The organism is Quadrisphaera setariae (assembly GCF_008041935.1).
Classification (GTDB): domain Bacteria; phylum Actinomycetota; class Actinomycetes; order Actinomycetales; family Quadrisphaeraceae; genus Quadrisphaera; species Quadrisphaera setariae.
The window spans coordinates 113,849-170,113 of the sequence record NZ_VKAC01000010.1 but is presented as its reverse complement, the minus strand read 5'-3'; the positions used below and the strand labels follow the sequence as shown (position 1 = coordinate 170,113).

General features: G+C 75.5%; 50 protein-coding genes, 2 tRNA genes and 1 other RNA gene (2 of these 53 only partly in view). 24 read left to right on the top strand and 29 right to left on the bottom strand.

All coding sequences use genetic code 11. The features are described from left to right. Positions 1 to 2,199, bottom strand: the 5' portion of a protein-coding gene (locus FMM08_RS23450) for a DNA polymerase III subunit gamma and tau (protein WP_147927534.1). The gene continues 645 nt to the left of window position 1, outside the view; 2,199 of the gene's 2,844 nt are visible here — the first part of the coding sequence; it begins with the start codon at positions 2,197 to 2,199; its stop codon lies beyond the left edge, outside the window. Positions 2,200 to 2,272: 73 nt separating this feature from the next. Continuing rightward, positions 2,273 to 2,369: signal recognition particle sRNA small type (gene ffs / locus FMM08_RS16860), an RNA gene on the bottom strand. 103 nt (positions 2,370 to 2,472) lie between these two features. Between ffs and FMM08_RS16855 the strand changes: the two genes are divergently transcribed. Together FMM08_RS16855 and FMM08_RS16850 are read left to right on the top strand one after the other, a co-directional pair. Beyond that, positions 2,473 to 2,557 (top strand) — tRNA-Ser (locus tag FMM08_RS16855). Positions 2,558 to 2,944: 387 nt separating this feature from the next. Continuing rightward, complete coding sequence (locus FMM08_RS16850; protein ID WP_147927533.1) at positions 2,945 to 3,244, top strand: type II toxin-antitoxin system VapB family antitoxin; 300 nt, start codon at positions 2,945 to 2,947, stop codon at positions 3,242 to 3,244. Between the two features lie 3 nt (positions 3,245 to 3,247). On the opposite strand, the gene FMM08_RS16845 is transcribed toward FMM08_RS16850, so the two are convergent. Further along, positions 3,248 to 4,327: a FecCD family ABC transporter permease gene (locus FMM08_RS16845; RefSeq protein ID WP_222710874.1), complete on the bottom strand. Its 1,080-nt coding sequence runs from the start codon at positions 4,325 to 4,327 to the stop codon at positions 3,248 to 3,250. Beyond that, a complete protein-coding gene (locus FMM08_RS16840; RefSeq protein ID WP_369431750.1) occupies positions 4,324 to 5,388 on the bottom strand; it encodes an ABC transporter substrate-binding protein in 1,065 nt (354 codons plus the stop codon). Before FMM08_RS16840 ends, FMM08_RS16845 begins: the two co-directional genes overlap by 4 nt. A gap of 201 nt (positions 5,389 to 5,589) precedes the next feature. On the opposite strand from FMM08_RS16840, the gene FMM08_RS16835 reads away from it, so the two are divergent. Next, positions 5,590 to 7,497 carry a putative bifunctional diguanylate cyclase/phosphodiesterase gene (locus tag FMM08_RS16835; RefSeq protein ID WP_147927532.1) on the top strand — a complete coding sequence of 636 codons (1,908 nt, stop codon included), beginning with the start codon at positions 5,590 to 5,592 and terminating at the stop codon, positions 7,495 to 7,497. Here FMM08_RS16835 and FMM08_RS16830 read toward each other — a convergent pair. Both FMM08_RS16830 and FMM08_RS16825 read right to left on the bottom strand, forming a co-directional pair. After that, entirely contained in the window at positions 7,388 to 8,074 is a 687-nt protein-coding gene (locus FMM08_RS16830) for a LuxR C-terminal-related transcriptional regulator (protein ID WP_147927531.1), read from the bottom strand. The genes FMM08_RS16835 and FMM08_RS16830 overlap by 110 nt on opposite strands. After that, positions 8,071 to 9,384 carry an ATP-binding protein gene (locus FMM08_RS16825; protein ID WP_147927530.1) on the bottom strand — a complete coding sequence of 438 codons (1,314 nt, stop codon included), beginning with the start codon at positions 9,382 to 9,384 and terminating at the stop codon, positions 8,071 to 8,073. Before FMM08_RS16825 ends, FMM08_RS16830 begins: the two co-directional genes overlap by 4 nt. 152 nt (positions 9,385 to 9,536) lie before the next feature. Here FMM08_RS16825 and FMM08_RS16820 point away from each other — a divergent pair, with 152 nt between their 5' ends. Together FMM08_RS16820 and FMM08_RS23135 are read left to right on the top strand one after the other, a co-directional pair. After that, positions 9,537 to 10,838: a PspC domain-containing protein gene (locus FMM08_RS16820; RefSeq protein ID WP_147927529.1), complete on the top strand. Its 1,302-nt coding sequence runs from the start codon at positions 9,537 to 9,539 to the stop codon at positions 10,836 to 10,838. Beyond that, positions 10,835 to 11,125, top strand: coding sequence for a hypothetical protein (locus tag FMM08_RS23135; RefSeq protein WP_187279807.1), 291 nt, complete (start codon positions 10,835 to 10,837; stop codon positions 11,123 to 11,125). Before FMM08_RS16820 ends, FMM08_RS23135 begins: the two co-directional genes overlap by 4 nt. 73 nt (positions 11,126 to 11,198) lie before the next feature. On the opposite strand, the gene FMM08_RS16810 is transcribed toward FMM08_RS23135, so the two are convergent. The 3 genes from FMM08_RS16810 to FMM08_RS16800 form a co-directional block, all read right to left on the bottom strand. Then, positions 11,199 to 11,286, bottom strand: a tRNA-Ser gene (locus FMM08_RS16810). A gap of 10 nt (positions 11,287 to 11,296) precedes the next feature. Next, positions 11,297 to 11,782, bottom strand: a complete 486-nt coding sequence (gene tadA / locus FMM08_RS16805) for a tRNA adenosine(34) deaminase TadA (RefSeq protein WP_147927582.1) — start codon at positions 11,780 to 11,782, stop codon at positions 11,297 to 11,299. Between the two features lie 11 nt (positions 11,783 to 11,793). Next, positions 11,794 to 12,294 (bottom strand): tRNA adenosine deaminase-associated protein, encoded by a 501-nt coding sequence (locus FMM08_RS16800; protein WP_187279806.1) that lies wholly within the window; start codon positions 12,292 to 12,294, stop codon positions 11,794 to 11,796. An 87-nt stretch (positions 12,295 to 12,381) separates the two neighbouring features. Here FMM08_RS16800 and upp point away from each other — a divergent pair, with 87 nt between their 5' ends. Continuing rightward, positions 12,382 to 13,017, top strand: a complete 636-nt coding sequence (gene upp, locus FMM08_RS16795) for a uracil phosphoribosyltransferase (RefSeq protein ID WP_147927527.1) — start codon at positions 12,382 to 12,384, stop codon at positions 13,015 to 13,017. Between the two features lie 3 nt (positions 13,018 to 13,020). Here the strand turns inward: upp and FMM08_RS16790 are convergent, their stop codons facing one another. Continuing rightward, a complete protein-coding gene (locus tag FMM08_RS16790; RefSeq protein ID WP_187279805.1) occupies positions 13,021 to 13,833 on the bottom strand; it encodes a SigB/SigF/SigG family RNA polymerase sigma factor in 813 nt (270 codons plus the stop codon). A gap of 202 nt (positions 13,834 to 14,035) precedes the next feature. Between FMM08_RS16790 and FMM08_RS16785 the strand changes: the two genes are divergently transcribed. From FMM08_RS16785 to FMM08_RS16775, 3 genes are all read left to right on the top strand, one after another. Further along, positions 14,036 to 14,326, top strand: a complete 291-nt coding sequence (locus FMM08_RS16785; RefSeq protein ID WP_147927525.1) for a hypothetical protein — start codon at positions 14,036 to 14,038, stop codon at positions 14,324 to 14,326. Continuing rightward, entirely contained in the window at positions 14,326 to 14,574 is a 249-nt protein-coding gene (locus FMM08_RS16780) for a hypothetical protein (protein ID WP_147927524.1), read from the top strand. Before FMM08_RS16785 ends, FMM08_RS16780 begins: the two co-directional genes overlap by 1 nt. Positions 14,575 to 14,685: 111 nt before the next feature. After that, positions 14,686 to 15,624 carry an MSMEG_6728 family protein gene (locus FMM08_RS16775; RefSeq protein ID WP_147927523.1) on the top strand — a complete coding sequence of 313 codons (939 nt, stop codon included), beginning with the start codon at positions 14,686 to 14,688 and terminating at the stop codon, positions 15,622 to 15,624. Positions 15,625 to 15,657: 33 nt separating this feature from the next. Here the strand turns inward: FMM08_RS16775 and FMM08_RS16770 are convergent, their stop codons facing one another. From FMM08_RS16770 to FMM08_RS16760, 3 genes are all read right to left on the bottom strand, one after another. Continuing rightward, positions 15,658 to 18,252: a SpoIIE family protein phosphatase gene (locus tag FMM08_RS16770; protein WP_255472499.1), complete on the bottom strand. Its 2,595-nt coding sequence runs from the start codon at positions 18,250 to 18,252 to the stop codon at positions 15,658 to 15,660. Positions 18,253 to 18,509: 257 nt separating this feature from the next. After that, a complete protein-coding gene (locus FMM08_RS16765) occupies positions 18,510 to 18,980 on the bottom strand; it encodes a hypothetical protein (RefSeq protein ID WP_147927522.1) in 471 nt (156 codons plus the stop codon). A 214-nt stretch (positions 18,981 to 19,194) separates the two neighbouring features. Further along, positions 19,195 to 20,409 (bottom strand): YihY/virulence factor BrkB family protein, encoded by a 1,215-nt coding sequence (locus tag FMM08_RS16760; RefSeq protein WP_222710864.1) that lies wholly within the window; start codon positions 20,407 to 20,409, stop codon positions 19,195 to 19,197. 134 nt (positions 20,410 to 20,543) lie between these two features. Between FMM08_RS16760 and FMM08_RS16755 the strand changes: the two genes are divergently transcribed. Further along, entirely contained in the window at positions 20,544 to 21,326 is a 783-nt protein-coding gene (locus tag FMM08_RS16755) for an SOS response-associated peptidase (RefSeq protein WP_147927521.1), read from the top strand. Positions 21,327 to 21,339: 13 nt separating this feature from the next. Here the strand turns inward: FMM08_RS16755 and FMM08_RS16750 are convergent, their stop codons facing one another. The 3 genes from FMM08_RS16750 to FMM08_RS16740 all read right to left on the bottom strand — a co-directional run bounded on the left by FMM08_RS16750 (position 21,340) and on the right by FMM08_RS16740 (position 24,607). Next, a complete protein-coding gene (locus FMM08_RS16750; protein WP_147927520.1) occupies positions 21,340 to 22,134 on the bottom strand; it encodes a hypothetical protein in 795 nt (264 codons plus the stop codon). A 26-nt stretch (positions 22,135 to 22,160) separates the two neighbouring features. Then, complete coding sequence (locus FMM08_RS16745) at positions 22,161 to 24,116, bottom strand: alpha-amylase family protein (RefSeq protein WP_439653569.1); 1,956 nt, start codon at positions 24,114 to 24,116, stop codon at positions 22,161 to 22,163. Between the two features lie 218 nt (positions 24,117 to 24,334). After that, entirely contained in the window at positions 24,335 to 24,607 is a 273-nt protein-coding gene (locus FMM08_RS16740) for a GlsB/YeaQ/YmgE family stress response membrane protein (protein ID WP_147927519.1), read from the bottom strand. A 149-nt stretch (positions 24,608 to 24,756) separates the two neighbouring features. Between FMM08_RS16740 and FMM08_RS16735 the strand changes: the two genes are divergently transcribed. The 7 genes from FMM08_RS16735 to FMM08_RS16705 all read left to right on the top strand — a co-directional run bounded on the left by FMM08_RS16735 (position 24,757) and on the right by FMM08_RS16705 (position 31,489). After that, positions 24,757 to 25,182, top strand: a complete 426-nt coding sequence (locus tag FMM08_RS16735) for a Fur family transcriptional regulator (protein WP_147927518.1) — start codon at positions 24,757 to 24,759, stop codon at positions 25,180 to 25,182. 128 nt (positions 25,183 to 25,310) lie between these two features. Continuing rightward, on the top strand, positions 25,311 to 26,354 hold the full coding sequence (locus FMM08_RS16730) for a metal ABC transporter solute-binding protein, Zn/Mn family (protein WP_187279804.1): 1,044 nt from the start codon (positions 25,311 to 25,313) through the stop codon (positions 26,352 to 26,354). After that, on the top strand, positions 26,351 to 27,187 hold the full coding sequence (locus FMM08_RS16725; protein ID WP_147927578.1) for a metal ABC transporter ATP-binding protein: 837 nt from the start codon (positions 26,351 to 26,353) through the stop codon (positions 27,185 to 27,187). The genes FMM08_RS16730 and FMM08_RS16725 overlap by 4 nt, the downstream gene beginning before the upstream one ends. Next, positions 27,184 to 28,089: a metal ABC transporter permease gene (locus tag FMM08_RS16720; protein ID WP_147927517.1), complete on the top strand. Its 906-nt coding sequence runs from the start codon at positions 27,184 to 27,186 to the stop codon at positions 28,087 to 28,089. The genes FMM08_RS16725 and FMM08_RS16720 overlap by 4 nt, the downstream gene beginning before the upstream one ends. 56 nt (positions 28,090 to 28,145) lie before the next feature. Then, positions 28,146 to 28,970: a putative protein N(5)-glutamine methyltransferase gene (locus tag FMM08_RS16715; protein WP_147927516.1), complete on the top strand. Its 825-nt coding sequence runs from the start codon at positions 28,146 to 28,148 to the stop codon at positions 28,968 to 28,970. Between the two features lie 12 nt (positions 28,971 to 28,982). Next, entirely contained in the window at positions 28,983 to 30,425 is a 1,443-nt protein-coding gene (locus tag FMM08_RS16710; RefSeq protein WP_147927515.1) for a hemolysin family protein, read from the top strand. Beyond that, positions 30,422 to 31,489: a hemolysin family protein gene (locus tag FMM08_RS16705; RefSeq protein ID WP_147927514.1), complete on the top strand. Its 1,068-nt coding sequence runs from the start codon at positions 30,422 to 30,424 to the stop codon at positions 31,487 to 31,489. The genes FMM08_RS16710 and FMM08_RS16705 overlap by 4 nt, the downstream gene beginning before the upstream one ends. A gap of 193 nt (positions 31,490 to 31,682) precedes the next feature. Here FMM08_RS16705 and FMM08_RS16700 read toward each other — a convergent pair whose 3' ends face one another. Both FMM08_RS16700 and FMM08_RS16695 read right to left on the bottom strand, forming a co-directional pair. Continuing rightward, complete coding sequence (locus FMM08_RS16700) at positions 31,683 to 32,393, bottom strand: GAF and ANTAR domain-containing protein (RefSeq protein ID WP_147927513.1); 711 nt, start codon at positions 32,391 to 32,393, stop codon at positions 31,683 to 31,685. Positions 32,394 to 32,563: 170 nt separating this feature from the next. Beyond that, on the bottom strand, positions 32,564 to 33,424 hold the full coding sequence (locus FMM08_RS16695; protein ID WP_147927512.1) for a hypothetical protein: 861 nt from the start codon (positions 33,422 to 33,424) through the stop codon (positions 32,564 to 32,566). Between the two features lie 144 nt (positions 33,425 to 33,568). Here FMM08_RS16695 and FMM08_RS16690 point away from each other — a divergent pair, with 144 nt between their 5' ends. Together FMM08_RS16690 and FMM08_RS16685 are read left to right on the top strand one after the other, a co-directional pair. Next, complete coding sequence (locus tag FMM08_RS16690; RefSeq protein WP_147927511.1) at positions 33,569 to 34,243, top strand: response regulator transcription factor; 675 nt, start codon at positions 33,569 to 33,571, stop codon at positions 34,241 to 34,243. Next, positions 34,240 to 35,721: a sensor histidine kinase gene (locus tag FMM08_RS16685; protein ID WP_147927510.1), complete on the top strand. Its 1,482-nt coding sequence runs from the start codon at positions 34,240 to 34,242 to the stop codon at positions 35,719 to 35,721. The genes FMM08_RS16690 and FMM08_RS16685 overlap by 4 nt, the downstream gene beginning before the upstream one ends. A 62-nt stretch (positions 35,722 to 35,783) precedes the next feature. On the opposite strand, the gene FMM08_RS16680 is transcribed toward FMM08_RS16685, so the two are convergent. The 4 genes from FMM08_RS16680 to FMM08_RS16665 all read right to left on the bottom strand — a co-directional run bounded on the left by FMM08_RS16680 (position 35,784) and on the right by FMM08_RS16665 (position 40,367). Continuing rightward, a complete protein-coding gene (locus FMM08_RS16680; protein WP_147927509.1) occupies positions 35,784 to 36,986 on the bottom strand; it encodes a Gfo/Idh/MocA family protein in 1,203 nt (400 codons plus the stop codon). Positions 36,987 to 37,063: 77 nt separating this feature from the next. Further along, entirely contained in the window at positions 37,064 to 38,437 is a 1,374-nt protein-coding gene (locus FMM08_RS16675) for an ABC transporter substrate-binding protein (RefSeq protein ID WP_147927508.1), read from the bottom strand. Between the two features lie 10 nt (positions 38,438 to 38,447). Next, a complete protein-coding gene (locus FMM08_RS16670) occupies positions 38,448 to 39,407 on the bottom strand; it encodes a carbohydrate ABC transporter permease (RefSeq protein WP_147927507.1) in 960 nt (319 codons plus the stop codon). A gap of 33 nt (positions 39,408 to 39,440) precedes the next feature. After that, a complete protein-coding gene (locus FMM08_RS16665; protein ID WP_147927506.1) occupies positions 39,441 to 40,367 on the bottom strand; it encodes a carbohydrate ABC transporter permease in 927 nt (308 codons plus the stop codon). 161 nt (positions 40,368 to 40,528) lie between these two features. On the opposite strand from FMM08_RS16665, the gene FMM08_RS16660 reads away from it, so the two are divergent. Then, positions 40,529 to 41,698 carry an ROK family transcriptional regulator gene (locus FMM08_RS16660; RefSeq protein WP_147927505.1) on the top strand — a complete coding sequence of 390 codons (1,170 nt, stop codon included), beginning with the start codon at positions 40,529 to 40,531 and terminating at the stop codon, positions 41,696 to 41,698. Next, entirely contained in the window at positions 41,695 to 43,416 is a 1,722-nt protein-coding gene (locus FMM08_RS16655) for an alpha-amylase family protein (RefSeq protein ID WP_147927504.1), read from the top strand. Before FMM08_RS16660 ends, FMM08_RS16655 begins: the two co-directional genes overlap by 4 nt. Before the next feature lie 34 nt (positions 43,417 to 43,450). Here the strand turns inward: FMM08_RS16655 and FMM08_RS16650 are convergent, their stop codons facing one another. The 3 genes from FMM08_RS16650 to ald all read right to left on the bottom strand — a co-directional run bounded on the left by FMM08_RS16650 (position 43,451) and on the right by ald (position 47,879). Beyond that, positions 43,451 to 44,932, bottom strand: coding sequence for a PP2C family protein-serine/threonine phosphatase (locus FMM08_RS16650; RefSeq protein WP_147927503.1), 1,482 nt, complete (start codon positions 44,930 to 44,932; stop codon positions 43,451 to 43,453). Positions 44,933 to 45,055: 123 nt separating this feature from the next. Continuing rightward, entirely contained in the window at positions 45,056 to 46,642 is a 1,587-nt protein-coding gene (locus tag FMM08_RS16645) for a methyl-accepting chemotaxis protein (RefSeq protein ID WP_147927502.1), read from the bottom strand. A 109-nt stretch (positions 46,643 to 46,751) separates the two neighbouring features. After that, the gene (gene ald, locus FMM08_RS16640) at positions 46,752 to 47,879 is read right to left on the bottom strand and encodes an alanine dehydrogenase (protein ID WP_147927501.1); all 1,128 of its coding nucleotides are present in this window, start codon (positions 47,877 to 47,879) and stop codon (positions 46,752 to 46,754) included. A 107-nt stretch (positions 47,880 to 47,986) separates the two neighbouring features. Here ald and FMM08_RS16635 point away from each other — a divergent pair, with 107 nt between their 5' ends. Continuing rightward, positions 47,987 to 48,484 (top strand): Lrp/AsnC family transcriptional regulator, encoded by a 498-nt coding sequence (locus FMM08_RS16635; protein WP_147927500.1) that lies wholly within the window; start codon positions 47,987 to 47,989, stop codon positions 48,482 to 48,484. A 28-nt stretch (positions 48,485 to 48,512) separates the two neighbouring features. On the opposite strand, the gene ppc is transcribed toward FMM08_RS16635, so the two are convergent. The 3 genes from ppc to FMM08_RS24000 form a co-directional block, all read right to left on the bottom strand. Continuing rightward, positions 48,513 to 51,236, bottom strand: a complete 2,724-nt coding sequence (gene ppc, locus FMM08_RS16630) for a phosphoenolpyruvate carboxylase (protein WP_147927499.1) — start codon at positions 51,234 to 51,236, stop codon at positions 48,513 to 48,515. 70 nt (positions 51,237 to 51,306) lie between these two features. After that, a complete protein-coding gene (locus tag FMM08_RS16625) occupies positions 51,307 to 52,167 on the bottom strand; it encodes an HDOD domain-containing protein (RefSeq protein WP_147927498.1) in 861 nt (286 codons plus the stop codon). Continuing rightward, complete coding sequence (locus FMM08_RS24000) at positions 52,164 to 54,413, bottom strand: putative bifunctional diguanylate cyclase/phosphodiesterase (protein WP_147927497.1); 2,250 nt, start codon at positions 54,411 to 54,413, stop codon at positions 52,164 to 52,166. Before FMM08_RS24000 ends, FMM08_RS16625 begins: the two co-directional genes overlap by 4 nt. Positions 54,414 to 54,664: 251 nt before the next feature. Here FMM08_RS24000 and FMM08_RS16615 point away from each other — a divergent pair, with 251 nt between their 5' ends. Then, positions 54,665 to 55,582, top strand: a complete 918-nt coding sequence (locus FMM08_RS16615; protein WP_147927496.1) for a manganese catalase — start codon at positions 54,665 to 54,667, stop codon at positions 55,580 to 55,582. Positions 55,583 to 55,610: 28 nt separating this feature from the next. After that, positions 55,611 to 56,060 (top strand): SRPBCC family protein, encoded by a 450-nt coding sequence (locus tag FMM08_RS16610; protein WP_147927495.1) that lies wholly within the window; start codon positions 55,611 to 55,613, stop codon positions 56,058 to 56,060. A gap of 19 nt (positions 56,061 to 56,079) precedes the next feature. Here the strand turns inward: FMM08_RS16610 and FMM08_RS16605 are convergent, their stop codons facing one another. Next, a protein-coding gene (locus FMM08_RS16605) for an STAS domain-containing protein (RefSeq protein ID WP_222710859.1) crosses the window boundary here: on the bottom strand, positions 56,080 to 56,265 show its final stretch. Its footprint extends 330 nt past the window's final position; the window shows 186 of its 516 coding nt (coding positions 331-516); its start codon lies off the right edge, out of view — the gene reads right to left on this strand; it ends in the stop codon at positions 56,080 to 56,082.

Sequence of the window (56,265 nt, the reverse complement as noted above, 5' to 3'; positions counted from 1 at the left end):
GCTGTCACGGTGCCGCACGGGCTCGTCCGCGTCGGCGGGGGGCGCCGCCGTCCCGTGCCCGGGGCGCGCAGCGCCGCTGGGAGCAGCGGGACGCTCGGCGCCGGCGGGAGCGGGAGCGGTGGGGCGCTCGGCAGGAGGAGCGGCGACGGGAGCGGGTGCAGGGGCCACCGGGGCCGCGCGTCCCCCCGCGGGCGCCGACGAGGCCCCCGGGACGGGGGCGCCCGCGTTGGTGGCGACGACCTGCCGGTCGAGCCCGATGACGGCGATGAGCGCCTCGCGGACGAAGTCCGCGTGGGGGCCGATGCTGAACGCCTGCAGGGTGTTGGGCCGGGCGAACTGCAGCACGACGCGCTGGTCGTCGACGTGGACGACCTGGGCGTCCTGGCTCACCCGCGTCCAGGTGCGGCGCTTGACGCTGGCGAGGTGGTCCAGGACCTCGGGCCACATCCGCCGCACGGCCTCGGTGGAGTGGGCACCGGCCGGCCCACCGGTCGGCACCGCACCGACCGGGTCGGGCGAGACGGCCACGGGGGTGGCGGCCTCGCTCGGCTGCGACGGCTCGTCCGCGCTGTCCTGGCCCGCACGGCCCGTGGCTGCGGGGACCGCCTCCTCACGGGCGGGCGGAGCCGCGGGCCCGGCCTCCGCAGCGGGAGCGGCAGCGCTCGGAGCGGCGGGTCCGTCGTCAGGCCACTCGCGAGGGTCCGCCGCGGTCGGAGCCGCGGCGGGGGGCCTCGGGTCCGACGGGGGTGCGGCCTGGGAGGGGGCCGGCACGGCTGGAGCCGCAGACCTGTCCTGGCCCTCAGCGCGCTCGTGGCGCTCAGCCGGTGGGCCGGCCGGCTGCGCAGCGGGGACGGGGGCGGGGACGCCACCGTCGCGGCGGCGGGCGATGAGGTCGCGGACGTGCCGGGCGCCCCGCGGCTCGCCGTCGTCGCCCGGCGGAGGCTCCCCGGGCAGGTCGGCGGCGACGGGGTGCAGAGCACGGGCCGCGCCCTCGTGCTCCGCCGGCGAGGCGCCACCGGCAGCGGGCACTCCCCCGGGGACGGCGAGGCGCCGCTCGACGCGGTCCAGACGCGCCGCGAGGCCGCGCTCGCCGTCGTCGGCGGCGGGCAGCAGCATCCGGGCGCACAGCAGCTCGAGGTGCAGGCGTGGGGAGGTGGCGCCGGTCATCTCGGTGGAGGCGGTGTTGGCGAGGTCCGCGGCGCGGGAGAGCTGCGCGGCGCCGAATCCGGCAGCCTGCACCGCCATCCGCTCCAGCTGGTCGGAGGGGACGCCGGGGAAGACCTGCGCGGCGCGATCCCCCACGGCCTGCACCACGACGAGGTCGCGCAGGCGCTGGAGCAGGTCGTCAACGAAGCGGCGCGGGTCCTGCCCGGAGGAGATGACCCGATCGACCACCTGGAAGACCGTGGCGCCGTCGCCGGCGGCGAAGGCCGCGGTGACGTCGTCCAGGAGGGTCGCGTGGGTGTACCCGAGCAGGCCCACCGCGTGCTCGTAGTCGATGCCGGCCGGACCGGCTCCCGCTGCCAGCTGGTCGAGCACCGACAGCGAGTCGCGCACCGAGCCCGCGCCCGCCCGCACCACCAGCGGCAGCACGCCCTGGCCCACCTGGACGCCCTCGGCCTCGCAGACCTGCTGCAGGTGCGCCTGCAGCACCTGGGGCGGGACGAGGCGGAACGGGTAGTGGTGGGTGCGCGAGCGGATGGTGCCCAGCACCTTGTCCGGCTCGGTGGTGGCGAAGATGAAGGCGATGTGGGGCGGCGGCTCCTCGACGATCTTCAGCAGGGCGTTGAAGCCCTGCGGCGTCACCATGTGCGCCTCGTCGATGATGAAGACCTTCTGGCGGTCTCGCGCCGGGGCGAAGGTGGCGCGCTCGCGCAGCTCGCGGGCGTCGTCGACGCCTCCGTGGCTGGCCGCGTCGATCTCGACCACGTCGAGGCTGCCCGGGCCTCCCCGGGCGAGCTCCACGCAGCTGTCGCAGGTGCCGCACGGGGTGTCGGTGGGGCCCTGGGCGCAGTTGAGGCAGCGGGCCAGGATGCGCGCCGAGGTGGTCTTGCCGCAGCCCCGCGGCCCCGAGAAGAGGTACGCCTGGCCGATGCGTCCCGACCGCAGCGCCGCGCGCAGGGGGTCGGTGACGTGCTCCTGCCCGATCACCTCGGCGAACGAGTCAGGGCGGTAGCGGCGGTACAGAGCGGTGGCCACGTCAGCATCCTCCCGCCGGGTTCCGACAGCTCGGGGCCACCGCTGCAGCGCCTGTGGACAGCGGGGCCGGACAGGGAAGGACCCCTCGCGCACCCGCCAGAGCCCACCTGCCCTTGCTGCCTTCCGGCCCTGGGGGGGTTCAGCAGGATGGCGCCGCACGAGGGGCCGCGCCCACTGTAGCGCCCCTGCGCCGCGGGTCCGATCGGCCCGTGGCGCGCCGCGGGAACGGGGGACCGCTGACGGACGCCGCACCCGTCCGGTAATGTCGCCCACGGAGGATTCGCCTAGTGGCCTATGGCGCTCGCCTGGAACGCGGGTTGGGTTAACGCCCTCGCGGGTTCAAATCCCGCATCCTCCGCCCTCGGGGCCCGGACGCAGCAGCGTCCGGGCCCCGCTGCGTCACCCGGCCGCGGACCGGACTGTCAGACCCCTCTGGGACGGTGCCCGGGTCGTCGAGGAGGCGCCGCTGCGGTGCCGTGCGAGGAGGTCCGCGTGCCGCAGGACGTGCTGGAGGAGCTGCACTGCCCCTGGTGCTCGGGGCCGCGGCCCTTCGAGGTCCCTCCGTGTGCCGAGGGGCACGGCGAGGCGTGTCCCGAGCGGGTGTGCACCGCCTGCTCGGGGGCCCTGCTGGTCGGCGGGACGCCCCCCGCGGCTAACGGTCGCGCCCCGGTGCCCAGCACCCGCCGACGGCACCTGGCGGTCGTCGCCTGAGGGCGTCCGGACGGCGCGGCGTAGGCTCGACGGGGTGATCTTCGCCCGCGTCGGAGACTCCCGGCCCTACCCCGAGCACGGCTGCGACACCCCCCGCCAGTGGGCCGCCGTGCCCCCGCGGCAGGTGCGCCTGGACGAGCTCGTGACCACCAAGCGCACGCTGGACCTGGTCAACCTGCTGTCGGAGGACTCGACCTTCTACGGAGACCTGTTCGCCCACGTGGTGCAGTGGCGAGGCGCGCTCTACCTGGAGGACGGGCTCCACCGGGCCCTGAGAGCGGCGCTGCAGCAGCGCAGCGTGCTCCACGCGCGGGTGCTGGTGGTCCCCGACTGACGCTCAGGCGCGACGGCGCCGGCGCACGAGGAGCGCGGCAAACACGGGCACGCCCACCAGCGCGGTCCCGACGCCCACGGGCAGCGGGGTGGGCGCGAAGGCCACCCGGCCCACCGCGTCGACCCAGACCACGAACACCGCTCCGAGCAGCGCCGCCACGGGCACCAGCCGCAGGTGCGACTGGCCCACGAGCAGGCGCGCGGCGTGCGGGAGCACCAGCCCCACGAAGCCCACGGCTCCGACCACGCTGACCAGCGCGGCGGTGAGCAGCGCGGTGAGCACCAGCAGGCCCGCCCGCAGGTGCGCCACGGGGACGCCGAGGGAGGACGCGAGGTCGTCGCCGAAGGCGAGGGCGTCCAGCGAGCGGGCGGCCACCACGCACACCGCCACCCCGACTAGCACCACCGAGCCGGTGAGCACGACGTCGGGCCACCGCACGCCCTCCAGCGACCCGAGCAGCCAGAACACGACCCCGCGGACCTGGTCGGAGTCGGCCACGGCGAAGACGACCAGCGAGGTGAGCGCGGAGAATAGCTGGGTGCTGGCCACCCCGGCCAGCACGACCACGGTCGTGCCGCCGCCAGCCAGCCGGGTCAGCCCCAGCACCGCGGCGAAGGCCAGCAGCGCCCCCACGAAGGCCCCGCCGGACAGCCCCAGCACCCCGCCGCCCAGGCCCATGACCCCGATGACGACGGCGCCGGCGGAGGCACCGGAGGAGATCCCCAGGACGAAGGGGTCGGCCAGGGCGTTGCGCAGCAGCGACTGGAGCACCACGCCGCACACCGACAGGCCCGCGCCGCAGGCCGCGGCCACCAGGGCCCGCGGCAGGCGCTCCTCCCAGACGATGGCGTCCTCGGAGGCGCGCACGGGGATCCCGGCGCCGGTCAGGTGGTTGAGGAGCACGTCGCGGACGTTGACCAGGGAGACGTCGGCGGGCCCGAGGGTGGTGGCCACCCCGACCGACCAGACCAGGAGGACAGCGCCCGCGACCAGCACCGCCGCCGGGACCAGCCCCCGCTGCCACGGACGGCCACCGGCCGCTGCGCGGGACGGCGACGACGGCGCCGCCGTCGTCCTGCTCAGAGCTCGTCCCGGTGCTCGTCGTACCAGGCGCGCACCTTCTCCAGGCCGTCGACGAAGCGGATGGAGGGGTTCATCTCGGCGCCGTGGAGCGCGATGTACCGCTGGTGCTGCACCGCGTCCATGGTCGAGGTGAGCGGGTCGGCGGCGAGGAAGGCGGTCTTGTCGTCGAGGCGGTCGCCGCTGAACCTGTCGCGCTGCAGGTCGCCCAGCACCAGCACGTCGGGCTGGGCGGCCACGACGGTCTCCCACCCGGTGGCGTTCCAGTCCTCAGGCCGGTCCGCGAAGGCGTTCTGCAGGCCGGTCGGCGCGGTGAGCAGCGCGGGCGCCCCGAAGCCGCCGGCGATGTACGGGGTGGAGGTGTCGGCGAACCAGAACGCGACCGTGGTGCCCGACAGGTCCATGCCCTCGGTGGCGGCCGCTGCGCGCTGCTGGAGCCGGGCGACGAGCGCGTCGCCGCGGTCGGCGACGTCGAAGACCTCGGCCAGCTCGTGCACCTCCTGGTACACCGCCTCCACGGTCACCGGGCGGGTGCGGGTGCCGCCGCCGTTGATGCTCGTCGAGCCCTCGCAGTCGGTGGGCGACAGGTAGCTGTCGACACCGGTCTCCGCGAGCCGCTCGCGGGTGGTGACCCCGCCCTCGGCGAAGTGGCGCCCGAAGGAGGCGGTGACGAAGTCGGGGTCGGCACCGAGGAGCACCTCGTAGGTGGGGGCGTTGTCGGCCAGGCGCGGCACGGAGGCGCCGGCCTCGGCGAGCTCCGGCAGCACGGGGTCGGTCCAGGAGGCGGTGCCGACCACGCGGTCGGCGAGCCCGAGCGACAGCAGGATCTCGGTGGAGCCCTGGTCGAGGGAGGCGACGCGCTGCGGCGGGGCGTCGACCACGACCTGCTGGCCGCAGTTGTCCAGCACGAGCGGGTACTGGGTGCGTCCCTCTCCAGCCGGAGCTACCGTCGCGGGGGCCTCGACCGGCTCGGAGGCGCCGCAGCCCGTGAGCGCGCCGGCGAGGACGGCCACGAGGGCGGCGGCGAGGGCGCCGGTGCGGGTGCGGGGGCGGGACAGGCGGATGGGCACGGGGCTGCTGCTCCAGGGCTGGGACGTGAGGGGGCTGAGCTCTGGGGCTCGCGATGAGGTGAGGCTAACCTAGGTGCGCCTGACGATCTCGTGCCCGGCTCCGCCGCCGGGTCCGCAGCCCCGCTCCGCAGCGGTGGTCTCCCACGGGTGCGGATCACTGACACACTCCACCCTCGTGTCCCCCCGGAGGTCGGCGTGAGCGAGGTGCCCCAGGCCCTGCTCGAGGCGGATCCGGTGGCGTGCGTCGACGACCTCGGCCAGCCCTTGAGGTCCGTGCCGTCGGCCACCCCGTGCTGGCAGGTGGACGAGGCCTTCCGCGCCGACCCCGAGCTGCTGTGCCTTGCCGTCACCGACGACGGCCAGGACGGTCGACCCGACGTCGACGGCGCAGCGGGCGCCCCGACCGCGCCCGGTCTCCTCTCGCGCGCCGCCTTCCTCAGCGCCATGAGCGGGCGCTTCGGCTACGGCCGCTCCCTGCACGCCCAGCGGCCGGTGGGCCAGCTCGCCGACCGCGACGTGCTCGTCCTGGACGCGCGCACGGGCGTGCCGCGGGCCGCGGAGCTGCTCCTGGCCCGCGAGCGGTCTCGCCGGTTCTCCGAGGTGCTGGTGCGCCGCCCGGACGGGGACCTGCGGCTGCTGGAGGCTGAGCACGTCTTCCGGGCGCTGTCGGCGCAGCTCGCGGTGGAGGCCCTCACCGACCCGCTGACCGGGCTGGCCAACCGCGCGCACTTCCTGCGCCGCCTGGACGAGGTCTGCGCGGGCACCGGGGGCGCCGTCGTCGCCTTCGTCGACCTCGACGGCTTCAAGGCCGTGAACGACTCCTCCGGGCACGCCACCGGAGACCAGCTGCTGCGCTGCACCGCCGACCGCCTCCGCGGCTGCGCGGGACCGCAGGCCGTGGTGGCCCGCCTCGGCGGTGACGAGTTCGCGGTGCTGGTCCCGGACGCCACCCCCGCGGACGGCCAGCGCCTGGCAGCGGGCCTGCAGGCCGCGCTGGCACGTCCTCACGAGCTGGGCGGCCGGGTGCTGCCCGGCCGGGCGAGCGCGGGGGTGGCGGTGTGCGCGGCCCTGCCGGCCGAGCCCAGCGCCCTGCTGCACGAGGCCGACCTCGCCGCCTACCGCGCCAAGCAGGCCGGCGGCCAGCGCTCGGAGGTGGTGGACGCCTCGTGGTGCAGCGCGGCGGCACCGGTGTCACCCGACCGGCGCGCCTTCGAGGCCGCTGCCGCTGCCGGGCAGCTGGAGGTCCACTACCAGCCGATCGTGGCCGTGGCCGACGGGTCGGTGCGCAGCCTGGAGGCGCTGGTGCGGTGGCGCCACCCCGAGCGGGGTCTGCTCGCCCCGGCTGACTTCCTCGACGACGTCGCGGCGGCCGGCTACTCCGCGGACCTCGACGTCCACGTCCTCCGCACGGCGCTGGCGCAGCGGGCGCGGTGGGTGGCCGGGCACGGCGACGCGGTGCCCGACCACCTCAACGTCAACCTCTCGGTCGCAGGACTGCTGTGCCCGGAGCTGCCCGCCGTGGTGGCGCGGGAGCTGGCGCACGCGGACGTGCCCTCCCGCGCCCTGCGGCTGGAGCTGCCGGAGGTGGCCACCGCCGCTCACCTGCGCGCCGCTCAGCCGGCGCTGCGCGCGCTGCGGGCGCTCGGCGTGGCCATCACCCTCGACGACGTCGGCAGCGGGGCGGCGGGGCTCAGCCACCTGTCGGAGCTGCACGTGGACGGCCTCAAGATCGACCGCCGGTTCGTGGAGCAGGCGGTGGACGACGTGAGGTCGGCCGTGGTCGTGCGCACCCTCGTGGAGCTGGGCCACGGGCTCGGCGTCCCCGTGACCGCCGAGGGCGTCCGGAGCTCCGAGCACCTCGACCTGCTGCGGCAGCTGGCCCCGGGGCGCTGCCTGCTCGCCCAGGGCAGCGCGGTGAGCGAGCCGCTCCACCCCGACGACGTGCCTGCCCTGTGGGCCCGCCAGGAGGCCGGAGCAGACGTCGGCGCAGGCGTCACAGGAGGCGGCGGTCGCTGGCCCAGCGCGTCAGCTCGTGGCGGCTCGACAGCTGCAGCTTGCGCAGCACCGCCGAGACGTGGGTCTCCACCGTCTTCACCGAGATGAACAGCTGGCGCGCCACGTCCTTGTAGGCGTACCCGCGGGCGATGAGGCGCATCACCTCGCGCTCGCGGGCGGAGAGCCGGTCCAGCTCGGCGTCGGTGGTGGCGACCTCGGCGGCGCCGCCGACCGCGCCGAAGGCGTCCAGCACGAAGCCGGCCAGTCGCGGGGAGAACACGGCGTCGCCCTCGGCGACGCGGCGCACCGCGTCGGCGAGCGACGCGGCGTCCACGGACTTCGTCACGTAGCCGCGGGCCCCGGCGCGCACCACGGCGATGACGTCCTCGGCGGCGTCGGAGACGCTGAGGGCGAGGAAGCGCACCGGCTGGCCGTCGGCCCGCTGCGCACCCGCGCAGCGGCGCAGCACCTCCGCGCCGCCGCTGCCGGCGCCGCCGGGTGCGTCGCCCCCCGGCAGGTGCACGTCGAGGAGGACGACGTCGGGCGCGTGGCGCTGGACGGCCTCCACAGCGGAGCCGACGTCGTCGGCCTCACCGACCACCACGAGGTCGGGCGGGAGCACGGCCCGCACCCCCGAGCGCACCAGCGCGTGGTCGTCGACGAGGAGCACCCTCAACCCGCTCACCCCCCTGCTCCGTCCTGCTCGTCCTGCACCCGACCGGGCTCGGCCGCACCAGCAGCCACTGCTGCCGTGCGGAGCACCACCTCGGTGCCTCCCCCCGGGGCGGGACCCACCTGCGCGGAGCCGCCCGCCCTGGTCATCCTGCCGAGGACCGACTCGCGCACGCCGCGGCGGTCGGCGGGCACCGCCTCCGGGTCGAAGCCGCCACCGTGGTCGCGCACGAAGGCCTCGGCACCACCGCTCCCGGCCTCCAGGTACACCTGGACCGGGGGACGGCCGTGGCGCACGGCGTTGAGCACCGCCTCCCGCAACGCGGCGACCAGGGCCTCCTCGACGCGTCCCACCTCGCGGTCCCCCACGACGACCACCTCCACGGGCACGCCGACGGCGTCCTCGACGTCCGCGGCCTCCGCGCGCACCCGTTCGGCCAGGGTCCGCTCCGGCCCCTCCTCCCCCGCACGCGCCCGCCCGCCGTAGAGCCAGTCGCGCAGCTCCCGCTCCTGGCGGCGGGCGAGGCGGGTGACGGTGGCGGAGTCGTCGCTGTGGCGCTGCAGCAGCGCGAGGGTCTGGAGCACGGAGTCGTGCAGGTGGGCGGCCACCTCGGCCCGCTCCGCCTCCCGCAGCCTGGCGGTCCGCTCCTCGCCGAGGTCCCGCACCAGCCGCACGGCCCACGGCGCCACCACCAGCGCGGCGCCGCCGAGCACCGCGAGCGCCGCCACGGCGGCGGGACCGAGGGCCTGGGCCTGGGCGCCGCCGAGGGCCAGGAGGACCAGGCCGCCGACGGCCAGAGCGGCGCCGAGCACCGCGCGGCGCGTGCCGTCCGGTGTGCCACCCCCCACCTGCAGGAGGAGGGCGGTGCGCCGGGCGGGCTCCAGCGACCCCCACGCGACCACCGCTCCGGCGAGCCCGGCGGCGACGGGCACGAGGACGCCGGAGGCGGTGTCCGCGCTGCTGCGCTGCAGGACCAGCTGGACGCCCGTGGCCAGGAGCACGGCGCCCACCACCAGCTGCGCCCCCGCCCCTCCGGAGGGGCTCCACCGCGCGAGCCGCTCCACGGCTCCGCGCCCGGAACCCGCTGGGACGCCCTCGCCGTCCGCGGGCACGAGCACCCACAGCAGGGCGTACCCCACGAGCCCGGCCCCTCCAGCGGCGACCAGCCCCAGCCAGAGCACCCGGGCCACGGCGACAGGCAGGTGGAGGTGGCGCGCGGTGCCCGCGGCCACCCCGCCCGCCCAGCGGCCACGGGCCGGACGGCGCAGCGGAGGCCGACGGCGCGTCCCGGCAGCGGGAGCGGAGGCGCTCGTGGTGCTCACCGGTCCATCGTCGCGGCGCGTGCGCCGCAGGTCACGCGTGCGCCACCCTGGGACCGCCCCGGTCCGACCCCGAGCCGGGGTCGTCACGACCAGGGTCGGGTCAGGGTCCTCCCCGGATCCGCCCGGCCCGGCTGCGGAGCACGCTCGACGCCATGACCTCCACACCCACCTCCGCCACCGGCGGCAGCCCCGGATCCGGCTGCGGCTCGTCCGGGAGCACCGCCTCCTCTCGCACAGCCTTCTGGGACTGGCTCGAGCGCCTGGACCTGCGCCGCTCCGACGAGCGGTGGCTCGGAGGCGTCGCCGCCGGCACCGCCGACCGCCTCGGCGTCGACCCCGTGCTGCTGCGGGTCGTGGTGGTGGTCGTCGCGCTCCTAGGTGGCGTCGGCCTGGTCCTGTACGCCGCGGCGTGGCTGCTGCTCCCGGACCGCGAGGGGCGCATCGAGGCGCGGGCGCTGGTGGGCGGGCAGGTGTCGGCCTCGGCGGTCCTGGCGCTCGGCCTGGTGGCGCTGGCCTCGGCGGTCCCCAGCCCGTGGTCCTGGGTGGCGGACGGCCGGGTGGTCAGCGGCGGCGACGTGGCCGCCCTCGTCGTCGTCGGCGTCGTGCTGGCGGTCGGGGTGGTGCTGCTGCCGCGGCTGGTCCCGGCGTCGGCGGGCGGTGCCCGTCCCGACGGGCAGCCCGTGGGCGCAGCGGTGCGCAGCGCCCACGGCGGACCGCGGCGCGCGCCGCGCCCGGCGGTGCCGGCGTGGACGACGGCGGCGGTGCTCGGTGCGGCGCTGCTCGTGGGGGCGGCGGCGTGGCTGGCGGCCCGGCCGCAGCAGCTGGCGCCGCTCGGTCTCGACGGGCAGGGCTGGTCGGCGTGGTCGACGGGGCAGCAGGTCCTCACCACGCCGCAGGTCGCCTCCGTCGCAGCGGCCGCGGCCACCGCCGTGGTGGCCCTGGCGCTGGTGGTGGCGGGACTGGCCGGGCGGCGCGGGGACGGCCTCGGGTTCTGGGCGTTCGCCGGCGCGGCCACGGCGCTCCTCGCGCTGGCGGTGCCCCCGGGCGCCGACGTGCGGGGCGTCGGCGACATCGGCTGGCGGCCGCTGACGGCGGCGCAGGCCGAGCGCGGCTACGCCTCCTGGGCCGGTGAGGCCACCCTCGACCTGCGCTCCCTGGCCGACGACCCCGCCGCGGCGGGCAGCACCGTGGACGTGGAGCTGCGGCACGGCTTCGGCGAGGCCCGCGTGATCGTTCCCGCCGGCGCCGACGTGGAGGTCCGCACCAGCGGCGTCATCGGCGAGGTGGTCACCAGCGGCCCCGGGTGGACCACCCGCGGCGCCGACGACGGCTTCTTCACGAGCACCACCTCGAGAGCGCCGGCGACGACGGGCGGCACCTCCGAGCCGGTCCGCCTCGTCGTGGACGCCCGCACCGCCATCGGCCAGCTCGAGATCGTCAGGAGCGCAGCATGAGCACCGACCAGACCCTCCCCCTGCCAGCACCCGCCCCCGGTGACGAGCAGCCGACCGAGCAGCCGACCAAGGAGCCGACCAAGGAGCCCGTCGAGCCGACACCGGGAGGCCCCCACGTCCCGAGCCTCGTCACGGGCCTGGCGGCCCTGCTCGTGGCGGTCCTCGTGGGCCTGGGCGTGCTGGCGGACGTCCGGGTGGACGCGGGTGCAGTGGCCGCCGTGGCCCTGGTGGCGCTGGGCGGCCTGCTCGTGGTGGGGGGCCTGGTGGCCGGGGTCCGCGGCCGCTGAGCCGACCCGCCGCGACCTGGCGGAGCCCGCAGACGACGAGACGGCGGCGCCCCTGCGGGCGCCGCCGTCCTCGTGGCGGTGGCGGTGGGATTTGAACCCACGGAGAGTTTCCCCTCACGCGCTTTCGAGGCGCGCTCCTTCGGCCGCTCGGTCACGCCACCGCCGAGCACACTACCCGGCCGCCGTCCCGTCCGTGCGCCGCTCCCCGAAGAAGTCGCGCAGGAGGGCTCCGCACGGCTCCGCGAGCACCCCGCCGACCACCTCGGGACGGTGGTTGAGGCGCGGGTCCCGCACGACGTCCCACAGCGACCCGACGGCACCGGCCTTGGGGTCCCAGGCCCCGAAGACGACCCGGGCCACGCGGGCGAGGACGAGGGCACCGGCGCACATCGTGCAGGGCTCCAGCGTCACCGCCAGGGTCGCGCCCTCCAACCGCCAGGACCCGGTCGCGGCCGCGGCGCGGCGCAGGGCCACCACCTCGGCGTGCCCGGTCGGGTCACCCGTGGCCTCCCGCTCGTTGGCGCCGACGGCGAGCACCACTCCGGAGCCGTCGACGACGACGGCGCCGATCGGCACGTCACCGGCGGCCAGCGGCGCGAGGCGCGCCTGGGCCAGCGCGAGCCGGACCAGGCGCTCGTCGCCGGTGGTGCTGTGCAGCGGGGAGCGCGTCAGCGCAGCGCCTCGAGGAGGTCGACGAAGCCGACCTTCTCGCCCACCGCCACCAGCGCGCTGGCGGGGTCGCGCGACTCGGCGGTGTCGGCGAGCTCGCTCCCGGGCAGGTCGAGGTCGGACAGGAGGTCGGCGTCCCCGGCCCACGTCGGCGCGGCCACGCGGGCGGCGCTGTCCTCCTCCTCGTCCTCCTGCGGGGCGGGCTGCGGCGCCGGGGAGTCGGCGGTGACGCTGAGCAGCTCCCCGTAGTGGCTGCTGGTGGCTGAGGCCAGGTCGGAGACGAAGGCGCGGGGCTCCTCCCCGTCCACCCTGACGAGGGCGAACCAGTCGTCCTCGCGCTCGAGGACGACCAGGAGGGGGCCGGGGGCGTCGCCGGAGCCGTCGACGGCGGCGCGGACCTCGTCGGCGAGCTCCTCGACGTCCACGGCGTCCTCGACGTCGAGGTCGACGGAGCGCCAGCCGTCTCCGTCGGAGGCCAGGACCGCGGTGAAGTACGACATGGAGGTCATCGTGGCGCACACCGGCGCCGCAGGCGAGGCCCACGCGGCGCGTCCACGGACCTCCTCGGGTGGGTAGGGTCGTCGACCGTGCGCGTGCAGGTCGTCGACCACCCCCTGGTGGCCCACAAGCTGACCGTCCTGCGGGACGCCAAGACGGAGTCGCCGACGTTCCGGCGCCTCGCGGACGAGCTGGTCACCCTGCTCGCCTACGAGGCGACGCGCGGCGCGCGGGTGGAGCCGCAGGAGATCTCCACCCCCGTGGCGACCACCACGGGGGTCAAGCTGGCCAGCCCCAAGCCGCTCGTGGTGCCGATCCTGCGCGCAGGGCTGGGCATGCTCGACGGGATGACCCGCCTGCTGCCCACCGCCGAGGTGGGCTTCCTCGGCATGGTCCGCGACGAGGAGACGCTGCAGGCCAGCACCTACGCGCACCGCCTCCCCGACGACCTGTCGGGCCGGCAGTGCTACGTGCTCGACCCGATGCTCGCCACCGGCGGCACGCTGGTCGCGGCGATCCGCTACCTGTTCGAGATCGGGGCCACGGACGTCACGGCGGTGTGCCTGCTGGCGGCGCCGGAGGGACTGGACGTGGTGACGTCGTCCTTCGGGGCGGACGCCCCCATCACCGTGGTGACAGCGGCCGTGGACGAGCGCCTGGACGAGAACGGCTACATCGTGCCGGGCCTCGGCGACGCAGGAGACAGGCTCTACGGGGTGGTCTGACGCTCAGGCGGCCTCGGCCTCGGCGTCCTCGAGCTGGGTGCGCAGCCGCTCAAGGGTGCGGGCGAGGAGCCGGGAGACCTGCATCTGGGTGACCCCGATGTCCGCGGCGATCTGGCTCTGCGTCCACCCGCGGAAGAACCGCAGCGACAGGATCCTGCGGTCCCGCTCGGGCAGGGACGCGAGCAGCGGGGCCACGCTGACGTGGTCGACCAGCCTGTCGATGGCTCCGTCGTCACCCCCGAGGGTGGCGCCGAGCGGCGTGCCGTCGGCCTCGCCGTCCATGGGGGCGTCCAGGGAGGCCAGGTGGTAGTCCTGCGCGGCGGCCAGGGCCTCGATGACCTCCTCCTGGTCCACCCCGAGGTGCTCGGCGAGCTGGGGGACGGTGGGCGCGCGCCCGATCTTCTGGGTGAGCTCGGCGGCGGCGGCGCCCAGTGACAGCCGCAGCTCCTGGAGCCGGCGCGGGGGCCTCACGCCCCACTGCCGGTCGCGGAAGTGGCGGCGCAGCTCACCGGTGATGGTGGGCACGGCGTAGGGCAGGAACCCGCGCCCCTTGCCGGGCTGGTAGCCCTGGGCGGCCTTGACCAGCGCCAGGGAGGCGACCTGCACGAGGTCGTCCTGCAGCTCACCGCGGTCGCGGAAGCGCGCCGCGAGGGCGCGGGCCACGGGGAGGTTGAGGACGACGACCTCGTCGAGCAGGCGGGCGCGTTCTGCGGGGCCAGCTGTGGAGGCGCGGAGCAGGAGGTCCTCGGTGGCCTGCTCGCGGGCGCTGCCCGCTCCCTCCGGGCGGGCCGCGGGGGCGTCGACGGACGCGGTCATCGAAGGCTCCTGTGCTCTCGCGTCGTTCGCCGCACGGGCGCGGTCGCCCAGGGACCGACCGGAGGGCGGTGGCCCGGAGGGCCAGCGGTCTCGGGCCCCGGGACGCGGTCCAGCACAGCACCGCCCCGCACCCCCGGCAAGCCGAGCCAGGAGTGGTTCAACAGGAGTGGTCGGCACCCCTCGCCGGTGGTAGGCAGGGCACATGCCGGAACCCGCCCCCGAGGCCCAGCACGACCGCCAGGTGCTGCTGCAGCAGATCGTCTCCGAGGTCCACGCCGACCACGCCGGGGGCGACCTGGACGTGGTGCGCGAGGCGCTCTCGCGGCGGATCGAGGAGCGCGGCTTCCCCGAGCAGCCCCAGAAGTGGGTCGACGACACCGCCGCCGAGGTGAGCCAGGGCCGCCACGTGGTGGTGGACCGCGAGCTGGGCGTCGACGCGCCGCTCGAGGAGACCGCCGGCAACGCCCACGAGAAGACCCGCGAGGAGAGCTGATGAGCCAGCAGGACCGCACGAGCACCGACGCCGCCACCCCCCTGGGCACCGGCACCGACGACGACCCCACCGCCGGCCTGCCGGAGGTCACCGAGGCCGACATCGCCGCGGCGATGGGCGTCAACTCCGTGCCGGACGAGGTGCGCGTGGTCTCCGGCGACGCCGACGAGACCGGTCAGGTGGTGGACGCGACGGGCCGCCTGTCCGAGCCGGCCGAGGCCGAGCCCGAGGGGCACCCGGCGCAGTAGCGCCCGCGCGGCAGCGGCGCCGGTGGTAGCACCGGTGCCGCGGTCAGCGCTCCCAGCACCACCACCGGCACCACCACCGGCACCACCACCAGCAGCGAGGACCGATCCGGCGTGCAGACCTTCCTGCCCTTCCCGGGCTTCGCCGGCAGCGCCGCGGTGCTGGACGGGCCGCGCCTGGGCAAGCAGCGCGTCGAGGTGCTGCAGGTGCTCCGGGCGCTGGAGCTGCCCGAGTACGGGTGGAGCAGCCACCCGGTGGTGGCCATGTGGCGGGGGCGCACCCCCGCGCTGGTGCGCTACGGGCTGGACTGCGTGCAGGAGTGGACCGGACGCGGCCACGCCGACTCCACCGCGGCGCTCATCGCCGAGTTCGCCCCCGAGGCGGCCAGCACCACCCAGGAGCAGATGGCTGCCTCCGGCCAGCTGCCGTCCTGGCTGGGCGACGCCGCGCTGCACCGGTCGCACCGCTCCAACCTGCTGCGCAAGGACGCCGACCACTACGGCCCCCGCTTCGAGGCCGGCCTCGCGCCCGACCTCGAGTACGTGTGGCCGGGCTCCGACGACGTGCCCGAGCGCCCCGCCGTCCCCGGGCGGGCGTTGTGGGTGGTGCGTGCCGCCGACCCCACCACCCTCGGCGTCCTGGTGGACCGCGGTGTGGTGGGCCTGGACACGAGCAGCGGCATCGACGTGCCGGCGGACCTGGCGCCCGCAGCTGGACCGGGTGGCCTGCGCGCGCTGCTCGCCGAGCGCGCGCAGGAGACCGGCGTGAAGCGGCGCCCGGGCAAGGCGCTGCGCCAGCTGGAGGCGCTGGTGGGCGAGGTCGCCGTCGGCGACGAGGTGGCGGTCCCCGTCCAGGAGGGACGCTCCCTGCTCCTGGGGGAGGTCACCGGGGAGTACTCGTTCGCCGGCAGCTCGGCGCTCGTGCCCCACCGGCGCGCGGTGCGCTGGGTCGACGTGGTGCCGCGTGCTGCGCTGGCGCGGCCCGCGCAGCTGCAGGACCCCCGCTCGCTGTTCCGGGTGGTGCTGCGGCTGGGGGCCTCCTCCGCCGCCTGAGGCCGGTCGGGCGCTCGGCCGGACGACCTGGGCTCAGCCGAGCCCGGGCGGGACCACGCGGGGGCCGGCCTCGGCGGGTCGCGGCTGGTCCTCGGGGTGCAGGCGCACCGCGACCAGTGCGACGTCGTCCTCCGGCCGGGTGCTGACGAGCTCGCTCAGCAGCTGGTCGCAGAGCTCCTGCAGGGGCAGGTGGCCGCGCTCGGCGAGCAGCCGGCGCAGCCGCTCCAGCCCCACGTCGAGCGACTGCCCCCGGCGCTCCACCAGCCCGTCGGAGTAGAGGAGCACCGTGCACCCGCGACGGACGACCTCCACCCGCTCCTGCCGCACGACCGAGGGGTCGATGCCGAGCAGCAGGTCGGGGTCGTCGACCTCGAGGGCGACCACCGAGCCGTCGGGGTGCAGCACGAACGGCGGCGGGTGGCCGGCGCTGGACCAGCGCAGGGCCGTCGTCCGGTCAGCGCGCTCGGAGCCACCCTGCTCCAGGCGCAGCACGGCCGCGGTGGCCGTGGTGGACATGAGCAGGCCGGGGATGGCGGCGTCGAGGCGCTCCAGCACCTCGGCGGGCCCCGCGCCCGTGGTGTAGGCGATGCCGCGCAGCAGCCCGCGCAGCTGGCCCATGGCGGCCGCCGCCGCGGAGTCGTGCCCGACCACGTCACCGATGACGACGACGGTGGCGCCGTCCGGCTGCAGGAACGCGTCGTACCAGTCGCCGCCCACCTGGGCGGCCACGCCGGCCGGCAGGTAGCGGACCGCCACCTCGAGGTGGTCCGGCTCTGGCGGCGCGGTGAGCAGGCTGCGCTGCAGCTCCTCGGCGAGGTCGCGCTGGCGCTCGTAGAGGCGGGCGTTCTCCAGCGCCGTGCCCGCCCGCGACGCGACCTCGCGGGCCGTGGCGAGGTCGTCGACGCCGGGTCCGCCGCGCTCGCTCCCCCAGAACAGCGACAGCGCTCCGAGCGTGCGGCCGTGGGCGGTCAGGGGCAGCACGCAGAGCGCCTCCGGCGCGAGCTCGCCGACCAGGTGCCGGGCCTCCTCGTCCCCGAGCGCCTCCCGGACCGCGGTGACGGCGTCGGAGGGGACCAGCTGCGCCTCACCGGTGGCCAGGGCGCGCAGCAGCGGTGAGCTGTCGCGCAGGCCGCGGGAGCGCCGGTCGGCGTAGCGCTCGACCAGCCCGAGCCGGGCGGGGTCGCGGTGGGCCCAGCCGACGTCGCGCAGGCCGCCGTCGTCCTCCAGGAGCGAGACCACGGACCAGTCGGCGAGCGCGGGCACCACGAGCGTCGCGAGCCGGGCGACGGCGGTGCGCCCGTCGAGCACCTCCGTGAGCTGCTCGGTGGTGCGGGCGAGCAGCTCCAGGCGGGCGGCGGACGCGTCGGCGCGCTGCTGGGCGCGGCGGCGCTCGGTGATCTCCAGGAAGTACACGGACAGCCCGTCGGGCACGGGCCACACGCGCACCTCGTACCAGCCGTCCAGGGGCGGCGGGTAGTGCTCCTCGAAGGAGGAGGGCTGCCCGCTGGCCAGCGCGCCCCGGTAGTGGCGCTCGAACCCGCTGTCCACGGTGCCGGGGAACAGCTCCCAGACCGACCCGCCCAGCAGCTCGGTGCGGGACCGGCCGAGGAGGCGCTCGGCCTCGGCGTTGACGTAGGTGAAGCGGAAGGACGTGTCGAGGCTGTAGAACGCCGCCGACATGCTCTCCAGGACCCGGGCCACCCGGGCCTCGCCCTCGTGGACGTCGGTGGTGTCGTAGGCGGCGCCGACCACGCGGACGGCGCGGCCCTCCTGGTCGCACAGGGTGCGGCCGCGCGCCTGGACCCACCGGACCTCGCCGCAGGGGCGCACCACCCGGTACTCGGCGTGGAAGTCCCCGCACGTGTCGATCGAGTGGCGCAGCGCCGCCGAGACGCGGTCGCGGTCGTCGGCGTGGAGGTAGGAGCTGAAGGCCTCGATGGTCCCGCCGAAGGAGTCGCGGTCAACCCCGAAGAGCTCGAGCAGCCGGTCGTCCCACTCCAGGGCGCCCGTGGCGAGGTCCCAGTCCCAGCTGCCCACGCCGGCGGCGTCCACGGCGAGCTGGACCCGCAGGCGGCTGCGCTCGACGTCGCGGGCGATGCGCTCCAGGTCGAGCTCGGCGGCGGCGCTGGCGGCGAGGTGCACGAGCGCGTCGACCTGGTGCTGCTCCCAGCGGCGCGGCTCCGGGCCGTACGCGCACAGCACGCCGCTGGTGCGGCCCTCGTGGACCAGCGGCACGCCGAGGTAGGCGCCCACCACCCCGGCGAGGACCCCGGGGCGCTCGGCGGTGCGGGGGTCGCTGACGGCGTCCTCCACCACCACGACCCGGTCGTCGAGCACGACGAGCTCGCACAGCGTGTCCTGCGCGCGGTCCTCGCGCCGGGGCGCGAAGCCTGTGGGCGTCGCCGCGGAGGCCACCACCTCGTGCACGTCGTCGTGCACGAGGGAGACCTGCGCCCACGGCGCCCCGACCAGCCGGGCCGCGAGGTCCGCCAGACGGTCCAGCCCCGTCGTGCCGGGCGGCGGCAGGACGCCGCCTCGTCCACCCGCGCTCGCGGCGGGGCCAGGGCCCTCGCCGACGGCCGGTTCGCCGGAGCGCTCGGCCCAGGCAGCGGCTCGACCACCTTCCACAGGACCTCCCGCTCGTCGGCTCGCGCGACCGCGGTGCCCCAGGCCGCCCCGTCCTGGAGCGTCCGGAGTCCGGCCGCTGCGAGCCCGGACCCTGGGAGCAGTCTGGGGCACGCGGGCCGCTCCGCGCAGCGCCGGGCCCAGATGCGCCGCCGTGACGCAGCCAGGCCGGACCCCGGTGTCCGGGGCCCGGCCTGCTGCGCGGTGCTGGGTCGAGCTGGGTCGAGCTGGGTCGTGCGGGTGGGTCGGTGGTGGTGGTCTCAGCGGCGGGGACCCCGGGGGGTGCCGCGGCTGTCGAGCACGGCGCGCAGCCGCGGCATCGGCGCGGACGTGGTGCCGTGCTCGCTGGACAGGGCGGGCAGCAGGCGCAGAGCAGGCGGCCCGGCGGGGGCCGGCTGTCTCGCGGCGTCGGGGCCACCGTCAGCGCTGGCACCGTCGGCGCTCAGCGCCTCCAGCTGCGGCGCGTGCACCGCGCGCGGGCGGACGGGCAGCCCGCCGGCCGGGGCCGGGCGACGCACCAGGCCGAAGGCCATCACGGGGCCGAAGACGCTCAGAGGACCGGGGCCCGCAGGTGAGGGCATGCGGAGCACAGAACCGGTGCCACCGCTCGCAGCGGCGGGGGCCACCTCTTCGGGCGCCGCGGCAGCCGGGGCCTCGGCGCCGCGGACGACGCGTGCGCGCTCGCGCCACACGTCGAGGTCGACCACCGGTGAAGCAGGGGCAGAGGACATTCCTGGCTCCGATCTGGCTGGCGGGCCGGCCCCGGACCTGCCGGGGACTGCGTGACGGGCGGTGCTCACGTGATCGCTGCTACTTGTGTGACTCGTGTGACTTGAGAGAAGTTAGAGGAACGTGAGGCGACAGGCCAGCACCGCCGCGGCGTGTCTCGCAACGACGAGGTGGCCGCCCCGCCAGAGCGGGACGGCCACCTCGGGACAGCTCGGGTCAGACGGGGGTGCCCCCCGCACGGCGCACCGCGGCGTCGCGCTCGGCCTGCCGGTCCGGCACCGCGACCCCACCCGGGTGGGCGCTGCCCGCGGCGTGCGAGCCACCCCCCGGGCTGCGGCCCGACGAGGCGCCGCCGCGCTCGTCGTCGTCTCGCTCAGCGCCGTGGGCGAGCCGCAGCTGGCGGCCGAGGGCGACGTCCTGCTCGTGCTTGGCCTCCGCCTTGTCGCTCTTGCGGGTGTCGCGCGGCGGCAGCTGGAGGTCCTCCTCGGCCTCGATGCCCGCTTGGAGCTCACGGCCCCGCTCGAGCTCGGCGTCGAGCTCGGCGCCGAACAGCAGCGCGAGGTTGGTGATCCACAGCCACAGCAGGAAGATGATCACTGCGGCGAAGCTGCCGTACGTCTTGTTGTAGTTGCTGAAGCCCGAGACGTAGATGCCGAACAGCGTCGACGCCAGGGCCCAGACCAGGATCGCGACGACGGCGCCGACGCTCGTCCACGTCCACTTCGGCCGCTTGATGTTGGGCGTCATCTGGTACAGCACCGCGACGACGACGACGACGATGAGCGCCAGCACCGGCCACTTGGCGACGCCCCAGACCGTCAGCGCAGCCGAGCCCAGGCCGATGACGTCCCCGATCGACTCCGCCACCGGCCCCGAGACCACGAGGATGATGAGCGCCGCCACCACCAGCACGACCGCCACCACGGTGACGAAGAGCTGCATCGGGCGCATCTTCCAGAACGGGCGCCCCTCGGTGATGCCGTAGATGCGGTTCATGGCGCGCGAGAAGGCGCCCACGTAGCCCGAGGCCGACCACAGCGCCCCCAGGAGGCCCACCACGAGCCCGAGGCCCGCCGCCTGGCTGGCCTGGAGGTCGTTGATCACGTTCCCCAGCTGGTCGGTGACCGTCTTGGGCGCGAAGCCGCCGACGACGTCGAGCAGCGTCTGGGTGGTCTGCGGCCCCTGCCCCAGCACGCCCACCAGCGAGATGATCGCCACCAGCCCGGGGAACAGCGCCAGCACCGCGTAGTAGACGAGCGCGGCCGCCAGGTCGAGGCAGCCGTCACCGGTGAACTCGCGCAGCGTCTTGCGCAGCACGTACGTCCACGACCGCTTGGTGAGGTCGGTGGGGTCGTCGGGCTTGCGCGGGTCGTCCGGTGCGGGCGCGGTGCGCGCCTTCTCGGCGGTGCGGGCGTGGTCGACGTCGCTCATCTCGGCGGGGCGGGCCCTTCAGGCGGTGGTCCGCCGTGGGCTCGACGTCGCCGCAAGTCTGCTGCGAGGGGGACCACGCGGCGACTCCAGCCGGTGACCAGCCGATGTCACCGGGTGGGGGCAGACTTCCTCGCGTGTGCGGTCGCTACGCCAGCAGCAGGTCCGACGCCCAGCTCGTGGAGGACTACGCCGTCGACGCCGTGGTGGGCCCCGAGGTGGGCCCGTCGTGGAACGTCGCGCCGACGCAGCAGGTGCGCGCGGTGGTCGAGCGGGAGCCGCGGGACGACGAGGCCGCCGGCTCCCCCGCTGCCGGTGGCGACGGGAAGGACGGCGCCCAGCGGCAGCTGCGCACGCTGCGGTGGGGGCTGGTGCCGTCCTGGGCGAAGGACCCCTCGGTCGGCTCGCGGATGATCAACGCGCGCGTCGAGACGGTCACCGAGAAGCCCGCCTACAAGCGCGCCGCGGCCCGAAGGCGCTGCCTCGTGCCGGCCGACGGCTACTTCGAGTGGGAGCGCCGCCCGGCGCCCGACGGCTCCGGCAAGGAGGTCAAGGTGCCCCACTTCCTGCACGCGGCCGACGGCGGGCCGGTGACCTTCGCGGGGCTCTACGAGCTCTGGAGGGACCCGGCCGCACCCGACGGTCAGGACCCGTGGCTGTGGACGGTCACGGTCATCACCACGCAGGCCCGCGACGAGGCCGGGCGCATCCACGACCGCAGCCCCGTGGTGCTGCCCGCGGACTTCCAGGGCGACTGGCTCGACCCGGCGCTGACCGACCTCGACCTGGTGCGCCAGGTGCTCGACGCCGTACCGCCCCCGCAGCTGGCCACCCACGAGGTGGGCCGCGCCGTGGGCAGCCCGCGCGTCAACGGACCCCAGCTGGTGCTGCCCCTCGACCAGCTGGAGCAGCAGGGGTAGTCGGACGGGCTGGTCAGCCCTCGCCGTCGTCCCCACCGCCGCCGGCAGCGGCCCTCAGGTGGGGCGCGCAGACCGCCGCGACGACGGCCACGGCGCCGAGCAGCGACGCCGTGGCGACGCCGCCGGCGAGCACGCCGACGACCACGAGCACCGCACCCCCGCCCGCCACGAGGAGCGCGACCAGCGCCATCGGGGACATCCGCGGAGCGGTGCCGAGCAGCAGCACCAGCCCGGCGCCCCCGACCACGAGGGCGCCCGGCAGGTCCCACGTGCCGAGGTTGAGCAGCCCCTTCGGCAGCTCCACCACGTGCTGGGCCGTCCACAGCGGGGCCGAGCCCCGGGCCAGCACCGCCACGGTCACCCCGGCGGCCAGCGCGAGCAGGCCCCAGGTGCGGCCCAGCGCCGCCGCCTGGGCGGGGTTACCGCTGGCGCGCACGCCGTCGAGCGCGCCCCAGCTGCCGCCGCCCCCGACGAGGAGCACGGCGTGCACGACGGCGAGCAGGGCCACCGCCCAGACCCCGGGGGCGTCGGTGCCGCCTCCGGCCGCGGTCGCGAGGTGGACGGCTCCCGTGACGGCCAGGGTCGCACCCACGGCGCCCGCGGCGCGCACGAGCAGGCCCGTCAGCAGCGTCACGACGAGCCCCACCTCGAGCGCCGGCAGCAGCCAGCCGACCGCGGCGTCCAGCCCGAGGCTCCCGGCGGTCCAGCTCGCCGCCCCGAGGCGCGGCAGGACGAGGTCCTGGAGCCACAGCAGGCCCAGCGCGACGCGCAGCAGCGCGAGCGCGAGGCCCTCGCCGCGACTCCCCATGCGTCACATGGTGGACCAGCGGCTCCTCAGGCCCGGTGCAGCCACGCCGCCGACCAGGGGGCGAGCCAGACGTTCCCGTCATCTCCGACGTGCGCGGGGCGTCCGGTCAGGGCGTCGCGGGCCCCGTCGAGGCCCAGCTCGGCGAGGCGCCACCCCGGGTAGTGCCGCCACCCGTCAGTGGTGTTGTACAGGCACAGCAGGTCGCCCACGGGGTGGCGCCGCAGCACGGGCAGGACGCCCGGGTCGTGCACCTCGAGCACCTGGGAGGGCACCGAGGCGTGCAGGTGGGGCAGGCGGGCACGTGCCTGCGCGAGGTGGCGGACCCCGGCGAAGAGCCGCCCGGGCACCGTCGCCTCGTCGTGACGTGCGGCCAGGGCGCCTTCGTCCATCCACGGGCGGTGCGCCCAGCGGTTGTCGGACTCGTGGCCCGGCTCGCTGGCCCAGGCGTCGTCACCGCGCAGGCCCAGCTCGTCACCCATCCAGATGACCGGGATCCCACCCCACCCCATGACCAGCGCGTGGCCCAGGAGCACCTTCGCGATGCCCGCCTCGACGCCGGCGCGGTCGCCGGCCACCTGCGCGTCCACCAGGCCCGTGAGCGCCGCCGCCGACCCGGAGATGCGGCGGTCGCGCGTGACGGGGTTCTCCTGGAAGACCAGGCCCCGGGCCGTGGAGCCGGGGAAGGCGCCGCTGAACCAGTCGGACAGGAACGCGCGGTGGTCGAACCCGTTGAGGCCCACCGCGGCGGCGTCCTCGTCGCTGACGGCCCAGCCGATGTCGTCGTGGCAGCGCACGTAGGTGATCCACGCCGCGCTCGTGGGCGCCGCGGGCAGGGAGCGCAGCGCGTGGGCCGCCAGGCGCGCGTCCTGCGAGGCGATCATCGACCAGAACTGGACCATGAGGGTGTTGTGGTACGCCAGGTCGGACACGCGGCCGTGGTGCTCGCCCTGGCCGAGGTAGGCGACCAGCTGCTGGGGGGAGACGATCGCCTCGGCCTTGAGCAGCACGCCGGGACACGCCACGCGGGTCAGCGCGCGCAGCACCTGGGTGAGGCTGTGGACCTCCGGCTGGTTCTGGCAGTCGGTGCCCAGGCGCTTCCAGATGAAGGCGATCGCGTCGAGGCGGAGCACCTCCACGCCGAGGTTGGCCAGGAACAGGACGATCTCGGCGTACTCGACCAGCACGTCCGGGTTGGACCAGTCGACGTCCCACTGGAAGCTGTTGAAGGTGGTCCAGACCCACCCCTCGAGCTCCTCGTCCCAGGTGAAGTTGCCGGGGGCGAAGTCGGGGAAGACCTCCGGGAGCGTGCGCTCGTAGGCGTCGGGGACGGCGCGGTCGGGGTGGACGTGGAAGTAGGCGCGGTAGCGGGGATCGCCCTCGCGGGCCCTGCGGGCCCACTCGTGCTCGCGGGCCACGTGGTTGAGGACGAGGTCCAGCACGAGCGAGGTGCCCTGGGCGCGCAGCGCGCGGGCGAGCTCGCGCAGGTCATCGACGTCGCCGAGGTCGGGGCGCACCGAGCGGTAGTCGGCCACGGCGTAGCCGCCGTCGCTGTCGCCCTCGCGCGGCTGTAGGACCGGCATGAGGTGGAGGTAGGTGACGCCGAGCTCCCGCAGGTGGTCCAGGCGCCCCTGGACGCCGCGCAGGTCTCCGGCGTACCGCTCGGTGTAGGCCGCGTAGCCCAGCATCGACGGCTCCTGGAACCAGTCGGGGCGCAGGGTGCGGGCCTGGTCGAGGCGGTGGAGCTCGGGCTCCCGCTCGGCGTAGGCGGAGGCCGCCGCGCGCAGCAGGCGGCGCTCGAGCTGGTCCGCGACCTCCGGGCGGTGCACGGCCGCCAGACCGGCGCGCAGGTCGGGCCACCAGCGCTCGACGCGCAGGGAGAACAGCTCGCGCCGCTCGTCGCCCAGGTCTGCGAGGAGGTCACCCGCGACGTCCTCGACGAACCCCCCGGCTGCCCCGTCCCTGGAGCCGGCCACCTGCACCACGTCCACCACGCCTCCCGCTCGGCAGCGCCGGCTCGCGCGGCGCGCCCGACACGGTATCCATCGGCGGACCTCCGCCCCAGGTGGCGCGGGCCCGGCCGGGCGACCCCGGACGCGCCGCAGCCCCACCCGTTCGGCGGGTGGGGCTGCGGCGGGCGGGGTCGCGCTCGGCTCGACGACCCCCTCGGGGCGCGGCCGCGGGACGGCGGTCCCGGGAGGGGTCAGGCGCGGCTGTGGCTGCGGCCGCGGGTGGCCTGGTAGATGGCCAGCACGATGATCGCGCCGATGATCGAGCCGATCCAGCTGGCGGGCTGGACGAAGCCCGTGCCACCGCGGAAGAGGAGGTAGGCGAGGAAGCCCCCGACGAAGGACCCGACGACGCCCAGCAGCAGCGTCCCGCCGATGCCGAGGCCCGAGCGGCCCGGCACGACCAGGCGGGCGATGTAGCCGGCGATGATGCCGATGATGATGAGGCCGATGATGGTTCCGAGCATGGCGTCCGCCCTGGTGGAGAGAGGTTTTCTGGCGTCGACGACGCTATGCCCGATCCCCGGGTCCGGCATCTCGGGAGAGCGTCGCCCGCCCCGTCCGGCGCACCGCGGCAGGGCCTCCGCGCCCCTGCGGCGTGTGATGATGGGTGGCGATGACCGAGGAAGCTCCAGCCCGCAACCGCCCTGCTCAGCGCCGCACGGGACGCCAGCGGGCGGCGGTGGCCGCCATGCTCGACTCCGAGCCCGCGTTCACCAGCGCGCAGGACCTCTACGCGCGCCTGCGCGAGCAGGGCAACCCCATCGGCCTGGCCACGGTCTACCGGGCGCTGCAGGCGCTCGTGGAGGACGGCGAGGTCGACGTCCTGCGCACCGGGGAGGACGGCGAGGCCGTCTACCGGCGCTGCAGCACCGGGCACCACCACCACCTCGTCTGCCGCCGCTGCGGGCGCGCCGAGGAGGTGGAGGGCTCCGCCGTGGAGGCGTGGGCCCGCAAGACCGCCGCGGCGCACGGCTTCACCGACGTCGACCACGTGGTGGAGATCTTCGGCACCTGCGCCGACTGCGCCGCCGCCCGCTGAGCCCCCCCTCCGCCCCGTCGCCACCCGTCCGGGCGCCGGTGGGGCGTTCGGCGTCCCGAGGCACTCGATCACGGGCGTAAGATGAGAAGAGTTATCACTCCGACTCTCGTCTCCGCCCTGGAGGGCCCGTGCTCCGCCCTGCGCTCCGCCCCGTCCGCGCGCTCGCCGTCGCCGGCGGCCTGACCTCCGCCCTCCTGCTGTCCGCCTGCGGCGGCGGCTCGACGTCCCCCGGCGCCCAGGCCAGCACCGGAGCCCCCTCCACCGCCGCAGCCGGTGGCAAGATCGCCCTGGTGGCCTCCACCGACGTCTGGGGGAGCGTGGCCGAGGCCGTCGGCGGTGACGCGGTCGAGGTGACCTCGATCATCAACGACCCCAGCCAGGACCCGCACTCCTTCGAGGCCACCACGCGCGACCAGCTGCTGGTGCAGGACGCGAAGGTGGTCGTCATGAACGGCGGTGGCTACGACCCCTTCATGACGCAGCTGCTGTCGGCCTCCGGCACCAAGGCCCCCGTGGTCGACGCCGTCGAGGTCTCCGGCCTGGAGGGCTCGCAGGAGGCCTCCGCGGAGGACCACGGCGCCGGGCACGGCGGCGAGCACTCCGACGACCACGGTGACCACGCGGACGGCGGTGGCCACGACCACGGGGAGTTCAACGAGCACGTCTGGTACGACCTGGGCACCGCCGGGAAGGTCGCCGAGGCGATCGCCCAGCAGCTGTCCGCGGTCGACCCGTCCGGCGCGAGCACCTTCCAGGCCAACGCCAAGGCCTTCACCGACGGCCTGGCCGCCGTGCAGCAGGTCGAGGCGTCCGTGAAGACGAGCTCAGCGGGCGCGGGCGTGGCGATCACCGAGCCGGTGCCCGACTACATGCTCGAGGCGATGGGCCTGGTGGTGAAGACCCCCGAGGCCTTCTCCGAGGCCGTGGAGGAGGGCACCGACGTCTCCCCCGCGGTGCTGGCCGACACCAAGGCCCTGTTCGGCGACGGCGCCGTCAAGGCGCTGGTGTACAACGAGCAGACCACGGGTGCGGAGACCGAGGCCGTGCTGGACGCGGCGAAGGCCGCTGGCACCGCCGTGGTCCCCGTGACCGAGACGCTCCCCGACGGGCAGGACTACACGCAGTGGATGACCGCGAACGCCGAGGCGATCCGCGCCGCGGTCCAGGGCTGAGCCGGGTGGGCGCGGCGGACGCGCCCGCGCTGTCGCTGCGCGGCGCCGGGCTCCGCTACGGCGAGCACGAGGTCTGGTCCGGCCTCGACCTCGACGTGCACCCTGGGGAGCTGGTGGCCGTGCTGGGCCCCAACGGCTCGGGCAAGACCAGCCTGGTGCGGGCGGTGCTCGGCCAGCAGCCGCTCACGAGCGGTCGCCTGGAGGTGCGGGGTCGCCCTCCGCGCGCCGGCTCCTCCGAGATCGGCTACGTGCCCCAGCAGCGGCTCATCGACCCGATGACGCCCCTGCGCGCCCGCGACCTGGTGCGCCAGGGGCTCGACGGGCACCGCTGGGGCGTGCCCCTGCCCAGCCGGCGGGTGCGCGCCCGCGTGGACGAGCTGCTGGCCTCCGTGGGTGCCACCGCGTACGGCGACGTGCCGGTGGGGCTGCTCTCCGGCGGCGAGCAGCAGCGGGTCCGCGTCGCGCAGGCGGTGGCCACCGACCCCGCCCTGCTGCTGTGCGACGAGCCGCTGCTCTCCCTCGACCTGGCCCACCAGCGCGAGGTCGTCAGCGTCATCGACGCCCGACGGCGCGCCGGGACGGCGGTGCTCTTCGTCACCCACGAGATCAACCCCGTGCTCGACGTGGTGGACAAGGTGCTGTACCTGGCCCCCGCGGGCCACCGCGTGGGCACGCCCGACGAGGTGCTCACCACCGCCTCGCTCACCGAGCTGTACGGGACCCGTGTGGAGGTGCTCCACCACGCCGGGCGCGTGCTCATCGCCGCGACCGGAGCGCAGGCCGACCACGACTGCCACCCCGGCCAGGCGCTCGCCGCAGGAGGCGCCGCATGAGCTGGGACGCGGTCATCAACTTCGACGACTACTCGCGCCTGCTGCCCCTGGTCACCAACTCGCTGTGGGCCGCGGCGGCGCTGGGCCTGGTGGGCGGTCTGGTGGGGGTGCTCGTGGCGGCCCGCGACATGGCCTTCGCCGTCCACGGCATCTCCGAGCTGAGCTTCGCGGGGGCGGCAGCGGCGCTGCTGCTCTCGGTGGACGTGGTGCTGGGCTCGGTGGTCGGATCGCTGCTCGCCGCGGTGCTCATCGGGGTGCTGGGCGTGCGCGCCCGGGACCGGAACTCGATCATCGGCGTGCTCATGCCCTTCGGGCTGGGTCTGGGCGTGCTCTTCCTGGCGCTCTACCCGGGGCGGTCGGCCAACAAGTTCGGTCTGCTCACCGGGCAGGTGGTGGCCGTCGACGACCCGCGCCTGGTGACGATGCTGGCCACCTCCGCGGTCGTGCTCGCCGTGCTGGCCGTGGTGTGGCGCCCGCTGCTGTTCGCCAGCGTCGACCCCGACGGCGCCGCCGCGCGCGGGGTGCCGGTGCGCGGGCTGTCGCTGGTGTTCATGGTGGTGCTCGGGCTGTCCGTGGCCATGGCGGTGCAGGTGGTGGGGGCGCTGCTCGTGCTGTCGCTGCTCATCACCCCGGCCGCGGCCGCCACCCGGGTCTCCGCCTCGCCGCTGTGGGTGCCCGTGCTGTCGGTGGCCTTCGCGGTCACCTCCGCCGTGGGCGGCATCCTGCTGGCGCTGGGCGGGACCGTGCCCATCAGCCCGTTCGTCACCACGATCTCCTTCGCCATCTACGTGGTCTGCCGCGTGCTGGGCGCACGCCGCGGCCGGCGCGGCTGGACGCGGCGCCGCCCGGTGCCTCCGGCCCGTCCCGGCCAGCCCTCCGGGCTGGCCGGATCTCCGGTCTGACCCGGCGCCCCGACGCGGTGCGCGGTGGTGAGCCGGCGGTGAGGGAGGCGGAGCTGGTGGCCCGGCTCCGAGCGGCGGGCTGCGTGTTCGCCGAGGAGGAGGCCGCGCTGCTGCTCGCCGAGGGGTCCTCCGCGGCAGCGCTCGAGGAGCGCGTGCGCCGCCGCGAGCGCGGGGAGCCGCTGGAGCTGGTGCTCGGCTGGGCCGAGTTCGCCGGCTTGCGGGTGGCTACCGCCACCGGCGTGTTCGTGCCCCGGCGGCGCAGCGAGCTGCTGGTCCGGGAGGGGCTCGCCGTGCTCGCCGAGCGCCGGTCGGAAGGACGGGGGGCGGCGCGGTCGGCACCCGGGGTCGCAGCGCCCGCCGTCGTCGTCGACCTGTGCTGCGGGACGGGCGCCGTGGGGCTGGCGGTGGCGGTGGCCGCCGCGCGGTCCGGGGCGCCCGTGGAGCTGCACGCCGCCGACCTCGACCCGCTGGCCACGGCCTGCGCCGCCCAGAACCTCGCCCGGCACCCCACCGGGCCGCTGGGGGCGCACGCGCACACCGGAGACCTCTACGCGGCGCTGCCCGCGCAGCTGCGCGGGCGGGTGGACCTGCTGCTCGTCAACGCGCCCTACGTGCCCACCGGGTCGGTGGCGCTGATGCCGCCGGAGGCGCGCGACCACGAGCCCCTCACCGCGCTCGACGGCGGCTCCGACGGCCTGGACGTGCACCGCCGGGTGGCGGCGGGCGCTCAGGAGTGGCTGGCCCCGGGCGGGGCGCTGCTGCTGGAGACCAGCGAGCACCAGGAGGCGGGCACGGCGGCGGCCTGCCGGTCCGGCGGCCTGCGGCCGGTCGTCGTCCACGACGACGACCGGGGAGCGGCGTGCGTGCTCGCCAGGGCCTAGCCTGGCGAGACCGTGACAGAGCTGCTCCTCCTGCTCACCGCCGCTGCGCTCGTCGTGGCCTGCGGAGGCTTCGTCGCCGCCGAGTTCTCCCTCCTGACCGTCGACAGGGCGACCGTCGAGCGCGACGCGGAGGGCGGTGACCGCCGCGCGGCGGGCACGCTCGACGCGCTGCGCAACCTCTCGACGCAGCTGTCGGGAGCGCAGGTCGGCATCACCATCACCAACCTCGCCATCGGCTACCTCGCGGAACCGGCCATCGGCAGGCTCATCGCGCCGGTGCTCGCCGACGTCGGCATCACCGGAGGCACGGCGACGGCGGTCTCCGTGGCCCTCGCTCTGGCCCTCTCGACGCTGGGCACCATGGTCTTCGGCGAGCTGGTGCCCAAGAACCTCGCCATCTCGCTGCCCTACGCCACCGCCTACGCGGTGCAGGGCTTCAGCCGCGGCTTCGCACGGGCCATGGCCTGGCCGATCCGGCTGCTCAACGGCATGGCCAACGCGCTGCTGCGGGGCCTGTTCCGCACCGAGCCGCAGGAGGAGCTGGCGTCGGCGCGCTCCGCCGACGAGCTGCTCTCCCTGGTCCGGAGGTCCGCGGAGCAGGGGACGCTGGAGGAGGAGACCGCCGCCCTGGTGCAGCGCTCGCTGGCGTTCTCGGGCCGGCGCGCCGCCGACGTGATGACGCCGCGGATCCGGGTGCGCACCCTGTCCGCCGACGACGACCTCACCGAGCTGGTCGCGGCCGTCCACGACTCCGGCCGCTCGCGCTTCCCGGTGACCGGCTCCGACCAGGACGACGTGCTGGGCGTGGTGCACGCCCGCCAGGCGCTGCTGGTGCCTCCCGAGGAGGCGACGGGCGTGCTGCTGCGCGACGTGGTGGAGGCGCCGGCGCTGGTGCCGGAGACCCTCGAGCTGGACGAGCTGCTCGACCAGCTCAAGGGCTCCCCCCTGCAGCTGGCCGTGGTGGTGGACGAGTACGGGGGCTTCGCGGGCGTGGTCACCTTCGAGGACCTGGTGGAGGAGATCGTCGGCGAGGTGGTCGACGAGCACGACGTCGTCACCTCGACCGTGCGCGAGGACGGCGAGGGCGGGTGGCTGCTGTCCGGGCTGCTGCGTCCCGACGAGGTGGCTGCCCGCACCGGTGTGCAGCTGCCCGAGCACCCCGACTACGAGACCGTCGCCGGCCTCGTGCTGCGCGAGCTGGGCCGCCTGCCCGGTGTGGGCGAGCACGCGCGGGTGGTGGTGACCACCGCCGAGGTCGACGACGACGGGCTGCCCGTGGAGCGCCCCGCGGAGCTGCGCGTGGAGGCGCGCGACGGGCTGCGGCTCGACGTCGTGCACCTGCGGCTGCGCGAGCCCGGCGACGACGGTGACGGCGGAGCGGGCGGGACCGCCGGGGCCGACGGGACCGGCCGCTCCTCCCGTGACGGGGCCGGCGACGAGGAGGGGCACCGGTGAGCGACGGACTGGCCATCGGCCTCGCCGTGGTGCTGCTGGCCCTCAACGCCTTCTTCGTGGGGGCCGAGTTCGCCGTGATCTCCGCGCGCCGCTCCTCCGTGGAGCTGCTGGCCGCCGGCGGCAGCCGCGCGGCGCGCACCACCCTGCGCGCCATGGAGGACGTCACCTCCATGCTCTCGTGCGCCCAGCTGGGCATCACGCTGTGCTCGCTGGGCCTGGGCGCCGTCGGCGAGCCGGCCGTGGCCCACCAGCTCGAGCCGCTGTTCGAGGCCGCGGGCCTCCCGGAGGCCCTGGTGCACCCGGTGGCCTTCGCCATCGCGCTGGCCCTGGTGGTCACGGCGCACGTGGTGCTCGGCGAGGTGGTGCCCAAGAACCTGGCGCTGGCCGGTCCCGACCGCGCGGCGCTGGTGCTGGCGCCGCCGCTGCGCGCGCTGTCGATGGTGCTGCGCCCCGTCATCGCCGTCTCCAACTGGATCGCCAACCACGTGCTGCGGCTGTTCAAGGTGGAGCCGAAGGCCGAGGTGGCCAGCGCCTTCACCCGCGAGGAGGTGGCGGGCCTGGTGGCCGAGGCCCGCTCGGAGGGGCTGCTGGAGGAGGACGTCGAGGAGCTCGCGACCGCCGCCCTCGGCTTCGCCGACCGCACCGCAGCGGCGGTGCTGCTGCCGCTGGGCTCGCTGGCCACGCTCCCCCGCGGCGCCACCGTGGCGCAGGTGCAGGACGCCGCTGCCCGCACGGGCTTCTCCCGCTTCCCGATCGACGACGGCGCGGGCGGGCTGGCCGGGTACGTGCACGTCAAGGACGTGCTCACGCTCGACCCGCAGGCCCGGGCCGCGCAGGTGCCCTCCCGCTACGTGCGGGCCCTGGCGACCGTCTCCGACGGCGACGCGCTGCGCCCCGTGCTGCGGCGCATGCAGGAGACCGGAGCGCACCTCGCCCGGGTGGAGGACTCCGGCGGCGCGCTGCTGGGGGTCGCCGCGCTGGAGGACGTGCTCGAGGAGCTGGTCGGGGAGGTGCGGGCGGACGCCGCGGCGTCCGTCACAGGCGTCCCACGCGGCCCGCGCTGACGGCGCGCCGTGCCCTCGCGCTCGGCGTGTCGCACCGTTGGCGCCGCTCGGGTGGGTCACCGTGGAGGCGTGCTGCTCGCCCTCGCGCTCCTGCCCTTCGTCGCGGCGCTCGTCTTCCTGCTCGACCTCATCGAGCGCCGACTGCTGGTGGAGGCGCGCCCGCGCCGCCGCTGAGGCGGCACCGGCCGCAGCGTCACCAGCCGGTGTCGCGCCCCTGGGCGACGGCCTCCACCACCTCGCCGGCCAGCTCGGCCAGCTTGCGGTTGGAGTCCTGCGAGCGGCGCGACAGCAGGGCGAACGCCTGCTCGGGGGAGACCCCCCGCTGCACCGCGATGATGCCCTTGGCCTGCTCGATGACCGCTCGCGAGGCCATCGCCCGCTGCAGCTGCTCGGCCAGCTCGCGGGTGCTCTCCACCGCGAGGGCGTTGGTCAGGGCGATGGCCGCGTGGCCGGCGAAGACCGTGGCGACCTCCTGCGACTGCGCGGTGAGGACGCTCTGGCCGTGGGTGTCGTAGAGGTTCAGCGCCCCCACGGTGCGGCCGGGCACCGCCAGGCCCACGGACAGCGTGGCCCGCACGCCGGCGCGTGCGGCCACCTCGGAGAACCCCGGGTAGGCCCGGTCGCCCTCGGCGGTGTTGCTGATCGTGATGGTCTGGCCCGACATCGCGGCGTCCATGCAGGGCCCGAAGCCCAGCTCGTACTGGCGCTCGTCCAGCTGGACGGCGAGGTTGCCGGTGAAGGCCACCGACGTGGCACGCCGTCCCTGCACGAGGGTCACCGACGCCTCGTCGGCCCCGGGCACGCAGTCGCGGGCCAGCTCCGCCACCCGCTGGAGGACGGCGTTCAACGGCGTGCGGTCGAGGAGGATCCTCCCCAGCTCGGCGTAGGCGACGTCGACCGACATCCTGTCTCCCCTGGTACTGCTGCGCCCGCCGCGCGTCTGGACGGGCGGCCACCCAATCTAGTGGGCAGGTCAGACCCCGGCGCCAAGGGCGCAGGAGTCCCCCGGCCGAGCGCCTCACGCGCTCGACCGGGGGACGGGTGGGCCGGCTCGCGCCGGTGCCTCCGCCGCGGTCAGGAGCCCTGGACCGGGGCCTGGTCACCGCCGGCCGGGGCCGACGGCGCGGCGGGCGCATCGCCCTGCACCTGGGGGGCGGCCGGGGCGCTGCCCCCTCCCTGCCCCTGCCCCTTGGCCGGCCCCTGACCCTCGCGCGGGGCGGGTGCGCCGGCCGGTCCGCCCTTCGCGGGTCCACCGTCGGCCGGACCGCCCTGGGGCGGGGTCGGCGCGGTGGAGACGCTGGTGGCGTCGAGCGTGGTGCCGTCGCTGGCCACCGACCCCTCGGCGACCACGTGGGCACCGACCACGACGGTGCTGGAGCGGTCTGCGGTCGCGGGCTGCGCGGGCTGCGCAGGCTGCGCGCTCTTCTGGTCGGAGGACGACGACGGGGCCGAGGGAGCAGCCGGAGCCGACGAGCTGTCGCCGCTCGGGGCGGGGGCCGCGGGCTGTGCGCCCTCCCCGCCGGCGGGAGCCGCCGGGGGCGCCGGCGGGGTGGGGGCCGTGGAGTAGGTGGTGCTGCTGCTCGTGCTCACCGTGCGGGTGAACCCGTCCCGGTCGACCAGGGTGAACCCGGAGTCGGTGACCTCCTTGACGGTGCCGTCGAGGTGGGGCGTGTGCTTCCCGGCCTCCGGCCCGCCGGCGGCGGGACCACCCGCGGGCGCCTGGCCCTCGGCGGGTGCCTGGCCCTGCGCCGCCGCGCCGCCCGGGGCCGAGGGGGCGGCGGAGGCGCTGGCGGACGGCGACGCGTCCGGCATCCCGTCGGCGAGGGCGAGACCGGCGCCCCCCACGGTCAGGCCACCGGCCAGGGCGATGGCGAGCAGGGTGCGACGGCCGCGGCGGGTGCGCGTGGGCTGCGTGGGCTGCGTGGGCTGGTTCACGATGTCCTCCAGAGGAGTCGTGGCCCGCCGGTTCAGCGGGACCTGACGACAACGCTGGGCGGCGGGTCTGAAGCCGACCTGAAGCGACGGGCCCGCTCCGACGTCTTCAGGAGCGCCTCAGGGTGGGCCGCCCAGAATGGTCGGGTGCCTGCTGCCGCTGCCCGTGCCCTGGTGGTCGAGGACGACGCCTCCGTGCGCGAGGCGCTCGTCGAGGCGCTGCGCTCCGACGGTTTCGTGGTGGAGGCCCTGCCGGACGGCGAGGGCTTCGAGGGCGCCGTCGACGCCTTCCGACCCGACGTGGCCCTGCTCGACGTCATGCTGCCGGGCCTGCGCGACGGGTTCGCCCTCGCGCGGGCTCTGCGGGAGCGCAGCGACGCCGGGCTGCTGTTCCTCACCGCCCGCGACGCCGTCGACGACCGCCTGCGCGGCTTCTCCACCGGCGCCGACGACTACGTGGTCAAGCCCTACGTGACCGCGGAGCTCCTGGCCCGGGTGCGCGCGCTGCTGCAGCGCCTGGGACGGGTCCCGTCCACGGTGCAGGTGGGCGACCTCGTGCTGGACGAGGCGTCCAGCGTCGCCACCCGCGGCGGTCACGTGCTCGACCTCACGGGCACCGAGCACCGGCTGCTGGCCTACCTGGTGGCCGGGCGCGGCCGCACGCTGAGCAAGACGCAGATCCTCACCCAGGTGTGGGGCTACGAGGACTACGACCCCAACCTCGTGGAGGTGCACGTCAGCGCGCTGCGCCGCAAGACCGAGGCGCACGGCCCGCGGTTGATCCACACGGTGCGCGGCCTCGGCTACGTGCTGCGCCCGTGAGGACCGCTCTGCCCCTCCTGCGCCGGGGTGTGCGCTTCAGCTCCGGGCCCGCCTCGCTGGCGGGGCGCGTGCGCTGGGCGGTGCTCGTGCTGCTCGCCGTGCTGCTGGTGGCGCTGTTCGTCGTCGTCGACGTCCTGCTCGTGGTGCGGCTGCGCTCCGACCTGCAGACGCGCCTGACCGACCGCGCCGCGCTGGCCCAGCAGCTGGACGGCAGCCTCAGCGCGCAGCAGCTGGTGAGCAAGCTCGAGGGTGACGGCGTCGGCGTGCAGCTGTGCACCGAGGACGAGGGCTGCGTCAGCACGCCCGTGGCACCGCAGCCCCCGGGAGCCGCGGCGTCGGACGACGGGCAGGGGCAGGCGGCCCGCGCCTCGCGCGGCCCGGGGGGCGGCCCTCCCGCGGGACCGGCGCCACCGGACCAGGTGCTGCGCGACGGCAGCACCCTCTTCACCGTCACCCGGCTGGACAGCGGCGCCCAGCTGACCCTGTCCGTGGACGACTCCTACGTGCGCGAGACGGTGACGGGCCTCGTCGTCCTCGAGGTGGTGGGGGGCGCGGGTGCGCTCGTGGTGGGCTGGTTCGCACTGGGCCGCGTGGTGGCCGCGGCGCTGCGCCCGCTGGACGACATGACGTCGGTGGCGCGCGGCATCGCCGCCGGTGACCGGGGCCGGCGCCTGGGGTCGGGCCGACCGGACACCGAGCTGGGGCGCACCGCGCTGGCCTTCGACGCGATGATCGACGAGCTGGAGTCCGCTGTGGCCACCGCAGAGCGGTCCCAGCAGCAGATGCGCGCGTTCCTGTCCGACGCCTCCCACGAGCTGCGCACCCCGCTGGCCGGCTTCCAGGCCAGCGCCGAGAACCTCCTCCGCGCCGACCCGGACCGCGAGGAGCGCGAGCGCGCCCTGGCCGCGATGGTCCGCGAGAGCACCCGGGCCTCGCGGCTGGTGGGCGACCTGCTGACGGCGGCGCGGCTGGAGGAGGGCGTCGAGCTGCAGCGCGCCGAGGTCGACGTCGTCGAGCTGGCGCGCCAGGAGGTGGAGCGGCAGCGGCTGCTCGGCACCGGGACGACCTGGGGCGTGGAGGCGGCGGGGCCGCTGGTGGTGAGCTGCGACGCGGTGCGGGTGGGCCAGGTGCTCACCAACGTGCTCGACAACGCGCGCCGTGCCGTCGGCGGTGGGGGCTCGGTGGTGGTGTCGGTGGCTGCGCGCGGGGGCGAGGCCGTCCTCGAGGTGCGCGACACCGGCGCCGGCATCCCCGCCGACCAGCGCGAGCGGGTCTTCGAGAGGCTGGTGCGCCTGGACGCCGGCCGGGACCGGCGCTCGGGCGGCGCCGGCCTCGGCCTGGCGATCGCCCGAGCCATCGCCCGCGCCCACGGTGGAGACCTCGTGGCCGCTGACCCCGGCGCCGGCGGCGACCCCGGCGCCGACGGGACGGGACCCGGCGCCGTCCTGCGTCTGACGCTCCCCCTCACCCCTCCGTGATCACGGGGGACGTCCGCGGCCGCTGCGCACGTCCCCCGTGATCACGAACGAGACGACGGGGGTCAGGCGGGCGGGTTCCCGAGGTCGCGGACCGGCAGGCGCTCTCCGCCGCGGCGCATCGACTCGTGAGCCACCACACCGGGCAGCGTGTACCGCGCCGCGACCCAGGCGTTGACCGGCGGCAGGGTGGCCGTGTTCACCGCGGTGACGAAGTCGTCCACGAGGAACTGGTGGCTGCCCTCGTGGCCGTTGGGCGCCCCGGCGAACTCCCGCGGCAGCCGAGCGACGTCGTGCACGGGCGCGTGCCCCGACACGAACGCGGCGCGCAGCTCGGGCGCCACGTGGGCGAGCGAGGGGTCGTCCTCGGACACCGAGGCCTCGGAGTCGAGGTCGGCGGAGACGTCCTGCACGCCCTGCTTGTCCTGGAACAGCGACACCGTGGCCAGCTGCTCGAAGCTGGCGTCGGTGCCGAAGAACCGGAACCGCGACTCGCGCAGGTGCGAGGGGTAGCCCACGCGGCGCATCTCGTTGGTGCGGACCACACCGCCGTCGGACAGCTCGAACAGCGCGGTGGCGTTGGAGACGTCGTTGTCGAACATCGACACGCGCCTGTCGAAGACGCCGTCGCCGCGCTGGTCTGCCACGCCCAGGCAGCTCACCGACACCACGTGCGCGGCGTCGGTGTCCAGCGCCCCGAGCACGCCGCCGAGGGCGTGGGTGGGGTAGAGCATGGGCGGGTAGGAGGCGGTGGCCTTCCAGCCCTCGCCGCCGGAGTACCTGTAGGCGTCGTAGAAGCCCAGGTCCATGTCGTGGACGTAGTCGCCCTCGGCGTAGAAGACCCGGCCGAAGGTGCCCTTGCCCACGTGCTGGCGGGCGTAGACGGTGGCCGGGTTGTAGTGGCTCGTCTCGCCCATCATGTAGGTGAGGCCGGTCTCGCGGACGGCGTCCACGACAGCGGCGATCTCGTCCTCGGTGATGGCCATGGGGACGGCGGAGTAGACGTGCTTGCCGGCTCGCAGCGCCTGCACGACCAGCGGGCCGTGGGTCCAGCGCTGGGTGAAGATCGCGACGGCGTCGACGTCGGAGGCGAGCGCGTCCTCGAAGGAGGCGAACGTCCCAGCGAGGCCCTGCTCGGCCACGAGGGCCTCGGCCCGCTCGGGCAGCACGTCGGTCACGAAGATGTCGGAGACGCCGGGGTGGCGCTTGAAGAGCTCGGTGAAGGAGCCGGCGAACTGGCCGGCGCCGATGAAGGCGATCGAGAACACGAGGGGTGGACCTCCGGGTCTGGGCGTGGGTCAGGGTCTGGGGGGGGTGGGTGCTGGGCCGGCCTGCTCGGCGCCGGCTACTGGAAGACGGCCTCGACGCGGCCGTTGACGGCGGTCAGCGAGGACGCGGGGGCCTGCCCGCCGACCACCTGGTCCATGGCGGTGCCCATGATCGACTGGATCTCGGAGGCCTGGAGGATCTCCGGGTAGGGGAACGTCTCGCCGTCGGCGATGGGGTCGGTGAACGCCGTGACGTCGAGGCCGGTCTTCGACAGCGTCTCCACGGCGGCCGGGGTGGTGGAGGCGATGGCGGGGAAGACGATCCCGCCGCGCGCGACGACGTCCTGGCAGGCGGGGCTGGCGAGGTAGCGGACCCACTTCCACGCCGCGCCCTTGTTCTGGGAGGTGGTGGAGATGGAGTCGCCCAGGGAGTTGGTCATCGTCCTGCGGCCCTCAGGGCCCACGGGGGTCTTGGCCACGGCGAGCTCGATGCCCTTGAGCTTGGAGTAGTTGGCGATGTTCCACGAGCCGTTGGTGATGAGGGCGTACTTGCCGGCCTGCAGCTGCTGGTCGAGCGAGCCGCCCTGGGTGAGGGACAGCGGCGGCATGTAGCCCTTGTCGACGAGACCCGTCCACCAGGTGATCGACTGCTGGAAGCGGGGGTCGTCGTAGTGGAAGGTCGTCCCCCACGCCTCGTCGACCGGCGACCAGCCGGTGGTCTGGGTGAACCACGACCACTGCGTCTGCCCGAACGCCTCGCCGGAGTTCTCCAGGCCCAGTCCGTAGGTGGCGATGCTGCTCTTGTCGAAGCCCGGCTCGTCGCCGCGCACGCCGTTGGTGTCGACGGTGAGGTGGGCGATGGCCTTCTCGAAGGTGCCGCCGTCGGTGGGGTTCCACGTCAGGGCGTTCATCTGCTCCGGGGTCAGCCCTGCTTCCGTCGCCATCTCGGCGTTGTAGAACATCCCGACGGTGTCGAAGTCCTTCGGGAGGCCGTACCTCCTGCCGTCGGGGCCCACCCACAGCTCGGCGCTGCCCGGCACGTACTGGCCGAGCTCGAGGCCCGAGGCGGCGACCTGGTCGTCGAGGGGCTCGATGAGCCCGCGGGCGGCGAACTCGCCGAAGCGGGAGGTGTGGTCGACGAACACGTCGGGCGCCGACCCGGCGACGAAGCCGGTGAAGAGCTTGTTCCAGTAGTCGTCCCACCCGAACTGCTCGATCTGGACGTCGACGTCGGGGTTGGCGGCGTGGAAGTCGGTGGCGCACTGCTGGTAGGCGGGCAGCTGGGCCGAGTCCCACATCCAGTACGTGATGGTGCCGCTCTCGCCGTCGCCGCCCTGGTCGACGCCGTAGGAGGCGCAGCCGGTGACGGTCAGGGCGAGCGCGGCGGAGGCGGCGGCCAGTCCCCGGCGGAGGCGGCTCGGGCGGCGGTGGCTGGGTGCGGAGGTGCTCATGTCGGGTGCCTCACTTGATCCCGGAGAAGCCGATGGAGTCGACGATGCGCCGGCTGAAGACGGCGAACAGGACGACGATGGGCAGCGCGGCCAGCAGCGTGGCCGCCATGAGGCCCGCCCAGTCCGGCGTTCCCTGCGGCGTCTGCGACCTGAAGACGCCCAGGCCGACCGTGAGCACCCGGACGCTGCGGTCGCTGGCCACGAGCAGCGGCCAGAAGTACTCGTTCCACGCCTGGATGTACTGCAGGATCGCCAGCGTGATCAGCGGCCCGGAGGCCATGGGGGCGATGACGCGGAAGAACCGGCGGACGGTCCCTGCGCCGTCGAGGACAGCGGCCTCCTCGACCTCCCTGGGGATGCCGAGGAAGAACTGCCGCAGGAAGAACACCGCGAACGGCGTCATGAAGAAGAACGGCAGCACGATCGCGGCGTAGGTGTTGAGCAGGCCGAGGTCGCGCATGAGGAGGAAGTTCGGCAGCTGCGTGAAGATCGGCGGGACCATGAGCGCGGTGAGGAAGACGAAGAAGACGAGGTCCCGGCCGGGCCAGCGCAGCCGGGCGAAGGCGTAGGCCGCCATCGCGCCGAAGAACACCTGGCCAGCGGTGATGAGGGTGGCGACGAGCAGCGAGTTCAGCAGGTAGAGCCAGAAGTCGATGGCGGCGCCGGAGCCGCCCTGGGCCTGGGCCTCGGCCGTCGTCGACAGGCCGAGCACGCGCTCGAAGGCGCCGAAGGTGAACCCCACCGGCAGCGGTGAGGAGGGGTCGGTGGCCAGCTGGGTCCCGTTGGACAGCGCGGTGCGCAGCATCCAGTAGAACGGGAAGAGCGTGACCAGCATGATCAGGACGAGGGTGGCCCAGGCCACGACGCGGCCGATGCCGGCGCGGCGGTCCTTCGGGGCCTTCTGGACCGGTGCGGCGGTCGCACGGGTGGGGCCCGCGGCGGCGGGCTCGACGGGGGTCTGCACGGACATCGGGCGGTCTCCTCGGGCTTCAGCTCGGGCCGGTCAGGCGAGGTCGGACTCGTTGGCGCGGGTCAGGCGCAGCTGGACGAAGGCGACCACGGCGAGGATCGCGAAGAGCACCACGGAGACCGCGGCCGCGTAGCCGAACTCGAGGCGCTGGAAGGCCAGGTCGAAGATGTAGTACTGGATCACCCGGCTCGCGTCCCCCGGCCCGCCGGAGGTGGTGACGGCGACGGTGTCGAACACCTGGAACGACCCGGTGACGGTGATGACCAGCACCAGCGCCAGCACCGGGCGCAGCAGCGGCAGGGTGATCGACCAGAACATGCGCCACTCGCTGGCGCCGTCGACCCGGCCGGCCTCGTACAGCCCCTCGGGGATGGTCATGAGACCGGCGAACACCAGCAGCGCCGTGTAGCCCATGTGGCGCCAGACGTTGACCAGGGCGATGGTCGGCACCACCCAGTCCTGCTCGCCGAAGAAGGGGATCGCGTCGAGCCCCAGGCCGGTGATGGCGGCGTTCACGATCCCGATCTGCGCGTCGAGCATCCAGTAGAAGAGCAGCGCCACGACGACGTTGGAGATGAGGAACGGCAGGACGACGACGCTGCGCACGAACACCGAGCGGGTGACGCGCTGCAGCAGGACGGCGATGAGCACCGCCAGCACCGTCTGCACGACGATGTTGATGGCGACGTACTGCACGGTCACCTTCATGGCGTTCCAGAAGGTCTCGTCGGAGGCCATCCGCGCGTAGTTGTCGAGCCCGACGAACCGGGGGCGGCTGAAGAAGTCGTACTCCGTGAGGGAGAACCAGAGCCCGCGCAGGGTGGGCCAGAAGTAGAAGACGGCGAAACCCAGCAGGGCGGGGGCGATGAAGCCGACCGCCGCGAGGCCCTCCCCTGAGCGCCGCGGGGCACGTGCGGGGGCCGGCGCGGTGCGCGGGGGCGAGGTGGTGCCTGCGGTCACGGGGCTCTCCACGGCGGTGTGGTGGGGCGGGCGGACCCGCTCGGGTGGTGACTTGTTTCTACGGCGAAAGCAAGTGCCCCGTCAAGACCCCAGGATGGACCACGCAAGGACAGCAGATCGGGTTCTTTCGTTCCACTGATGAAGTGAGTAGCCTCGGTGACGTGACCAGCACCACCGCGGGAACCGCAGCCCCGGCGTGGGCCCCGCTGACCGGCCCCGCGCACGACGTGGCCCTGGCGGTGCTCCTGGACGGCCCGCTGCCGCGCAGCGAGATCGCCCGTCGCCTCGGCCTGTCGGCCGGCACGCTGACGCGCCTGTCCAAGCCCCTGCTGGACAGCGGGCTCCTGGTCGAGACCGGGGGCGCCCACGGCCCGTCCGGCCACCCCACCCGCCCCCTCGACGTCGACGAGGACGCCCACCGCTTCGTGGGCGTCAAGCTCACCGAGCACACCGCCCACGTCGCGGTCACGGGCCTGCGCGCTCGCGTGGTGGCCTCCGACGAGACGCTGCTGCTCTCCACCGACCCCGCGGAGGTGGTCGAGACGGTGGCACGGCTGGTGCGGACGGCGGTGGAGGCCGCAGGCGCCGCGGACACCGTCCGCGCCGTCGGCATCAGCGTGGGCGGTCAGGTGGGGCCGGGCGGCGTGGTGCTGGACGCGCGCTTCCTGCGCTGGCACGGGGTCGCCCTCGGGGACCTGCTGGCCGAGGAGCTGGGCCTGCCCGTCGTCGTCGACAACGACCTGCTGTCCCTCTCGCGCGCGGAGCAGTGGTTCGGCGCCGCCCGCGGGTGGGACCACTTCGCCGTCATCACCGTGGGCGAGGGCGTCGGGTACGCCTACGCCGTGCACGGCCAGGTGGTCGACACCCCCGAGGCCGGGCTGGGGACGGTGGGCCACCTGCCGCTGGACCCGAACGGACCGCTGTGCCGCCTCGGGCACGCCGGCTGCGCAGACGCGATGCTCTCCACGGCCGGCATCACCACGCGCGCCTCCCTCGCGCACGGGCGCCAGCTGCACCGCGACGAGGTCTACGACCTCGCCGAGGCCGGGGACCCGGTGGCCCGGCGCGTCGTCGAGGACTCCGCCCGCGCCCTGGGGCGGCTGGTGTCGCTCGTCGGCAACCTCGTCATGCCGCAGAAGGTCATCATCTCGGGCGAGGGGGTCCGCCTGGCCGAGGTCGGGGCGCAGCCGCTGGCCGAAGCCGTGGCCACCGGCCGCAGCGACCGCGCGGCCCCGCTGCCCGTGGAGGTGCACGTCACCGGCTTCACCGAGTGGGCCCGGGGCGCCGCGGTCACCGCGATCCGCACCTTCGTGCTCGGCGAGGGCCGGTGACGACGACGAGCGCGGCCACCCATGCGGTGGCTGCGCCGGACCTCGTGCGCGCCCAGGTCGGGGTGCGCGACCGGCTCGCGCCGCCAGGAGCGGTGGGCGTGCGCGTCGACCTCCTCGCCGACGGCCCAGGGAGCACCGAGGGCGCGGCGCTGCGCGTCGACGTGACGGCGGAGCGGGTCAGCCGCGTGGCGCTGCGCTGGTCGCGGCCGCTGCCCGAGGGTGTGCGCGTGCTGGGCGACGCCTGGGAGCGCTCCTACGGCGACCTGTCGTGGCAGGGGCTCACCCCCGAGCGGCCGCTGCCGTGGACGGTGCTGCTGCACGACCCGCGCACCGGGAGCACCGAGGGGATCGGCGTGCGGGTGCGCGGCGCTGCGCTCGCGTTCTGGACCGCCGACCCCGGCGGCCTCACCCTGTGGCTCGACCTGCGCAGCGGCGGTGCGCCCGTGGAGCTGGCCGGCAGGACGACGACGGCCGCGGTCGTCGTGTCCGCGCGCGCGGAGGGGGGCCAGCCGGACAGTGGTGGCAGCGCCTTCACCGCACAGCGAGCGCTGGCGCACCTGCAGTGCCCGGACCCGCTGCTGCCGACGACGCCGCTGGTGGGGGCCAACAACTGGTACTACGCCTACGGGCGCGGCTTCGGGCTGGACGCCGTGGTCCGCGACGCGCGCACCGTCTCAGACCTCGCCGGCGACCACCCCGTGCGGCCGTTCGGCGTCATCGACGACGGCTGGTCGGTCGGTGGGGTCGCCGACGGGCGGCAGGCCTCTGGCGGCCCGTGGGACGCCGGGCGCCCGCAGACCTTCCCCGACCTCGCCGAGGCGGCCGCGGCGGTGCGCGCCCAGGGCGCCCGGCCCGGGCTCTGGTACCGCCCGCTCCTGCGCCGCGAGCGACCTGACGGTGCGCTGGCGGGTGCGCTGGCCCAGGCGGTGGTCGCGGGGACGGGCGGTCCGGGGCAGCGGCAGGACGGCTGGGCGCTCGACCCCAGCCACGCGTCGGTGCTCGACGTGGTCCGGGAGGACGTCTCCCGCATCCGCGGGTGGGGGTTCGAGCTGCTCAAGCACGACTTCTCCACCTACGACCTGCTCGGCCGCTGGGGTCCGGCGATGGGCGCCGCCCCCGCAGCCGACGGGCCGGCGCTGGCCGACCCGTCGGTGACGACGGCAGAGGCGCTGGTGGGCTTCTACCGCGCCGTCCGGGAGGCCGCCGGCGACGTCGTCGTCCTGGGGTGCAACACCGTCGGCCACCTCGCGGCGGGGCTCGAGCACGCCCAGCGCACCGGGGACGACACCTCCGGGCTGACGTGGTCCCGCACGCGCCGCACCGGGGTGAACACCCTCGCGTTCCGGCTGGCGCAGCACGGCGCGATGTTCGCCGTCGACGCCGACTGCGTGCCCTCCACACCCGGCACGCCGTGGGAGAAGAACCGGCAGCTGCTCGACCTCGTGGCGCGCTCGGGCACGGCGCTGTTCGTCTCGGTGGACCCGGCCACCCGGGCCGGCGCCGTGGACGCCGACCTCGCCGCCGCGCTGCGCCTCGCGCTGGACGGTGGCGCCCCGGGCGGCGTGGAGCCGCTGGACTGGCTCAACACGACCACGCCCCAGCACTGGCGCAGCGGCACCGGGGGTGGGGACGAGGACCACGGCGAGGAGCTGCGGCTCTCCTGGGGCGAGGAGCTGGGAGCCGACCCCTTCGAGCACACCGAACCCCCACCCCCCTGATCATCTGCAGGTGAAGGCGTCCCGCTGAGTCACCTCAGGTGGCGGGGCGGGCGACGACGAGGAGCGTGAGGTCGTCGACGGGCCCGCCCGCCACGTGGTCCGTGACAGCGGCGGTCACGGCGGTCACGGTGCGCTGGGCGGCGTCGGGAGCGAGCCGGGCCTCCTCGCCCAGGCCGGCGAGGAGCTCCAGCAGCCCCTGCTCGTCGAGCTGCCGGCCGCGGGGGTCGGTGGCCTCGGTGACGCCGTCGGTGTAGAGGACCAGCTGGTCTCCGGGGTCCAGCTCCACCTCCACCTGGGCCACCTCCACCTCGGCGAAGGGGCCGAGCAGCGTGCCGGGGCTGCCGACCAGGCGGGGGGTGCCGCGGGCCGGCAGGAGCACCGGCTGCGGGTGGCCCGCCAGCGCCAGGGTGACGACGGCGCGCCCACCGCTCGAGGTGGCCCGCTCCTCGACGGGCAGGGCGACGGCGGCCACGGTGGCGAACCTGTCGTCGAGCGCCTCGTGCACCGCTCCACCGACCGCCGTGAGCAGGTCGGACGGCTCGCCGTGGGTGGTCGCGGCGCCGCGCAGCGCCCATCGCAGGGCGCTCGTGCTGGCGGCCGCGCGGGGCCCGCGCCCGGAGACGTCGCCGATGACCACGTACCAGGACCCGCCGGAGCCAGCGGGGCCGGCGAAGACGTCGAAGAAGTCACCGCTGACCGCGCCCCGACGGCCGTCGGGGCTGGTGGCGGGCTGGTAGCCGGTGGCCACGCGCCAGCCCGGCAGGTCCGGGAGGGAGGAGGGGACGAGGCTGGCCTGCACGGCGCGGGCGGTCTGGTCGAGCTCGTCGGCGAGCGCCGCCCTGGCGCGGCGCACCGCGGCGTAGGGCGTCATGTCGCGCTGGACGGCCACGTAGTGCACCGGGGCGCCGTCAGCACCGTTGACCGGGGAGAGCGAGAGCTCGTTGACGAAGAGCTGGCCGTCGGCGCGGCGGTTGGCCAGCACCACCACGCCGGCCTCCCCCGCGGCCAGGACCTCGCGGATGCGCTGCACGGCGGCCGCGACCTCGCCGGAGCTGGTGCCGAGCGCGTCGAGCTCGCCGTCCGCGGACGGCTCCAGCAGGCCGTCGTGCAGGAACCGGCAGTTGCGCCCGAGCACGTCCGCCTCGGAGTACCCCGTGGTGCGCGTGAACGCGGGGTTGACGTAGACGATCGGGGAGTCGGGGGCGCGGACGTCGGCCACGCAGACGGCCTGGTCGACGGCGTCCAGCACCGACCACGCGGCGGCGGGGGCCCGTCCGGGCACCGGGGCCAGGGCGGCGGCGCGGTGCACCGCGGGGGTGGTGTCGGTGACCTCCCGCAGCTGGGACAGGGCTGCCAGCGGCAGCCGGACGAGCTCGCGGCGCACCTGGTCGGGCAGGCCCGAGAAAGGCGGTACGGCGGGGCCGGAGTCGACCCGCTCGAGCACGGCCTCGACGGCGGCGGCGCTCACGGCCCAGCGCTGGGCCCAGGCGAGCAGCCCCGCGCGGTCGGTCGGCACCGGCTCAGGCTAGACGGCGCGGGTGGCGGCGGCGCGGCAGCCGGTGACCAGCGCGAGGTCGACGCGCTGGTCACCGGCTGCCTGCGGTGTGACCGCGACCCTGCTCGGGAGGGCCCAGGAGGCTCAGAGGGTGAAGCGTCCGGTGAGCTCCTGGAGGCGCCCGGCGGTCTGCGCCAGCGAGGACGCCGTGGACGAGGTCTCGTCGGCGCTGCGGCGCCCCTCCTCGGCACCGGCCGCGATGCTGGCGATGCTGGCGGAGATCTGGCCGGAGCCGGTGGAGATCTCCGTGACGTTCCTGACCATCTCGCTGGTGGTGGCGGACTGCTCCTCCACCGCGGCGGCGATCGTCGCCTGCACCTCGTCGATGCGGCCGATGACGTCACCGATCTGCGTCACGGCGGCGGCCGCGGCAGCGGCGTCGCCCTGGGTGGCGCTCACCTTGCCGACGATCTCCTCGGTGGCCTGGGCGGTCTGGCGGGCCAGCTCCTTGACCTCTCCCGCGACCACGGCGAAGCCCTTGCCCATCTCCCCGGCGCGGGCGGCTTCGATGGTGGCGTTCAGCGCCAGCAGGTTGGTCTGCTCGGCGATGGAGGTGATGAGCTTGACGACGTCCCCGATCTCCCGGCTGGAGGTGCCGAGCCGCTCGATCGCCCCGCCCGCCTGACCGGCGGCGGCCACGGCATTGGAGGCCATCGCGGAGGCGTCCGCCGTCGCGGTGGCGATCTGGGCGATCGCGGCGGTCATCTCCTCCCCCGCCGCGGCGACGGTGGAGATGGAGGCGGTGACCTGCTCGGAGGCCGCGGACACGACCTGGCTCTGCGAGCTCGACTCCTCCGCTCCGGACGCCATGAGCGTGGACACGGTGGTGAGGGTCCCCGAGGAGGCGGTCAGGGCGGTGGACTCCTCGCGCACCTGCCGCAGCGTGCCCGCCAGGGCCTCCAGGGAGGCGTCGGTGGCGGTGCCCAGCCGGCCCACCTCGTCCTTCGCGGTCAGACCGACGCGGCGGTCCAGCCGTCCGTGGGCCACGGCGCCCATGACGTCGACCACCCGGGCGAGCGGACGGGTCACCGACCTGGCCACCACCACCGCGATGCCCACGGCGAGGACGGCCGCCAGCGCGACGGCGGCGGCGAGCACCGCCAGGGAGGCGCGGAAGGTGGCACGGCCCTCGTCGGCCATGGTCGTGGCCGCTGCCGCCTCGGTGGTGACGATGTCGTCGAGGGCCGCGAAGGACCGCTTGGCCGGCGGGTTGGCGGCCTCGGAGCGCAGCGCGACGAAACCGGCGAGGTCGCCCGCCTCGGCGCGCTGCACCAGCTCCGGCAGCACGGCCCGGTACGTGGCCAGTGCGGCGGTGAACTCCTCCTGCTGGGCGGAGGAGCTGGCGGGGCTGGTGGTGAGGTAGCGGCGCCACTGCTCGTCGAGCGCAGCCTGGTCGGCCTGGAGCGCCTCCTGCGCCTGGGCGGAGGCCGAGGCGTCGGGTGACAGGGCGATGTTGGCCAGGTCGAGGCGGACCTGGAGGAGCTTGGTGCTGGTCTGGGCGGAGGTCTCGACCGAGCCCAGGCCGCTGGAGGCGAGGAGGTCGAGGTCGCCCTGCGCCTGGGCGAGCCGGAGGCCCGCGAGCCCGGCGACGACGAGGAGGAGGGCGAGCACCACGCCGAAGCCCAGGTAGAGCTTGTGCGCGATGCGGAGGTCGGCGAGACGGTGGAGCACGGGGTCACTCCCTGAGGGGCGTGCCAGGAGCAGCGTCGCTCTTCCACTGCACCCCGTCCATCGGACGGGAGACGCCTGGGCTTGAGAGCGTCTCCCGTCCCGGCGTCCCTCAGCCGAGGAGCGCCGCGGCGTCGGCCAGGGGCAGGTCGTGCGCGGCGGCCACGGGAGCGCTCACCAGCTGCCCGTCCAGGGTGGTGAGGCCCTTGGCGAGGGCGGGCGAGGCCTTCGCGGCGCCGCGCACCCCCCGGTCGGCCACGGTGACGAGGTGCGGCAGCGTGGCCGAGGTCAGCGCCAGGGTCGAGGTGCGCGCCACCGCACCGGGGATGTTGGCCACGCAGTAGTGCACGACGCCCTCCTCCACGTACGTCGGCTGCGCGTGCGTGGTGGGGCGGCTCGTCTCGAAGCAGCCGCCCTGGTCGATGGCGATGTCGACGGCGACGCTGCCGGGCCGCATCGAGGCGATCATCTCCCGGCTCACGATCTTGGGGGCCTTGGCGCCCGGCACGAGCACGGCGCCGATGAGCACGTCGGACTCGGCCACGTACTGCGCCAGCCGCGTGCGGTTGGGCGTGACGAGGTCGAGGCGGCCTTCGAAGACGTCGGACAGGTACGCCAGCCGGGAGGGGTTGGTGTCGAAGACCCGCACGATGGCGCGCATGCCCACGGCGATCTTGGCGGCCTCGGTGCCGGAGACGCCGCCGCCGATGATGGTGACCTTGGCCGCGGGCGTGCCGGGGACGCCCCCCAGCAGCACCCCCGACCCGCCCGCGGGGCTCTCGAGGTGGTGGGCCGCGGCCTGCACGGCCATGCGTCCGGCGACCTCGCTCATGGGGGTGAGCAGCGGGAGGCGGCCGTCGGGGGTCTGGACCGTCTCGTAGGCGATGGAGTCGATGCGCCGGGCCAGGAGGAAGTCGGTGAGCTCCCGGTCCGCTGCGAGGTGCAGGTAGGTGAAGAGCTGCTGGCCCTCGCGGAAGCGGTGGTGCTCGGAGGCGACGGGTTCCTTCACCTTGACGATGAGGTCGGCTGCGGCGAAGACGGCGTCGGCGCCGTCCACCACCTCCGCGCCCGCGGCCGCGAACTCGGCGTCGGTGAAGCGGGAGCCGGCTCCGGCACCCGCCTGGACGAGCACCCGGTGGCCGTGGTGGACCAGCTCGGCGGCGCCGTCGGGCTGGAGGGCCACGCGGTTCTCGTTGTCCTTGACCTCGGTGGGCACTCCGACGACGAGCGGTGCGGACACGCCAGACCTCCAGGCTCACCGGCACCGACCCGTTCGGCACCGTTCCGCTGATGAACCTCGCAGGATGGTCGATCTCGCACCAGAGCTCCTGACGGATGTTCGGCAGGATGGGTCCCGTGGCGAACGACCGTCGACCGAGCGCTCCCCTGACCGACGTGGACCGGACGATCGTCGAGGCGCTGCGCCGCGACGCCCGCACACCCGGCGCCGAGCTGGCCCGCCGCGCGGGGGTGGCACCGTCCACGGCGTCGGTGCGCCTGCGCGAGCTGGAGCGCCGCGGCGTCATCACCGGCTACCACGCCGCGGTCGACCTCGACGCCGTCGGCGCGTCGCTGCAGGCCATGGTGGCCGTGCGGCTGCACGGCGGCGCCCGGGGCAGGCTGAGGGAGTTCACCGAGCACGTCCGCGCACTGCCCGGTGTGCTCAGCGTCTTCTTCCTCGGCGGGGAGGAGGACTTCCTGCTGCACGTGGCCACCGCCGACTCCGCGGCCCTGCGCGACCTCGTGGCCGACGGCCTGTCCACGCGGGCGGAGGTCTCCTCCACCCGCACCAGCATCATCTTCGAGCACACCCGCGGCACGGGCGCCGCCGTGCCGCGGGTGTGACCAGGCCCGGAGGGCTGCTGGACGGCGGTCAGCCGGTGTTGCGCATCCCCGCGGCGATGCCGTTGATGGTGAGCAGCAGCGCACGCTGCAGGCTCGGGTCGTCCTCGCCGCGGCGGTAGCGGCCCAGCAGCTCGGTCTGCAGGTGGTGCAGCGGCTCGAGGTAGTTCTCGCGCACCTCCAGGGTCGTGCGCAGCGCCGGCTCCCGGTCGAGGAGCGCGGTGTCCCCGGTGACGGCGAGCACCTGCGTCACCGTGAGCTCGAACTCCTCGCGCACCACGTCGAGCAGGCCGCGCAGCGGCTCCGGCGCCAGCTCGACGTACGCCTTCGCGATGTCGAGGTCGGCCTTGACGAGCGTCATCGACACGTTGCCGAGGAACGTGCGGAAGAAGCGCCACTCCTCGTACATCTCGCGCAGGACGTCCCGGGCGGACGGGTCGGCCTCCACCACGGCGGACAGCCCCGACCCCACCCCGAACCAGCCGGGCACGATCTGGCGCGACTGGGTCCACCCGAACACCCACGGGATGGCGCGCAGGTCCTCGATGCCGCCACCGCCCGGGCGCTTCGACGGGCGCGAGCCCACGTTGAGCGCGCCGAGCAGGTCGACGGGGGTGGCGGTGAGGAAGTACTGGGTCAGCCCGTCGGCCTCCACCAGCGACCGGTACCTGTCGTGCGCCGCGCGGGCGAACCTGTCCACCAGCGCGTCCCAGCGCTGCCCCTGCTCGGGGGTGCGGCGGTCGGTGCGGTGGAGCACGCTCGCCTCGATGGTCGCCGCCAGCGTCAGCTCGAGGTTCTGCCGCGCCAGCTGCGGGAGGGCGTACTTGTCGCTGATCACCTCGCCCTGCTCGGTGATCTTCACCTCGCCGTCGACGGTTCCCGACGGCAGCGCCATGATCGCGTCGTAGGTGGGGCCGCCGCCACGGCCGACGGACCCTCCGCGGCCGTGGAAGAAGCGCAGCTTGACCCCGAAGCGGCGGGCCACGTCGCGCGCCCGGCGCTGGGCCAGCTGGATCTGCCACTGCGAGGCGGCGATGCCACCGGCCTTGTTGGAGTCGGAGTAGCCGAGCATGACCTCCTGCACGTCACCGCGCAGGCGCACGAGCTCGCGGTAGGAGGGGTCGGACAGCAGCGACGTGAGGATCCGCTCGGTCTGCTCCAGCTCGACCACGGTCTCCAGCAGCGGCACGAAGTCGAGCCGCGCCACCCCGGCGGGGAGGTCGACCAGGCCGGCCTGGCGGGCCAGCACGACGGCCGCGAAGACGTCGTCGGCGTCGTGGGTCATGGAGACGATGTAGCTCTCCACCACGCGGCGACCCAGGGCGTCCTGCGCCCACCGGATGGCGTCGAAGGCGGCCGCGGTGGTGGCGGTCTCGCCCTGCAGCGGCAGCGGCGGCAGGGCGAGCGGGCGGGCCGACGCCAGCTCCCGCGAGAGCACCCGCAGCCGCTCGGGCTGGGTGAGCTCGGAGTACTTCTGCTCCAGCTCGCCGTCGCCGCCCGCGAGGCGGTCGAGCAGGGCGCCCACCGCTGCGTGGTGCTTGGCGGAGTGCTCGCGCACGTCGAGGGTGGCCAGCACCAGCCCCGTGGCGGCGACGGTGCGCACGAGGCGCTCCACCTCGCCCGAGGCGACCAGCTCGCCCTGGTGCTGCGCCACCGACGCGTGCAGGAGCAGCAGGTCGGAGAGCAGCTCGGCGTCGTCGGGGTAGTCGCGCCCGGGCACGTGCGGGGTGTCGGCGACCAGGCGCTGCTCGGTCAGCGCCAGGCGCACGTCGATGCAGGTGAGGAAGAGGCGGTACGGCTCCTGGACGTTGAGCCGGCGGTAGCGCGGCTCCACCTCCGGCAGCGACTCGATGAGCTCAGCGGTGCGCGCGGCCAGCTCCGGGGAGACCGGGCTGACGGCCTCGCTGACGGACAGGTCGCGCCGCAGCTCGTCCACGGCGGCGCGCAGCGTGTGGATGCCGTGGCGCGCCTGCAGCACGAGCACCTCACGGGTGACCTGCGGGGTGACGAAGGGGTTGCCGTCGCGGTCACCGCCCACCCACGAGCCGAAGCGCAGCGGGCTGACGGCGGGGGGCAGCGCCACGCCGTGCTCGGCGAGCCGGTCGCGCAGCTCCTCCAGCACGTCGGGCAGCGCCGCCCGCGACAGGCCCTCGAGGTAGTAGATGACGTTGCGCGCCTCGTCGATGGGCTGCGGCGGCTCCACGCGCAGCTCGTCGGTGAGCCACAGCAGCTCCACGGCCTCGGCGAGCCGGCGGGTGCGGCGAGGGCCCTCGGGCTCCTCCAGCAGGGAGGCCACGCGGCGGAGCTTGTCGATGGTGGAGCGGCGCGCCACCTCGGTCGGGTGCGCGGTGAACACCGGGCGCACCGCGACCTCCTCCATGATCGCCCCCAGCTCGGCGGCCTCCACCCCGGCGTCGGCGATGCGGGTCAGCGCCTGCTGGAGCCAGCCGCCCTCAGCGCCCTGCTCCTCGCGCAGCGCCCGGCCGCGGTGCACCTGCTCGGTGGTGTTGGCCAGGTGGAAGTACGCGGTGAAGGCCCGCACGAGCCGCGTCACCGTCTCCAGGTCGAACCCGGGCAGCTCGGTGAGGGTGTGCTCCTTGGCGTGCGCCCGCACCCGCTCGACCAGCTCGAGCAGCTCGGGCCCCTCGTGGCGGGCGAGGGTCTCGCCGAGCATCGTGGTGACGAGGCGGATGTCGCGGCGCAGCGCGTCCAGCGCGGCCCCGGGGGTCGAGTCGGCGTCCGGCCTGGTGGTCATGGGCACATCGTGGCTGCTGCCGGGCGTGCGCGGAGCCCCGGGGGTCACGATCGGCTCAGGTGCTCCCCGCTCAGGACGACGACGACGGGGGCGCGCTCACGGTCAGCCGCGCGGAGAGCGCCCGCAGCCTCTCCTCGCTGACCCTGCCGGAGGACAGCAGCCACGGGTCGCGCGGCGGGGCCGAGGGGGCGGCCGCTCGCTCGACGGCCTCCAGCGCGGTGGCCAGGCAGCGCGACCACGGCGTGGTGCGGCCCGCGGCGTCGACCAGGTGCAGCGCCTCGGCCAGCTCGTCGGGGAAGTGCCACGCGCTCAGCGCGGCGGCGGAGACCTCGGTGTGGCAGACCCCGAAGGCGGTGCGCTCGGCGGCGAGCAGCGCCTGGCGCCCGCCGCGCCGCACGTCGTCGTCCTCCAGCAGCGCCCGGTAGCCCGTGGTGTCGGCGTGGGCCAGCACCGCCTGCCCCAGACCCGCGAGCAGGCCCAGGCAGAACGCCTCGGGAGCGGGGACGCCGAACAGCGGTGCCAGCTCGCCGCTGGCCACGGCCACCGCCTCGGAGCGCGCCCAGGTGTCCTCGGGCAGGAGCCCCTCGCTGTCGGTGCCCACCGCCGCGGTGGCCGCCATCGCTCGCACCGCGGCGAAGCCCACCACCGTGACCGCGAAGGGGACGGTGCGCACCCGGCCGCTGAGCCCGTAGAAGACGCTGTTGGCCAGGCGCGTCACGCGGGCGGTGAGCGCCACGTCACCGCTCAGGACCGCGGCGAGCTCGGGCGAGCCGACGGAGCTGTCGCCCGTCATCGTGACGATGCGCGCCGCCACCGGGCGCCGGGAGGCGAGCTCGTCGACGACGTCGACGAGGGCGGCCAGCGCGGCGTCAGCACGCTGCTGGGCGTCGTCCCCGGCCCCGTCGGGCGCGTCGTCCAGCGGGTCCGTCACGGCGCACCGGCCCCTCGGCGTCCGGGGCGCAGCGGCCTGACGTCGCGGCGCCAGGCGACCAGGTCGGCCGGGGCCATCGCCCGCGCGTACAGCCAGCCCTGCACGAGGTCCGCACCGAGCGCGCGCAGCGCCTCGGTCTGCTCGGGGTGCTCCACGCCCTCGGCCACGGCCGACAGCCCCAGGCTGTGGGCGAGCCCGATGACGGCGGAGGCGACCTCGGGGTGGCCGCGGTGCAGCTCCTCCACGAAGGACCGGTCCACCTTGAGGTAGTCGACCGGCAGCTGGCGCAGGTACGCCAGCGAGGAGTACCCGGTGCCGAAGTCGTCCAGGGCCACCGACACGCCCATCGCCCGCAGCCGCAGCAGGCGGTCGCGGCTGGCCTCGCGGTCGTGGACGAGGGCGGTCTCGGTCACCTCCAGGCACAGCTGCGCGGCCGGCAGGCCCGTGCGCGCCAGCACGCGGGCGACGTCGTCGACCACCCCTCGGGAGCTGAGCTGGATCGCGGAGAGGTTGACGTTCACCTTCCGCGGAGCCGCTTCACCGAGCTCGGCGTTCCACGCCACCTGCTGCGAGCAGGCCTGGTCGAGCACGAAGAGCCCGAGCTCCTCGATGAGCCCGTTCGCCTCCGCGATCTTCACGAACTGCTCGGGGGAGACCGGGCCGCGCTCCGGGTGGTCCCACCGCACCAGGGCCTCGACGGCGGGGAGGGCCGCGGGGTCGCTCAGCGACACCACCGGCTGGTAGGCCACGCGCAGGCTGCCGACCTTGAGCGCCTCGCGCAGGTCGAGCGTCAGGGCGAGGGCGTCGCGGGCCTCCTCGCGGGCGGCGGCGTCGCACAGGGCCACCCGGTTGCGCCCCTCGCCCTTGGCCCGGTACATGGCGATGTCGCAGTCCTGCAGGAGCTGCTCGGCGCTGGAGTGGCGCGACGTGGCCCTGGCCACCCCGACGCTCGCGGAGATGTTGAAGGGCAGCCCGTCGACCACCAGCCCCTCCCCCAGGCGGGCCAGCACGGACTCCCCGAGCGAGAGCGCGGCGGAGTCGTCGACGGCGCCCTCGAGGAGCACCACGAACTCGTCGCCCCCCCAGCGCGCCACGAAGTCGCCCGGGCGCACCGCCCCGCGCAGCCTGTCGGCGACCGCCACCAGGAGCCGGTCGCCGGTGTCGTGGCCGAGGCTGTCGTTGACCACCTTGAAGTTGTCGAGGTCGAGGAAGAGGCAGGTCATCACCGAGGTGTCGGGGTCCAGCCCGTCCGCGGCGCGCAGCCGGGCCGCGACGTCCTCCTCCAGCGCGGTGCGGTTGGGCAGCCCGGTCAGCGCGTCGTGGCGGGCCTGGTGGGCCAGCTCCAGCTCGAAGGCGCGGCGGTCGGTGAAGTCCTCGACGGTGCCGACGAACCCGGCGCCGTGTCCGGGGCTGACGGCGGGGGCGAGGCGCAGCAGCACCCAGCGCTCCTCGTCGTCGACGCGGACGATCCGCACCTCCGCCTGCGCCGGTTCCCCCGCGAGCGCCTGCTCGACGCACGTGAGCACAGCGGGCAGGTCCTCACCGAGCACGTGCGCGGTCCAGGAGAGCCCGAGGAGCTCGTCGTGCGAGGCGCCGACGAGCTCGCAGAAGGCGTCGTTGACGTGCGCGAGCCGCAGACCGGCCTCGGAGATGATCGTGGGCACCGGGCTGTGGCGCACCAGCGTCTCGAAGCGGCGCTCCTGGGCGCTGGCGTGCTCCTGCGCCAGGCGCTCGGGGAGCGTGCCCGACCGCGCCAGCACCACGGTCCACAGCCCCGTGGAGGGCGAGGGCAGGGTGATCAGCTCGACCTCCACCGGCGGCGCGTCGGTGACGAGGACGGAGACGACCGACCTGCCCTTGCGCGAGGCGCGCAGCACCTCGCGGCGCAGCTCACCGGCTCGGGGCGGCACGAGGAAGCTGCCGACCTCGCGCCCCAGCAGCGCCGAGGGCTCCCGGCGGACCAGCTCACCGGCGGCGGTGTTGGCCCACAGGACCACCGCGTGGTCCAGGCCCGGCGTCCCCGGGGGGCTGTCGACCACGAGGGTGGCGCGGCTGGAGGCCAGGCCCGCCTCGAGCACGGCCCGCTGGACGCGCTCGTCGGTGGGCAGGCCGGGACCGGGGAGGGGCATGGGGCCGTGCACCGGGCCGGCCGGCGGGAGGGTCTCGACGCGCGCCTGCGGCGGCACCGGGCCGGCCGGCGGGCGAGGGTCGGCGAGAGCGGCGTCGCGCTGCTCGCTCCTGCGCATCGTCGTCCTCCCGGGGGGTCGAGCGCAGCGGGTGCGGCGCTCATCCCTCCATCGGCGCCCCGCCCTCCTTCTTGACCCCCTCTGTGGAGACGGACCGCGTCTGCAGCACCCGGCGTGCGCCAGCGGGGTGGTCGGCCTAGCGTCGGGAGCGGTCGACACCACGGCCGCCACGGTCCGCCGCAGCCCGCCCCGCCCGGGTCTCGCACGCCGCCGTCGCGCGCTGCGCGGACCACCCGTCCCGAGGGGGACCCGTGTTCCGCTACTCCCACCAGCTGCAGTTCTCCGCCAAGCCCGAGAAGCCCGACGCCCTGTACGCGATGAAGGTGCAGGAGCTGATCGGCGGCCAGTTCGGCGAGATGACCGTGATGATGCAGTACCTGTTCCAGGGCTTCAACTGCCGGATGCCCGGCAAGTACAAAGACATGATCATGGACATCGGGACCGAGGAGATCGGGCACGTCGAGATGCTGACCACCATGGTCGCGCGCCTCCTGGAGGGCGCTCCGGCCGAGGTGACCGAGAAGGCCGTGGCCACCAACCCCGTGCTCGCCGCCGTCATCGGCGGACAGAACCCGCACCACGCGATCGTGGCCGGCGGCGGCGCGATGCCCACCAACAGCCAGGGCGTGCCGTGGAACGCCGGGTACATCGTCGCGTCCGGCAACCTGCTGACGGACTTCCGCTCCAACGTCGCCGCCGAGGCCCAGAGCCGGCTGCAGACCTCGCGCCTGTACGGCATGACCGACGACCCGGGCGTCAAGGCGATGCTCCAGTTCAACCTCGCCCGCGACACCTTCCACCAGCAGCAGTGGCTGCTCGGCATCCAGCAGCTGGTCGACGACGGCCTGGCCGACGTCCTGGAGGACTCCCGCGGCAGCGAGGAGGACCAGCAGCAGAACCACACCTTCTGGTCGTTCTCCCTCGACGGGAGCGCGGCCGGTGAGGGCCGCTGGGCCTCCGGGACCGCGCTGGTGGGTGACCAGCCGATCGAGTACCTCCCGGAGCCCGCCTTCCTCACCGACGACGACGGTCTGCTGCCGCCGCCGGACCCGGAGCTGTTCTCCACCTACGACGGCGACCAGGGCCCGGGCACCCCCGGTGACGCGGCCGGCGCCCGGGTGCAGGGCGCCAAGAACGTCGCCACCAAGATCAAGGACGCGCTCACCTGAGCCGCGGCCAGATCAGGGCGGCGACGAGGTGAGCGTCCGGGAGCGCTGGGTGGCGGCGCCGCCCGAGGCCGTGTGGGAGCTGCTGGCCGACGGGTGGAGCTACGCGGACTTCGTGGTGGGCTCCGCGCACGTGCGGCGGGTCGACCCGGGGTGGCCGCGGCCGGGCACGCGCCTGCACCCGGTGGTGGGGGCGTGGCCGCTGCTGCGGCGCGGCAGCACCACCAGCGAGGAGGCCGACGCTCCGCACCGGCTGGTGCTCACCGCGCGCAGCTGGCCGCTGGGCGGGGCGCGGGTGGTCTTCGACCTGGTCCCCCGCGACGGCGGCACGCTGGTCCGGCTCACCGAGGACGCCGTCGAGGGCCCGGGGCGGCTGGTGCCCCGGCTCCTGCGGACGCCGCTCATCGGTGCGCGCAACACCGAGACGCTGTCCCGCCTGGAGGCGCTGGTGGTCGGGCGGAGCGCCTCCGGGCGGGGCTGACCCGCGGGCAGCCGGCGGCTCAGCCGCCGGTCGGCCGGTCCCGGGACGGTCGCGGGACGGTCACCGCTGCGGTCTCGCGCAGGACGACCGCCTCCTCGCGCGGCCCGGCGCGCAGCACGGCCGGACCGACCCCGCTGAGCTCGAGCAGGTCCAGCAGGCGCAGGACGGCCGGGCTGGGCCGCAGCACGAGCAGCGACCCCCCGGG

What these genes read in the sequence shown, in the direction of transcription:
- FMM08_RS16760 (WP_222710864.1), bottom strand. Translation starts at nt 20,409, where the DNA reads ATGAGCGACGTCGACCACGCCCGCACCGCCGAGAAGGCGCGCACCGCG.
- FMM08_RS23135 (WP_187279807.1), top strand. Translation starts at nt 10,835, where the DNA reads ATGAGCACCGACCAGACCCTCCCCCTGCCAGCACCCGCCCCCGGTGAC.
- FMM08_RS16790 (WP_187279805.1), bottom strand. Translation starts at nt 13,833, where the DNA reads ATGACCGCGTCCGTCGACGCCCCCGCGGCCCGCCCGGAGGGAGCGGGC.
- FMM08_RS16720 (WP_147927517.1), top strand. Translation starts at nt 27,184, where the DNA reads ATGAGCTGGGACGCGGTCATCAACTTCGACGACTACTCGCGCCTGCTG.
- FMM08_RS16675 (WP_147927508.1), bottom strand. Translation starts at nt 38,437, where the DNA reads ATGAGCACCTCCGCACCCAGCCACCGCCGCCCGAGCCGCCTCCGCCGG.
- FMM08_RS16765 (WP_147927522.1), bottom strand. Translation starts at nt 18,980, where the DNA reads ATGTCCTCTGCCCCTGCTTCACCGGTGGTCGACCTCGACGTGTGGCGC.
- FMM08_RS24000 (WP_147927497.1), bottom strand. Translation starts at nt 54,413, where the DNA reads ATGCGCAGGAGCGAGCAGCGCGACGCCGCTCTCGCCGACCCTCGCCCG.
- FMM08_RS16635 (WP_147927500.1), top strand. Translation starts at nt 47,987, where the DNA reads ATGGGTCCCGTGGCGAACGACCGTCGACCGAGCGCTCCCCTGACCGAC.
- FMM08_RS16800 (WP_187279806.1), bottom strand. Translation starts at nt 12,294, where the DNA reads ATGTCGTACTTCACCGCGGTCCTGGCCTCCGACGGAGACGGCTGGCGC.
- FMM08_RS16750 (WP_147927520.1), bottom strand. Translation starts at nt 22,134, where the DNA reads ATGGGGAGTCGCGGCGAGGGCCTCGCGCTCGCGCTGCTGCGCGTCGCG.
- FMM08_RS16670 (WP_147927507.1), bottom strand. Translation starts at nt 39,407, where the DNA reads ATGTCCGTGCAGACCCCCGTCGAGCCCGCCGCCGCGGGCCCCACCCGT.
- FMM08_RS16700 (WP_147927513.1), bottom strand. Translation starts at nt 32,393, where the DNA reads ATGTCGGTCGACGTCGCCTACGCCGAGCTGGGGAGGATCCTCCTCGAC.
- FMM08_RS16735 (WP_147927518.1), top strand. Translation starts at nt 24,757, where the DNA reads ATGACCGAGGAAGCTCCAGCCCGCAACCGCCCTGCTCAGCGCCGCACG.
- FMM08_RS16780 (WP_147927524.1), top strand. Translation starts at nt 14,326, where the DNA reads ATGAGCCAGCAGGACCGCACGAGCACCGACGCCGCCACCCCCCTGGGC.
- FMM08_RS16820 (WP_147927529.1), top strand. Translation starts at nt 9,537, where the DNA reads ATGACCTCCACACCCACCTCCGCCACCGGCGGCAGCCCCGGATCCGGC.
- FMM08_RS16785 (WP_147927525.1), top strand. Translation starts at nt 14,036, where the DNA reads ATGCCGGAACCCGCCCCCGAGGCCCAGCACGACCGCCAGGTGCTGCTG.
- ppc (WP_147927499.1), bottom strand. Translation starts at nt 51,236, where the DNA reads ATGACCACCAGGCCGGACGCCGACTCGACCCCCGGGGCCGCGCTGGAC.
- FMM08_RS16740 (WP_147927519.1), bottom strand. Translation starts at nt 24,607, where the DNA reads ATGCTCGGAACCATCATCGGCCTCATCATCATCGGCATCATCGCCGGC.